The sequence below is a fragment of the Helicobacter pylori genome (assembly GCF_017594925.1).
Taxonomy (GTDB): Bacteria; Campylobacterota; Campylobacteria; order Campylobacterales; family Helicobacteraceae; genus Helicobacter; species Helicobacter pylori_DP.
Map to the genome: position 1 here is coordinate 1 of NZ_JAALNT010000003.1, position 57,671 is coordinate 57,671.

The window sequence follows — 57,671 nt, forward strand, 5'->3', positions numbered from 1 at the left end:
GAATGAGCCTTTAGCGACTATTGATGATTTGAGAGCCGATTATGATGATTTGAGAGCCGATTATGATGATTTGAGAGCCGATTATGATGATTTGAGAGCCGATTATGATGATTTGAGAGCCGATTATGATGATTTGAGAGCCGATTATGATGATTTGAGAGCCGATTATGATGATTTGAGAGTTAATTATGATGATTTGAGAGCTGATTATAATAATTTGAGAGCCGATTACGATCGCCTTTTACAAAACGCTTCGCCTTTATTGGAACTCTCTCAAAACACCACTTTTAAAATCTATCGCAAAGCTTATCAAAAATCCTTGCCTTTGTTGCGTGCAATAAGGAGATGGATAAAAAAATAAGGCGTCTTTTAAGACTGATTAAGAAATTGGAGCGCTATTTTAAAATGCACTAACGCTTCTTTTTTGAGCGTGGGGTTTTTGAGCATGTCCTCTAAAGCATGGGTGCTTAAAAAATGTTTGGTTTTTAAAGACACGATGCGCCCAAAGGATTCTTCTTTAGAAAGGTTTAAAAGGCGTCTGGGCAAAATCTCGCCAAATACCACAATGACTTTTGAAACGCTGTTGTCTAATTGCCAGATTAAATGGGGCAGGCATGCGTTGATTTCTTCTTCTAAATTAAGGCTGTTAGAGTCGCATTTAAGGAGCGATAAAATACTGCAATCTTTTAAGGGGTAGTTAAAAACCTTTTGGATAATGCTTTGCAACATGACCGCTTTTAAATTGTTTAAGAAATGTAATTGGCTATCCAGCATGGGGGTGAGCGTGATGAAAGCGAGCTTGGAAGTGGGGTTAAAAAGCCCGATCACCGGTTTTGAATGTTGGTGGCGTTTGCACAGATTGCAATTTTCTATACCCTCATGAACTTGTTTGTTAAGGGGCTTATTTTGGGGTTTGGTAAGGCTGATATTGGTGTAAGTTTCGCCCAAAAGACGCTCCATATAAAGGGAGCGTAAAGTTTGAAGGCGTGAGTGTTGCAAAGCGTTCAGTCTTTATGTTTTTTGAAAGCGTGAGGGCTTAGCATGTTTTCTGGCTTGAAAATATCGTCCAGTTGCTCTTTAGTTAAGATTTTCTTTTCTAAAGCGATGTCATAGATAGAGCGATCGCTTTTTAAAGCTTCTTTAGCGATCATAGCGGATTTTTCATAGCCGATATGAGGGTTTAGCGCGGTAACGATACCAATGCTGTTAAAGACATAATCGTGGCAAATCTTTTCATTAGCCGTGATGCCTTCCACGCATTTAGTCGTTAAGGTTTCAATCGCACGCCCTAAAATCACAAAGGAATGGAAAAGCTTGTAAGCGATAACCGGCTCAAACACATTGAGTTGCAATTGCCCTCCTTCTGCGGCTAACGCCACGCTCAAATCGTTCCCAATTACCGCAAAGCACACTTGATTGACCACTTCAGGGATCACCGGATTGACTTTACCGGGCATGATAGAGCTGCCCGGCTGCATTTTAGGCAAATTGATTTCATTCAACCCGGCTCTAGGGCCTGAGCTGAGTAGCCTTAGATCGTTACAAACCTTAGAAAGTTTGACCGCAATACGCTTTAACACCCCACTCACTTGCACATACGCTCCCGTGCTTTGAGTGGCTTCTATCAAGTTATTAGCCATGACAAAGGGGCGGCCCGTTACTTCTTGGATTTTCTTTTCAATCAAACTGCGATAATCTGGGTGCGAATTGATCCCTGTACCAATAGCCGTGCCGCCTAAATTAAGCTCTCTTACCCAATTCCTAGCGTCTAAAACCTGCTCAATATCCCTATCAACCATCAACGCATAAGTTTCAAACTCTTGCCCTAAAGTCATAGGCACAGCGTCTTGAAGCTGGGTGCGCCCCATTTTAATCACATGGGAAAATTCCTTAGCCTTTTGAGCGAAAGCGTCCCTTAAAGCCTTCATGGGAGCGACTAAATTGCTCAAGCGCTCATAAATCGCAATTTTTAACGCACTAGGATAGGCGTCATTGGTGGATTGAGAGCGGTTGACATGGTCGTTTGGGTGGCAAAATTGATACTCGCCCTTTTGATGCCCCATGTATTCTAAAGCCAAATTAGCAATCACTTCGTTCATGTTCATGTTCGTGCTTGTGCCAGCCCCCCCTTGAATCATATCCACAATGAATTGATCATGGTATTTGCCATCAATGAGCAAATCGCACGCATGGCAAATCGCAATTTTAAGCTTTTCATCAATCAAACCTAATTGCGCGTTCGCTAGAGCAGCCGCTTTTTTGACTTGAGCGAAAGATTTGATAAAAACAGGATAACTGCAAAGCTTGTCGTTGGTAATGAAAAAATTTTCACTCGCTCTTAAAGTTTGAATCCCGTAATAAACTTCATCGCTAATTTCCATTTGCCCAATGAAATCATGCTCAATACGCATAAAAGCTCCTTATGTAATAATTGAAAAATATTCTAGCTATTGTAACCAAATCTTGGATTATTTTTCTTTTAAACGCAACACTTTTGCCCCTAAAGCGTTGATTTTATCCTCTAATCTCTCATAACCCCTATCCAAGTGGTAAATCCTATGCACCCTACTCACGCCCTTAGCCACTAAAGCGGCTAAAATGAGAGCCGAAGAAGCCCTTAAATCGGTCGCCATCACATCGCTTCCGGTAAGCTCTGTGGATCCGCTAATGGTAGCCACATTCGTTTTTAGGCTGATATTAGCCCCCAAGCGTTGCAATTCGCTTGCATGCATGAAGCGGTTTTCAAAAAGCGTTTCTTCAATCACGCTCGTCCCCAAACACTGCGTGGCTAACGCCATGAATTGCGCCTGCATGTCTGTGGGAAAGCCTGGGTATTCTTTCGTGGTGATTTCAAAGGCTTGGCGTTTTTTGGCCGGATGAATTTCTATAGAATTTTCTTGAATGTTTAGCGAAAAACCAATTTCTATGAGCTTGTCCGTGATCGCTTGAAGATGGTTAGGGATGATATGATTGATTTTAAGCTGGCTGTTAGTGATAGCCCCCACGCACAAATAAGTGCCTGCTTCAATCCTATCGGGTATGATTTGAATGTCTTTTAAATTTAAAGCGTCATTTTCTACCCCCCTAATCTTTAACTCGCTGCTGCCAACACCCTCAATTTCTACCCCCCCACTCTGTAAAAACGCGCACAATTGAGCGATTTCTGGCTCTTTAGCGGCGTTAATGATGCGCGTGATCCCTTTGGCAAGACTTGCTGCCATGAGGGCGTTTTCTGTGCCTGTCACGCTGATTTTATCAAATAAAATATCATTCCCTTTCAAGCCTTTAGGGGCTTTTGCATGGATATAGCCTTGCTCAATTTTGATTTCAGCCCCTAATTGTTGCATCGCTTTTAGGTGCAAATCCACAGGCCTTGCTCCTATAGCGCACCCACCGGGCAAACTCACTAAGCATTCTTTAAAACGCGCTAATAAAGGGCCTAAAACCAAAATAGAAGCGCGCATTTTACGCACCAAATCGTAAGTGGCTTCGGTGTGGCTCAGGGATTTAGCGCTGATTTGAAGCGTGTTAGGATCAAGCCATTCTAAGCTTGCACCTAAATTTTGCAACAATAACGCCATCGCTTTTATGTCCACCACTTGGGGCAAGGATTTGATTTTGACTTCTTGGCGGCTTAAAAGCGTGGCGGCTAAAATGGGGAGCGCGGAATTTTTCGCCCCTGAAATTTCTACCCCCCCTTTTAAAGGGACTTGTCCTACAATCTCTAAAAAATCCAATTCTATCCTTTTTCTTTTTTATTCTTAAGGGCTAAGCCGGTAGCGTTAGCGATTTTTTGTTGGTAATTAGGGTTAGTGTTTTCTAATTCTTGCCCAAAATTAATAGCGTCTTCTAATTCAAAAAATTCTGAAGCGACTAATTTTTGGATCGTTTCTAACCACAGAGTTTCTTTGTCTTTGGGGCAAATTTTAAAACGCTCATTGAAGTTGCTTTTCAGTTTTTCTAAAGCTGGTGCGCTTTTAAGGTTTTTGATTTGTTCGTTTAAATTTTCTAAAGAGAGACTTTTATTAGGAATATTTTGCTTTAAGGGGGGGCGAGAAAGCCTCCAAACAAGCCCCATTAATAACACAGGCAACAAGCATACAAAGAGGATCAAATACATGTAAGCGTAATAAGTCAAATTGCCCATGTTGATAAGATTTATAAGCGTTTTTTATAATAAGCGTTGCTCGCTTCAATATAGCCTTCCACGCTCCCGCAATCGTATCGTTTGCCTTTGAACTGGTAAGCGATGATGCGCTTTCTTTTGGCTTGAGTGAGTAAGGCGTCTGTGATTTGAATCTCATTGTTTTTACCCGGTTTCGTCTCGCTTAAAATTTCAAAAATATCTGGGGTTAGAATGTAGCGCCCTATCACGGCTAGGTTGCTTGGGGCGTCTTCTTGGCTTGGTTTTTCCACCATGTCTTTAATCTCATACACCCCCTCTTCTAACCATTCGCCCCTGATCACGCCGTATTTTGAAACTTCTTCTAACGCCACTTCTTCAATGGCTACAATGGAGCATTGGTATTTTTGATACAATGAAGTCATTTGCTTTAACACGCTTGGGTGATCATGGCTTATGCACAAGTCATCGGCTAAAATCACCGCAAAAGGCTCATTGCCTATGAGGGCTTCCCCGGTTAAAATCGCATGCCCTAAGCCTTTCATTTGCTTTTGGCGCACATAGGAAAAACAGCATTTCTCTATAATGTTACGAATGCTTTTTAGGGCGTTTTCTTTGTTAGTGCCTTGGATTTGATGCTCTATTTCATAGCTCGTGTCAAAATAATCTTCCAAGCTTCGTTTATTCCTTCCTGTAACGATCGCCATCACTTCACAGCCCGCTTCCATCGCTTCTTCTACAGCGTATTGGATTAAAGGCTTATCCACAATGGGCAGCATTTCTTTAGGAATGGTTTTAGTGATCGGCAAAAAGCGCGTGCCATAGCCAGCGGCAGGAAAAAGGCATTTTTTAATCATGGTTTGTCCTTTGAGTTAAGAGTTTGTTCTAAAAACGTATCAATAGGGATGAAATTCCCAAAAATTTCTTGATAAATCAAGTAATTGAGCATGACCCTAAAGCCATACATGCGAGTCTCGCTATAAGGCATAAGCTCCATGCTAAGCCATGGCTCAAAATGATTTTTTTCTTTAAATCGTTTGGAGCTTTCCAACCACCTCCTTAAAAACCCAGGCCCAGCGTTATAGGCGTAGGCGACAAAAAGGGGGTGGTTGAATTCTTTTTTCAAATGGTTCAAGTAATAATTGCCAAATTTGAGGGCGATATTGGGGTTAAACATGTCGTTTAGATCAATGTTATCCATGCCAAGGCTTTTAGCGAAAGGCCCTACATTAAAGGGCATGATTTGCATAAGCCCTAGAGCGAAGGAGCGAGAGATTAAAGCCGGGAGCAAAAAGCTTTCTTGCCTAGCGATCGCATACGCCATAGCCTTTTCATCAACATTTTGCCACTCAATAATGCCCTCATAAGGGGATAAATAATAATAAATCTTGTCTTTATTGCGTTGGCTTAAAAGGTAAGTCAATTCAGGGGCGCTTTTTTCATAATACAAGCTTTTTAGCATCGCATTAAACGCGCCCTCATCTTTCAAACTCAAGGTTTTTTCCTTAAAAATTTGCCATAAAAAAGGGTCATGCGTGTTAAAAGGAGGATCTTCTTGACTTAAATTTTGGATGTGAGAAATGATGCGGTAACCAGGCGTGGTTTGGAGCTTGCGGCTCGCATAAAGACTATAGAGGTTTAAGGCAGGGCTTTGTGAAAGGCGTTCCAAAGTTTTTTTCTTTTTAGAGACTAGATACTGCCAAAAAATCGCTCTGTCTTTTGAAAAATCATCGTCTTTAACCACCGCTTCTGAGCGTTCAAAATACTTGAGCGCTTTAGAGGGTTTTTTGCGCAAGATTTCGTTAATCCCTAGAATAAAAAAGGTTTGCGCGTTGCTGTGGGTGGCGTTACTTTTAGCCAGAGCGTCTTTAAAATGATCCAATTTAGGATCTAAGATAACCTGATAGATCAAGCGGTTAAACGCCGGGTAATCTTCATCTAAAAGGCGGTTTAACTCTTTAATAGGGATATGCTTTTCAAAAATTTGGAGCTTTTTTTCATAACTCAAATGATTGAAAAGCGCGCTAAACACTTGCGCGTTAGCCTTAAACAAAGAAGCGCTCACATGCTTACTTTGCAAAATTTCTAATTCTTCATAAAGAACGGGGTAAGTCTCTTTGATTTTTTCTTGTAAGGGCTTGATGGTTTGAAGGGGGATTTTATCAAAATCTCTGATTTTTGATTTTAAAGCGATAGCGATACAACTCGCTTGGAAAGCGTCTGTTGTTTCTAACATGCTTTCTAGGGTAATTTGCTTGCAATAAATATCTTCAGGCAATTTAACATCAGGGGTTTTATCTGAATTTTCTACGCCTTTTTCTTGCATGGCTTTTTGTAGGGCGCTGTTTTTATTTTGGGTCAATTCATAGGCTTTTTTAGCGTTTTCTAAAGTGGTTTTTTTATCGCTAATATAACGCCATAAATAATAATCCCTAACAATCCCGGCGGGCTTTTTTTCTAAATCCTTTAAATCCAACTCGGTTTGAGAAAAACCAACGCCAAGTGCACCGATAAAAAATAACATAAAAAAACGCATGATTTTCTTTAGAGGCTTTTGGCGAGCGCAAAAAGCCACTGGATGAGGGTTAAATCTAAAAATTTCAACACAATGACCACCACTAAAGGAGAAAAATCCAACCCGTTAAACACCAACTTGAATCTAGAGCGTAAAAAATAAAACACCGGCTCACACAAACGAGCGAGGATTTGCACGATGGGGTTATTAGGGTTAGGCTGCACGAAGCCGATAAGCGAATAAATGATCACTACCCACATGTAAATCGTAATGAGCGAGCTTAAAATCACCGCTACTGCGTTAAGGAGAGTGGAAAAGATCATGCTTTCAGCCTTAAAACTTCTTGAGAATGGCTTTGGATATAAGGGAAAATCAAAGGCAATTCAACGCCATGCGAGTTCCCAGTTAAAAGAATGCGCAAAGGTTTGAAAAAATCCTTACCCTTAAGCTGACTCAATCGCATGGCTTCTTTTTTAAAACTTTCAAAATCCTTATACGCTTGAAAATCCATGCCTTTTAGGGCGTTAAAAAGCGCTAAACAACGCTCTTTAAAATCTTCATTTTCGTAAGTTTTAACAATATCTTTTGGCTCTAAAAACAACGAAATTTTTTCTCTCAATTCTAAAAGCGTGCCGCATTCTTCTACAAACAATCTTAAAAGCCCTAAGAGGTTTTTATCTTTTATGTGAGTGAGCTCTAATAGTGTTTCATCGTCTAAAAGCTTTAAATGCTCGTGGTTTAAGTGTTTTAAATACTTCAAATTAAAATGAGCTGGGGAATTGGAAAGGTTTTCTAAACTAAACCATTCTATCGCTTCATCAAGGCTAAAAACTTCCTTAGGCACTTTATTACCGATAGTGATGAGGTAATTCACGATCGCAACCGGCAAAAACCCTTGATTCAAAAGCCATTTCACGCTAGACGCTTCGTCCCTTTTGCTCATCTTTTTACCGCTTACTTCATCTAAAATAATGGGCAAATGCGCATAAACAATCGGATCGTTTAAGCCTAAAGCTTCTTGGATTAAGATTTGTTTGGGGGTGTTACTCACATGATCTTCACCTCTAATGATCAAACTGATTTCATAAAGCAAATCATCGCATGCACAAGCGAAATTATAAGTAGGGCTTTTATCCTGTCTCAAAAGCACAAAAGAATCCAATTCATCAGGCTCAAATTTCACTTCTTTTTTAATCGTATCATTGAAAGACACCGCATGATTTGGGGTTTTTAAACGCACCACAGGGGCATGGTGCTTGTCTTTTTCTAAAGTGGCCCACTCGTCTAAATACCTGAAAGGGCGTTTTTCATTCTTGGCTTTTTCTTTTTCTCTTTCTAAAAACTCCGCGCTCGCATAACAATAAAACGCTTTATTTTCTTTCAGTAATTTTTCTGCCATTTCTCTGTGATAATCTATGTTATGGCTTTGATACACGAGCTTGTCCCAGCTTATCCCCATAAGCTTTAAAATCTCTAAAATTTCCTGGTCTTTGCCTTCAATGTTGCGCTCTTTGTCTGTGTCTTCAATGCGGATGAGAAAGGGTTTGTGTTGCTGTTTAGCCACAATGTAGTTGAAAATGGCTGCCCTTAAATTCCCTATGTGCATATCCCCTGTAGGCGAAGGCGCAAAACGAAGCATAAAAACCCTTTATTTAAAAATAGTTTTTGATTATACCCAAAGAATACTTAATTGTGTTGTGGTAGTTCTGTTTTTATCAAATGTGAATAGGCATCATTCAAGAGATTAGTGCTTGGCTAACGCCAAGCTCTTTATGGTTGGTTATCAAAAAGCTAAAAGCGTTTTTATTCAATCACTTCATAAATAACTTCTGTTTTCCAGCGGGTTTTAGGGGTGATTTCTTGGTTGCGATAACCAAAACAAGCCATTACCGACACGCCAAATTCCGCCGTGTTCAGATAGCCTTTTTCCTCTAAATAAGCCTCCACTTTTTCTTGATCATACCCTTCAATCGGGCAATCAATCCCTAACATGGCCGCTGCCATCATCATGTTCGCCATTTGGATATAAGTCTGCTTGCTGGCCCAATCAAACAAAGATCGTTCGCTATTGAGTTTCATATCGTTCTCTTGGAAATTTTTGATGATTTGAGCGAACCTGGAATTGGTGTCATAATCCCTTTTTTTAACCTCATGCATCACTTTCTTAACATAATCGCTGTCATAAGTAACGCCTTTTCGCGCAAGATAAATGACAAAATGGCTCGCTCCCTCCAAACCAAAAAGCACCCCCCAGGCCATCGGTTTTAAATCTTCTTTCATGCGTTCATTTTTTAATAAAAGCATTTTCCATGGTTCAAGCCCGATTGAAGAAGGGGCTAATCTCCCCACTTCAACCAAAGCTTCCCAATCCTTTTGGGAAATACGACGATTAGGATCGTATTTTTTTGCAGCAAATCGTTGGTGCTGTAAAGCAACCACTTGTTCTCTGTCCATTTTAATGATCTCCTTTTTCTAAATAATGATAAACGGCTGCCATATCCAATGCGCCTAAACCGGATTTTTCTGCTTGAGAATAAAGCTCTTCTGCTTTAGATAAGAATGGCAATTCAATCGTCTCTCCTGCTTCATTTTTGGCTAAACGAATATCCTTGAGCATGAGCTTCAAACTGAAAGCGGCCGGATAGCTATCTTGTAGCCACATGCCTTTTTTAGCTTGAAAGAGAGGCGAATTCATGCCAGATTGGCCAATAATTTGCAAAAATGACTCTGCATCAACCCCTAAATGTTTGGCTAATAGCAAAGCTTCTGAATAAGCAACCCCCATTTGAGCCAAAAGGCTATTGATGGATAATTTGGCTCTCATCCCTTGACCAACTTTTCCTAAATAAAAGGTTTGACTCCCTAAATGCGCCAAAACAGGTTTGAGTTGAGTAACCATCTCTTCTTCACCGGCTGCTAAAATCAATAAAGCCCCGGCTTTGGCCGCGCCAACCGATCCTGAAACGGGCGCTTCAAGGTAAGTTACTTGATGCTTTTGAGCGATTTTTTCTAAAGCCAAGCTTTCCAAAGGGGCGATAGTGCTCATATTCACCACGATTTTTTTAGACATCTGTTCCCAAAATTCTGGCACTAAAACAGCATCAATCGCCGTTTTATCCGAAAGCATGGTAAAAACCAGATCAACTTTAGCGGCCAAATCTATAGGGTTAGTATAAACCGCTACGCCCTTTTCTTTTAAGGGGGCTGCTTTGCTCTCTGTTCGGTTATAAACCGATACTTCTAAATTTGCATCGCACAAACGAGCCGCCATAGGAGTCCCCATAGCCCCAAGTCCAATCCACCCGATTTTCATTCAATTCTCACTTATTAGCGTGAATACGCCACTAAACCATCTAACCAAGCTTGATGGCCATTTAGCATCGCATTAGGCACAGATTTCGCTAAAGCTTTAGCAGGGACTCCCGATTGGCTTTCTTGGGTTAAAATACGCACACGATCATTATCTAATTTTTCAACAATCCATGCGTGATAGGCTTCAAGATACTCATCGCCTTTAGCTTCATTCCAACCTCTCCAAGCCAAACGCAGTATGGTGTCTTTCAATTCAAACTCTTCCACTTCTGCTTCCACTAAAAAGCCAAAAGTTTCAAAGCGGAAACGAGTCTTATCTTTAAGAATGGCATTGTCTTGATTGTGCATGTGGATATTCCCTGAGTTTTTGTAATACTTTTCCCAATGAGAAGCGTCTCTTAAATGCTGCACCACTTTATTAAAATCCAAACCTTTGACAATGACTTCATTGGACACGAAATTATCGGTCTCTCCTGGTATCCATTTCTTAGGCCATTGAATCGCATTCATCGTCATCATGTTTTCTCTGTTTTTAATTTTTTCTGCCTATTGGCGAAAGATTTATAGCATCATTAGGTAAATAATGATCCTTAACCCATTTTATCAGCCACTCTAAAGCGTTGTTTTTAGGGTGAGCGATGACTAAATTTAGGCATGCGTTTAAAATTTCGCCGATTTTTTGGTGCTGATAGCCCAAGCTTTGAAGCGCGCCGCCCTTAAGGGCTAGGTGCTCTTTCTTAAAAGGCTCGTTAGAATCAAAGATTTCTTTTAACAAGCTTTTAATTTTTAAAGCGTGTTTTAGGTTTTTGAGCGCATAAAAATCTAAAGCCAAATTAAAAGGCTCTAAATCGTAGTTTTTCAATAAAAATTTTAACTCTGTTTTGTTATGAATATTTAAAAAAGCTTTGTGGCATTCTTTAGCTTTTGAAAATAAAACACAAGTTTTTTTAGGGTATCGTAGATTTTCCAAACTTTTTTGATGTTTAAAAAACCCTAACAATCTTAATTCCAAATTCAAGGGCGCGGTTTTCAAAAACCCTAAATTTTCTATTTTTTCTTGAATAACCAACTCCAAAATTTCTTGATATTCTTTAGCCACTTCATAGGCGTTTTTCCCCATAAGAAGCTTATTCAACTCGCTTTGTAAGCGTTCTTTGGAGAGGTGTTTTAACAAATCCTTACACGCAAAAACCGCTTCTTTAGTGCTTGGCGCTATCTTAAAGCCTAAAGTTGCGCTAAATCGCAACGCTCTTAAAATCCTTAAAGCGTCTTCAAAAAACCTTAATCGCGCTCCCCCCACGCATCCAATTATTTGATTTTCAATCGCATTCTGCCCTTTAAAAGGATCAATCAGCCCTTTTGTAGGGCTATAAGCGATTGCGTTCATGCTAAAATCGCGCCGCTTTAAATCGTCTGTTAAATGAGCGCTAAAAACCAATTCTTTAGGCTTTCGGTGCTTGATATGCCCCTTTTCCATTCTAAAGGTTGTGATTTCATAGCTTTGATGGTTTTTAAGAGCCGTGATCGTGCCATGTTTGATACCGGTTTCTAGAACCCTAAAATCGTGCTTTAAAAGAAGCTCCTTGCTTTCATTGACTAAAGCGTTTGAGGTTAAATCGTAATCTTTTGGGGTAATGCCCATCAAACAATCGCGCACGCACCCCCCTACCAAGTAAAGCTCATAAGGGGATTTTTCATAAATGTCAAACAATTCTTTTAATTCTTTTTCTAGCTCAAACACGCTTTTTACTCTTAAAATTTCTTTGTGTTATTATATCTTTTTAGAATTTTTAAGGAATGTTGATGGAACAAGAAATTTGCGTGATCAGTTTTAGCGGCGGGCAAGATAGCACCACTTTAGCCGTATGGGCGAAAAAGCGTTTTAAAAAAGTCTGTTTAGTGGGGTTTGATTACGCGCAAAAACACTCTGTGGAATTAGAATGCGCTCAAAAAATCGCTTCTCTTTTGCAACTCCCTTATGAAATCATCTCGTTAGATTTTTTAGAGAATATCACCCACTCCGCGCTTTTTAAAAACTCTAACGATTTAATGGGGCATTCGCATGCGCAAAATAAAGATTTACCCAACTCTTTTGTGCCTAATCGTAACGCCATTTTTATCACCCTTTTGCATTCTTACGCGCAAAAAATAGGGGCTAGCAATATCGCTTTAGGGGTTTCGCAAGCGGATTTTAGCGGCTATCCGGATTGTAAAGAAGATTTTATTAAAAGCATCGAGCATGCCCTAAATTTAGGCTCAAACACAGCGATTAAAATTGTAACGCCTCTAATGTTTTTAAGTAAAGCGCAAGAATTTCAAATGGCTAAAGATTTAGGGGCTTTAGATTTGATCATCAAAGAAACGCACACCTGCTATCAAGGAGAGCGAAAGATTTTGCATGCTTATGGTTATGGCTGCGATAAATGCCCGGCATGCCAATTGAGGAAAAAAGGCTTTGAAGAGTTTCAAGCTAAGCTATAAAAAATAATTTTTTGAAGAATGGGGTTTTTAAAACTTTGTTTTTATAATAAATTTCTTAAGGGAACAGGGGGTTTTGAAATAATTCCCCCTACAACCCCCAACTAAAACCCCTAACCCAAAAAGAGCGTTTTTTTAAGAGATTGTCGCTTGATTAAGATCAAGCTGTTTTATATTTTTGTTTAAAAAATGCCTTTGAGCGTTTTTACAAAACAATCAAAGAGCGGTAAAAAGCGCATTTTTAATGTTTGTTTTTAAAGTTATATGTATAGTTAAGATAAACGCTCACCACTCTTTTATAATCCAATTTATCCCCGTAATCATCGCTATAGTAATTGACTTTAAACGCTGGCACTTTAACCCCTAATTCAACACTAGAACCCCCAAGATAGATTTCATCACCATAGCGATCAATATCGTATTCATCACTACTAAAACGAACGCCAAATTTTCCTTGTAACTGAAAAATCGTGCGACTCTTGACTTGATTGAAAGGGGTGAGATTGTTGCTTGCAAACCAAGTGCTAGCCCCTATATCCATGCCAATCACAAGCCCTGAAGATTTTCTAAATACATGCCTTGATGCTCTTTTTAATGTGTTAGCGTCTAGCGTTCTGCCGGTCATATCTTTGTAAAATATAGAGAGCCCTTTTACCCTTCGTTCAACGTATTCTTGGGACGCTCGCTTATCGTTAGTCCAATTAATGAGCAAATCCGTATTGAAACCATAGGGTAAAAAAGCTATTAAACCGCTGCCAGGAACAGAACCAACGCCACCAAGTTGGTAACCGAAAAAAAGAGAGTGCCTAAACCCTATAATCCTTTTTTTGCCCAAAAAATATTTATACCCCAAGCTGAGTTCATTGAAAATACCGCCAGACCCGCCATTTCCTGCGAATCGGTTAGCGATTTTGTTTGAATCTTTCACTGCATTTAAGGCGTTTTGCGCATCTCTTATGGCTTTTGTGTTAGGGAATAATGAATTTTTTGCGTTATTGATCGCTTGATTTAAGGCGTTTTCTGCTGAAGCTTTTTTGCCGATGCTACCTTGTCCTTGAATATAGCTTCCTTCTGCAAAATTTAAACCTAAATAAAATCCGTTCCTTTCAGCGTGGAGCCAAAACGAGAGAGAGAGAGTTAGTAAGAGGGCTTTTTTCATGGTTTTTCTTTGGTTTAAGATTTGATATTATTGCTAGGTATTTTATCATAAAATAAGATTCTAGTATGGGGTTTTAATGAAAAACAAAGTTAAAATGAAATAACCCTAAAAACCACCGCTTAACCAACATTAAATTAAAAACATGTTAATCTTTAGTTATTTTAAAATTTAGGAAAACCCATGCATCAAAACAATAAAACTTTTTTACCCAACCAGTCCGCTCATTCTAAAATCGTTCTTTTTTTAAACACCGGCTTTTTAGCCTATCTGTTAAGCGCTTGCGGGGCGAATGTGCCTATAGAAGAAGTGACAGTTAAAGATCCCAAAGAGACCAAAGCCCAAGAAGTCGCCAGAGAAGAAAAAGCCATCCAGCAAGAAAACGCCACTATTAATGCGCGCACCACACCTTTAATCAATCGTTTCACTAATTATAACGCTTATGGCTCTTTAAACGGCTTTTACAATTCAGTGGATAATCTCAATTCGCCCATGCAAAACGGGATGTATGGAGGCTATTACATGCCTTATTATTACATGCCCTATGGTTTCATGCCTTATGGGTCAGGTCTTATGCCTTATGGGCCTTATGGGTATGGAGCGCCTGGATACTTCCCCTACGCTTTTTATTGATTGAGTGGCTTTAGAAAGCGTGGTGGTGTTGGCGTTTTTACTCAGACACGCTTGTGTTTTCTAATGGTTATTTCTAACATGCTAGGGTGGTGTGATAGAAAAAGACTATATTAAGAGGAGATATTCTTATGCGTATAGTTAGAAATTTATTTTTTGTATCGCTTATGGCTTATAGTAGCGCGTTTGCAACAGATTTAGAAACCGAGACTAAAAGCGAAAAAAAAAGCAGTAAAAAGTTTTACAAACTCCATAAAAACCATGGATTAAAAACCGAGGCTAAAAACGACAAAAAGCTTTATGATTTCACTAAAAATAGCGCTTTAGAAGGCATAGATTTAGAAAAAAGCCCTAACCTTAAAAGCCATAAAAAAAGCGACAAAAAGTTTTACAAACAACTCGCTAAAAACAATATCGCCGAAGGGGTGAGCGTGCCGATTGTTAATTTCAATAAAGCTCTGTCTTTTGGGCCTTATTTTGAAAGGACTAAAAGCAAAAAAACCCAATACATGGACGGCGGGTTGATGATGCACATCCGCTTTTAAGCCCTTATTCATAATCCAAAAACGCATGCGTTTTAAGAGCAAGGGTTTTAGGGAAATACCGCACAAACAAATCCAAAAACACTTTTTCGCCAAAGAAATCCCCAGCGATCGTTACTTCTTGGACGCTAAAATTCTGCGCGTTATCCCAAATGAAATTCCCTAAAAACTCCGCTAAAGAATCCAAAATCCCCAAACTCAAGATTTCATTTTCCACGCCTGCGAGCCTGAAACTCATCGCGCTGTGCATGATCTTTGAAAAGTTTAAAGCCATTTTCAAAGAATCGTCTTTAAGGATTTTATAATCAATCCTAGGGCCTTTAGGGCGTAAGCATTCTTTAGCCAAAGAAATAACGCTCTGCGTGCAAAAATTCTCGCTATAACCCAAAACAAACCCTAAAATTTGGAAAAAATCCAATAAATTCGCACCCCCTAGATTGTATTGAGAAAGCTCTACAATGCGCGCGTAAAAATCAGGGAATTTAGTAGCGTAGTTTTGTAGCATTCTAGAGGCTTTTTCATCTTGTTTGAGAAGGTTAAATATTTGATTGAAATCAAAACTAACGCTTAAAAGCGTTTTTAAAGAACCATTAGCATGCAATAACAACCTTGTAGGGCGCTTGAAACTAAAATACAAAACGATAGAATTGGGGGTTGCGCTTAAAAATTCTAATTCATCTTTAAAGGGAAGGGTTGAAAGATGGTTTTCTAGCACGAATTTTTTAGTGGGCGTGATCAAGCGTTTAGGGGTTTTAAAAAGCGCTTCATAATGCAAAAGTGCTTCTTGTGGATTATTTGCATGGATAAAAACAAATTCTATGCCCTCATCTTGTAAAATATGACACAATAAATTCAATATGGGGTCAAAGGGTAGTTGGGCTATGATTTCATCGTTTTTAAAAGTGTCTTTAAACACGCTTTTTAATGGGGCTTTGATGGAGGGTTTTTCCAAACTGGCTAAATATTTAGCGTCTTCTAAAGGCAATTTAGTGCAGCTCAAAACGCTAGAAAGATCGCTAAAAATAACGCTTGGAGAGGGATTTTTTAAAGAAAGGGATAACGCCCCCCTAGAAGTGAAAATAGGGATAAAATCCTGTGTTTTGAGCATCTCTTTTAATTGGGTTAAGCAATCTATAAGCTCTTTAGGGCTATGGATTGTATCCCCCTTAAAAGCGGTGTTTTTAATCAAGCCCAGAGTATCGGCATACAAAGATGCGTTTTTGTCTAAAAAATCTTGATGCTCTTTAGCGTTCATAAAAAAGGGCTTTGAAAGGCTTGTTGTTTGGAAAAGATTTTCATCTAAAGGCTCTGTGATTTCCTTTAAAGACAAAAAGCTAAAATCTAAAGAAAAGGGCAAGATCTCGCTGAGTTTTTGCGCGAACTCTAAAGTGATCTCAGCGCTCGCTTGGAGGTAGAAAGAAGTCGTATTATCCTTATAAACACTATAAAAACGCGCTTGCAAATGGAGCGCCATTTGCTCTAAAAGGGGCGTAAAATTCAGGCTTGTTTTTTCATTAACGCATTTAAAAAGAAAAACAAACGCCAATTCAAAAACCCTTATAAGAGAGTTCAGCGATACAATCTAGGGCGATATGATCGGTGCGTTGCATTTTAACTCCCCATGCGTTGAGTCGGGTTTCTATGGCTTTTAAGGCTGTTTCTAAAGCGTTTAACATTTCGCTTGAAAGTTTGAAAGTGGTCTCGCTCCCTATCACAAAAGGCACAAGCCCCACGATAAAAGTTTTAGGCAAATCCCCTAAAAACTCCGTGAGCCTTAAAGTGTGTAGCATTTCCACTTCATGCGCACTCCCAGCCCATGTGATTTCTTTAGGAGCGTCCTTAAAATCAAAGGCATAGACTGATCCTATCTCAACGCCTTTAGCGCTCACGCAATCCAAAATCAAAACCTTTTCATACGAAGTGATTAAAGGAATGAGTTGTTGCGCCATAGTCCCCCCATCCACAATATCCACGCTAGGGAAAAAAGAAAAATTCTTTTTAAGGTAGTGGGCTAGATGCACCCCAATCCCTTCATCGCCAAAAAGGATATTGCCAATGCCTAAAATTAGGATTTTTTGACTCATTCTTTGGTATAACCATAGCCATTAATCATAGAATCCGCCCCCGAACTTTCATACCTGATAGAATGGAAAAACACCATATAAACATGCACAGGGACAAACAAAATAAACCCCCAAGTCGCTAAGTGGTGGATAAAACGAATGTTCGCTAACCCTCCACAAAGCGCTTCAAACCACTTAAAAGCGCTCCCTAAAAACGCCCCAAGCCCCTCATGATAGACATTATAATACAGCACTATCCCACTCAAACTCATCAACACGATCAAAACAACCAAAGTGAAATAAGCCACGAGTTGGATAGGGTTATACGCTCCTTTAGTGTGGGGTTTTCCGCTGATAAGAAAATACGCTTTCATCTGATCGATCCAAGCTTTTGGGCTTAAAAGTTGGCCAAAACTCCTGCGTTCCATTAAGCTTTCTTTAGTGAAAAAAAGATAGGTTCTAAAGATTAACGCGCTAATGAGTAAAAACCCAAACATGACATGAAAAGAGCGCACATAAGCTTGTAAAAGATACACCCCTTTATAAAAGCTGGAATTAGGCTGCAAAAAAGGGTAAGCGATGTAAAAACCTGTAGCGATTAAAGAAAAAATACTCAAAGCCCTAACCCAATGGAAAAAGCGCACAAAACCTGAATACTCTTTGTGTAAAACGACCTTATTCATTTTATCCATGCGTAACCCTTTTTAGAATTTAGCGAAATTAGGCTCTACTTTAAACTCGTTTAAAGACTGCCCTTTAAAATCCATCACATGCACTGAGCATGCGATGCATGGGTCAAAAGAATGGATAGTCCTAATGATTTCTAAAGGCTGGGTTAAATCAGCGATTTTAGTGCCAATCAAACTCATTTCATAAGCCCCCCTTTGATTTTTGGAATCTCTAGGCCCCGCATTCCAAGTGGAAGGCACCACCGCTTGATAATTCTCCACCACGCCGTTTTTAATACGCACCCAATGGCTTAGCATGCCCCTTGGCACTTGACCAATGTAGCGCCCTTTATATTCTTGATTTTTATCAATGTGATAAGGAGTGCAAGTGCTCTGATCGCTTTTTAGATTTTCCACTAACGCATCAAACGCCAAAAGACCATTATCAGCGATTGTCTTAGCTTCAATACACCTTGCAGCCGTTCGCCCAAGCGTTGAAAACAACGCCTCTAAAGGCAGTTTAGTGTCTTTTAAAAACTTAGTAGCCACTTCAGTAACATAAGGGTTTTTCGCCGCTAAACCTACCACTACGGAACTTAAAGGCCCTACTTCCATGGGCTTACTATCGTATCTGGGCGATTTTATCCAAGAATATTTATTTTTAGTGTCAAGCACTTTAGTAGGGATGATTTTATTTTCAATCCCCACGCTCTCGCCGTCTTTTAAACCGGTATAATGCGGGTTCGTTTGCCCGTCATAAGGGTGGAGTTGCACTTCTTTAGTGTCTTCGTATTGATACCAAGAATGCGTAACTTCTTCTTTAATCAAACTCTCATCAATGGGGTGTAATTTAGAAATATCCCCATCAAGCACCACCCCACTACTCAAAAGGTATTTATCTTTCCCGAGCAACACTTCTTCATAAGCGATAAAATTCCTTAAGCCGCAACCTTTAATAACGGATTGTTCGTTAGCGAACATTTCGCCTGCCATCACCAAATCAGGGTAGTAAGCATGGTTGATGAAATTGGCCACCACTTCAAACTTGCTCTTCCATTCAGCCAATCTCGTCGGATCCAATATATCCATAACACTCGTAACACCCCCCACCGTTAGGCTTTGTGGGTGAGGCTGTTTGGCCCCAAAAATAGCGGTCATTTTCGCCGCTTCCCTTTGGATTTCTAAAAGCTTGAGGTAGTGGCTTAAGACGATTAAATTTTGCTCCGGACTCAAACGATAGGTTTTATGCCCGTAATAGCCGTTACTAAAAGGCCCTAAAGATCCGCTTTTAGCGAAATCATTCAAGCGTTTTTGAACCGCTTTTAATTCGCCCGCACCGGTATTGATGGGATAAGGGCTGTATTTGAAAGAAAGTTTTGCCGCTTGAATGGGATCAGCTTTTAAAGCGCTCAAAATATCGCACCAATCAAGCCCATGCAAAGTATAGAAATGCACCACATGATCATGAAAAAGCAACGCCATGTTCATCAAAGATCGCACCAATTGCGCGTTCAATGGAGGGGTGATGCCTAGAGCGTTTTCTACTGCCGTGATACCGGCCTTATAATGCGAATAAGTGCATACCCCGCAAATCCTTTGAGCGATAAAGCCTGCATCTCGTGGGTCTCTGCCCTTAATAATGGTCTCTAGCCCCCTAAAAAGCGTAGAAGAAGAAAACGCATCGGTGATCACATTATCATCATCTACGATCACTTCAATCCTTAAATGCCCCTCAATCCTGGTGATAGGATCGACTACGATTTTTTTTGACATGTTAATCCCTTACTCTTTGTTTTTGATCGCTTTAGAAAGGAGCGCATGCGCAACAATGCCAATAGCGGTTGCGCTGAGTAAAGTTGTGCCGACTTTATCGGCCACTTTATCAGCCCCTAATCCGTCAAAAGCGGTTTTAATGGAGCGATTCGCCAAAGGCTCTTCAAAAGGACTCATCGTATCCCAAAAATTAGGCTCAGAACACCCTATGCACCCATGCCCTGCACCTATGGGCCAAGAGGTGTGTGAATTGAAGCGGAGTTTGGAGCAATTGTTGAAAGTGTAAGGCCCTTTACAGCCCATTTTATACAAACAAAAGCCCTTTTTAGCGTTTTCATCGCCAAAATGCTCCACAAACTCGCCCGCATCAAAATGCCCTCTCCTTTCACACAAATCATGGATCCTGTTCCCATAAGCCCAAGAGGGGCGGTTATACGCATCCAATTTAGGGAGAGTCCCAAACATCAAGTAATAAAGCACATTACCCACGATATTTTTTTCACTGGGCGGGCAACCGGGAACATTGATCACGGGTTTATCAATGATTTTATGCAAGGGTTGCGCGTTAGAGGGGTTAGGGTAAGCCGCTTGCACGCCCCCAAAACTTGAGCATGTACCTATGGCAAAAATAGCGGCTGCGTATTGAGCGGCCTTCCTACACTCTTCAGCCCCCGTTTCAGCGTTTGGACCTTGAGTGAGGAAGTATTCGGTGCCTTGGGGGATACCGCCCTCTACCATTAAAATGTAATTGTTTTTGTGCTTTTCTATGGCGTCATGCAAGCTTTTTTCAGCTTGAAAACCGCTCGCTACCATGATGGTCTCATGGTATTCTAGGTTGATGTAATCAAAGATAATGCTATCAATGGTGGGGTCGGCACTTCTTAACAAGCTTTCGCTGCAACCGGTGCATTCTGCCATGTGCAACCAAATTACGGGCAACCTGTTAGCCACTTCTACCGCTTTTAAAGTCAAGGGAGTAAAACTAGCCGGCAAAGCTAACGCTGTGCTCATCATGCCCGCCCACTTCAATAAATCACGCCTAGAAATGCCCGCCCCCTTAAACTCGTCTTGCAAGTTTTTATGCTCGTTATGAGCGTTAAACGAACGAATTGTATCAAGGCGTTCTTCAATCTTTTGATAAGTCTTTTTTTCATCGTAGAACATCGCCATTCCTTAATAGAAATTTTCATTATCTTAACATAATAAAAATAATACAATCGCAATTTGATCGCTTTTTAAAAATTTTGAGATATAATCGCAACCGCATTCATAATTATCAAAAAAAGGAACAAAATGAAAAAAGTACTCATCATTAATGGGGCTAAAGCGTTTTTGCACTCTGGGGGGAAACTCAATGAAACCTTGAGCGATCATGCAAAAAAGACTCTAGAATCTTTGGGGCTAGAAGTGGATACTACAATCGTGGATAAGGGCTATAATCATAGTCAAGAAGTGGAAAAAATCTTTAGCGCTGATGCGACGATTTGGCAAATGCCTGGCTGGTGGATGGGAGAGCCTTGGATTGTGAAAAAATACATTGATGAAGTCTTTAGCGCAGGGCATGGGAAGCTTTATGCTAGCGATGGCAGAAGCTCGAAAAACCCCACTAAAAACTACGGGAAAGGGGGCTTGATGCATGGTAAAAAATACATGTTGAGCTTGACCTGGAACGCTCCCATTGAAGCCTTTAGTGATCCTAATGAATTTTTTGAAGGGGTGGGCGTGGATGTTGTGTATTTGCATTTGCATAAAGCGTTCCAATTTTTAGGGCTTTCAGCACTGCCCACTTTTATTTGCAACGATGTAATGAAAAACCCCCAAGTAGAGCAGTATCTTAACTCTCTCACCACGCATTTGCACCAAGCTTTTGGCAAGTGATAATAAGGGTTTTTTAACCCCCCCATTTCTTTCATTTCTTTGGGGGGGGCTTGTTTATTCCACAATAAAATCTCTAGGATTGAGATCACAGCCTAAGATAAGATCCCTAAGGTTATTGCCCACCGTTTGATAACTCGCATTGCTGACAAAGTAGAATCCGTATTTTTCAAAAGACACAACAAGAGTGCCATCTCTATCCCTTAATTGCGCTTTTGCTTTATCCCAATAAATGTATCTTTGAGCTTCATCCGTGTAGCTTTCAAAGGCCTCTCTGGCGTTTTCTAATAAGTAGTCTATGACAGCACTAGCCAATTCCTTAGCGTTTCTTACTATTTGCCTTCGCTGATTGGGGAGCTTAACACTTTGAAGATTATGGGAAGTTAAGTCATCATCAAGGGTTTTGTTAATCTCTCTTGTGCGGTATTCTTTAGGCAAATCTTTAAACAATCCCACTTGACAAAATTGATCCGCTAAATATTCGCTCCTGGCCCTCACTTCCTCTATCCCCCAAGAATGGGTGTTATTGATGAAATAGTCGTTTAAATGCAAGGAGCTGTATTCTTCCATAAGCGCAATTTTTGCCTCGTAAGATTTGTTGCCAAGCCTTTGATTTTGCCCTGATAAGGTCAGATTCCCAAAATTATTGAGGTAGTCTTGCTCAAAAGTGAAATAATCCCCCACCCTATCACGCCATTCTTGGGTGGGGGTTTTGGGATAGAAATGCTCCACTTCTAAATTCTCTTCTTTTGGCGGTTCGGCGTTACTTAATTTTTCAATCTCAAGCAGGATGAATTTGCACACTTGATTCGCTGCATAAGCGTTACGCACAAGAAACGCCGCTTTAATTTTATCGTCATTAGGGAACGCCGTTCGTCCAACGCTCTTGCCCAAATACCGCTTCAATGCATCGGCTGAAACATCTTCCCCTAGCTGTCTGTATAAAGAATAAAGAAGTTCAGCAAGTGCAGGGGCAGGATCCCCGCACACGCTTCGGCGCACGAAGTAGCTGATAAGGATTTGCAAAATTTCGCAGAAATTTTCATAATCCAATTTGCCTTCTTCAAAATCTCTGGCACAACGCAAAATAAAGGGCTTTGCCACGCCAAACTTGATTTTCACAAGATCTTTAATACGCAAGCGTAAATTCGCTAACTGTTGCGGGTCTCCACGATGTAAAAAATAATGATCTCTGTCTAAAAAGATTTGATAGATTCTGCCATATTCACGCATATCGCTCATAAGACCTTGTATATCGTTAGGGAAATTGTCTCTGTGGTGGGCTTTTAGCGCGTAATACACTTCACGCTCTTCTTTTTTTAATTTATCTTCAAAATAGATTCTCAAATAGGTTAGAATAAAATCATTCAAATCCTTTTCGCCAAGCCAATTTTCTAAAGGAACCCAATAAGTGTCATAAAGATGTTTCTGTCTGTCAGAATTTTCCCCCATCATCAGGTAGTTGCGGATGAGATCCAGCCCTTTTAATTGCACGCCGGTGGCGTTAATGCTCTCAAACACCACTTGCGGATCGTCTTCGCCTAGCTCTAAGCCTATGGCTACGATTTTGAGCCGCAAAAACGCGCCATAAATCTCTTCAATGCGATACCCTTTGCTGATATAATTGTCAAGCTCTTTGGTGAAAAATTTATAATTATTCCTGATGTGTGATACGCCTTGTATTTCATGCGATCGATTTTGCATGACCAGATCAAAGGCTTCTTTGTCGCTTTTAATGGGTTTTAAGCGCAGCCTTTGTCCTGTAAGATTGAGCAGATTGTCAATCTCTTTTTTTATCTCTTCATTTGGTATCTTGGTCTCTATGGCTTTAAGCAAAAGCATGATGGTAGTAACCCTTTGCTGCCCGTCAATGATGACAAATTCTTGGAGTTGTCTCAAGCTCTTTTCATCATCAATATGATGCAAAATATAAGTGATAGAACCCATGAAATGCGTTTTCTTATTTTGAGAAATACTGACAATATCTTGCAGTAATTTTTCGCAATTTTCTTCTTCCCAAGTGTAGTTCCTTTGGTATACAGGGATAGAAAATATCGTGCCTGTTAAGGCAAAAAAGTCGTTAATGGTGCTTTGTGTCGCTTTCATCGCTTTTCCTTTTTGAGTCAAATTATCATTGCACCGAGTATATTAAATCAAAAAAAAAAAAAGAGCTTAAATTTTTGAAAAAACCGCAATTTGTGGCTGAATTTATCCAAAAAAATAAAAGAGCTTTGCGCAAAGCAAGTAGTAATCTCTTAAAAATGCAGTCTTTAGGAGGGTTTAGTTATGGAGCGAGAATGGTTTCAAAATACCCCCTATTCTCTTAAAAAATTGCTATTACTAGGGTATCTCATAAGAATTGTATGGCATGAACAAGCGCCCGTAATTAGGGTTCACGCGCAATAAATGCTCTTTGAAATTCCCGTAATTACGGCAGCTTGACTCAAAACCATTATCGCACGCATACGAGAATAAATCCAAAGCCCTTTGATCGTCTTGAGGCACGCCTAAGCCCTTTTGATACAACACGCCTAAATTGTTACAGCTCCCCAAAATCCCCCCATCGCATGCCATTTGAAAATACTTCGCTGCATAGTGGTTATTCAAAGGAGCCCCTAAATCCCCATTCGCATAAATCCAGCCTAAATTCGCGCACCCCATCATGTCCCCAGCGTTACAAGCCAAATAATTCAAATCCACTTGACTGAGCTTGGCCTTATCAATGCCATAAATATTATTCACGTTAGACATCAAGCCCAGATTATAACACCCCATATCATTCCCATTCTCGCATGAAAATTTATAATAACTTATCGCTTTGTAATAATCTTTTGGGACCCCACTCCCGTTAGCAAACATCCACCCCAAATTATTGCATGCGAGCATATCCCCCCCTTGACAAGCCACCGCATACAATTGCAAAGCGTTTTCTTTATCGTTCGTATCCGCATTCTTCTTGTTTTCATACATCTGCGCTAAATTCGCGCAAGCGGTCGCATCGCCCCCACTGCAACCCATTTCATAATAGCGAGCGGCCTTTAGTCTGTTGGTTTGGATCCCTACCCCATTAGCATACATCGCCCCTACCGCAAAACACCCGGCCGCATTGCCGTTATCGCACGATTGGGAAAAAAGCTTAAAAGCCCCTTGATAATCGCCCTTTTTAGCCAAATCAATACCGGCAGAAAGCTCGGTTTGAGCGTTTTCAGGCGAACCTAATTTGTCTAATAGATTGGAGTTATCGTTTTTAGGGGTGATCTGGGTGTTAGGGTTTGGCGCACCCTTAGCGTTAGCGGGGTTTAATTCAGGGGGCGTGTTTTTTGGGGCTTGATTGTTTTCTTCAGCGCCACTAAGCTGTAAGATTAAAAAAACAAGCAATAACAAACTTCTTTTGAGCATTCTTTTAATCCTTAATGCAGGTTTTGATTCAACTCAATTTTTTTCACGCTCCTAAAAGCAATCAGCTTGCCATTTTGGCTATTGGAACGAAAATGCACGCCATTTTTTCCGGAAAGCTCTTTGCCTTTGTAAAGATTATTGGCGTGTTTTTCTAAAGCGTTATTCACTTCTAAAAGTTTTTTAAACTCATTTTCTTCAATTTCTACCACGCTCCCAGCTAAAATCGCAACGCCTGCATCCACAATACAGCCATCGCCTAAACTAATGCCGGTAACGCTATTAGCCCCTAGCAAACAATTTTTCCCAATGCTAATAGGGTTGTTATTCCCTCCGCTTAAAACGCCTAACACGCTCGCGCCTCCACCAATATCAGTGCCTGCTCCAACCACCACCGATGAAGAAATGCGCCCCTCATTCATGCACACTCCCATAGCCCCTGCGTTAAAATTCACATAACTAGCCCCGGGCATTTGGGTATAACCTCCGGTCCCTAAATACGCCCCAAAGCGCGTTTTTGAGCTATCCAATAAGCGGATATTGTCAAATTCAGGGATTAATTGCATCAAATAGCGCGGGAATTTATCTATAAAATCAATGCTAGGGAAATGGCCTCGCATTTTTAAAGCCACTTCGTTTATTCTGAGCCATTCTAATTCATAGGGCTTGTTACCGCTCCAAGCCGTATTAGAAAGCTGGTTAAAAATGCCTTCTAAATTCAAACTCCTCAAAGGGGCTTTACCTAAAGAGAGCGCTAAAAGTTTCATATACGCACTCTCCACGCTCTCGCAAGGCTTGTCTTCATACAAGATCACCAAGCGATAAAGAGACTCCCCATCGCTATTCTTCAAACGATTTTCTTCTAAAGCCTTTAAAAGCTCTAAAACCACTTGAATGTTTTTATGAGCCATTTTATTAGAATAGGCTTCATTCAAAAAGGGCGTATAAAACTCTAATGCTTTTAACACAAAACTTTCATCAATCTCAATGACGCGCTCGCTCGCGCTTTCTTTTAGGATTTTTTCTTTAGAAAGCGAGTTGCAAAACACCGCATAAGAGCCTAGATTTTCCTCTTTCCAGTTCAAAACGGGGTAAGTGGCGCATAAAATCTTTTTGGAAATAGGGGCAATATCCACTCTGGCAATGCCAAAACCTAAAGGCTCTTTATAGTGGTTAGATTGCTGGTAGTTGCTCACAAAATTTTTAAACTTATTCATCATGCCTAATCCTTTAAACTCTTTTCTCTTTCTTTAGCTAAATTTTCCACTTCTATGACAAAAGTTTCAAACAAATCCTTTTCAGCCAGTTTGTGAATGACTTTACCCTCTTTAATGATCAAACCGCTGCGATTCCCAAAAGCGATCGCCATGTCTGCATGCTTGGCTTCACCTAAAGCGTTCACCACGCAACCCATCACGCTAATATCTAAAGGGGTTTTAATGTGGCTTAGGCGTTTTTCTACCTTGCTCGCCATATCCACTAAATTGGCTTCAATGCGCCCGCAAGTGGGGCAAGAAATCAAATTAATCCCTTCTTTCAAACGCCCGCTATGGCGTAAAATCGCTCGAGCCACTTTGATTTCATTTTCTAATTCCCCTGTGATGGATACGCGCATCGTATCCCCAATGCCCTCCATTAAAAGCCCCCCTAAAGCCATGGCGGATTTGATACTGGAGCTAAAAAGATTACCCGCTTCAGTAACCCCCAGATGGAAAGGATAGATCACAAGAGGGCGTAGCATCCTATAAGCTTCTATGGTGCGCATCACATCGCTCGCTTTTAAAGAAATCTTAAAATCAGTAAAATCCAAATCTTCTAAAAGTTTGGCGTTATACAAAGCGCTTTCTACCATGCCTTTTGGGGTGGGTCCGTATTTTTGATCAAACTGCTTTTCTAAACTCCCGGCATTCACGCCAATTCTTATAGGGATGTTTTTTTCTTTGCAAGCATCAACCACCGCTTTGATTTTGTCTTTAGATCCGATGTTTCCGGGGTTAATCCTGATCGCATCCACGCTTTGAGCGGCAATGAGAGCGAATTTATAATGGAAATGGATATCAGCGATTAAAGGCAAAGGGGACACTTTTTTCAATTCTTTTAAGGCTAGGGCGTCCTTTTCATTACTCACCGCCACCCTCACTAAATCAGCCCCGGCGAGTTTGAGTCTGTCAATTTGATTTTTAGTGCTTTCAATATCAGCGGTTTTACTAAAGGTCATGCTTTGCGTGCTTATAGGAGCATCACCCCCTATGGCCACGCCACCGATAAAAATTTGCTTGGTATTCACTCTGTTTTCTAGCATTAAACCTCTTCATCAGTTAAATTCTCACTCGCTATTATACTCTTTCTTAGTGGTTTCACACCATAACGCTTAAATTTTAGGTAAGATTAACTATTCCATTTTAAGATTAAAGTAGCCCTATGACCTTTGAGCCTTATCCTTTTGAACGATTAAGAGCCTTGTTTAAAGAAATCACCCCTAAAAAAAAGGGGCTAGATTTAGGCATCGGCGAGCCACGATTTGAAACGCCCAAATTCATTCAAGACGCTCTTAAAAGCCACACCCATTCGCTCAATATCTACCCTAAAAGCGCATTTGAAGAGAGTTTGAGAGCGGCTCAAAGAGGTTTTTTTAAACGCCGTTTTAAAATAGAATTGAAAGAAAACGAATTAATCTCCACGCTAGGATCTAGGGAAGTGTTATTCAATTTCCCTAGTTTTGTTTTATTTGATTATCAAAACCCCACTATCGCCTACCCTAACCCTTTTTATCAAATCTATGAAGGAGCGGCTAAATTTATCAAAGCCAAAAGCCTTTTAATGCCCTTAACTAAAGAAAACGATTTCACGCCAAGCTTGAATGAAAAAGAGTTGCAAGAAGTGGATTTGGTGATCTTAAATTCCCCCAACAACCCCACCGGAAGAACCCTTTCTTTAGAAGAGCTGATTAATTGGGTCAAACTCGCTTTAAAACATGATTTTATTTTAATCAATGATGAATGTTACAGCGAAATTTATGAAAATACGCCTCCCCCTTCGCTTTTAGAAGCTTGCATGCTTATTGGTAATGAAGCGTTTAAAAATGTTTTAGTTATCCATTCGCTCTCCAAACGCTCTAGTGCTCCAGGGCTAAGGAGTGGTTTTATCGCTGGGGATAGCAGCATTTTAGAAAAATACAAAGCGTTTCGCACCTATTTAGGCTACACGAGCGCTAATGCGATCCAAAAGGCTAGTGAAATAGCTTGGCTAGATGATGTGCATGCAGAATTTTTCCGCAATATTTATGCGAATAATTTGAAACTGGCGCGAAAAATCTTTAAAGACACGCTCATTTATCCTTATAGTTTTTATGTGTATCTGCCCGTTCAAAACGGCGAAAATTTTGCCAAAACGCTTTATCAAAACGAAGGCATTATCGCTTTACCGGCTTTGTATTTGGGGCGTAATCATATCGGTGCTGATTGCGTGCGTTTAGCCCTTGTCTATGACACCCCCCTTTTAGAAAAGCCTTTAGAAATCATAGAAACTTATCGAGAAAATCATGCTTGAAACCCCAAAAGTTTTACTCAAAAACCTGCAAGATTGCAAGATCCATTTTATCGGTATAGGGGGGATTGGCATTTCAGGATTAGCCAAATACCTTAAAGCGCAAGGGGCTACAATCAGCGGCTCTGATATTGCCATAAGCCCTAGCGTTAAGTATTTGAAAGCTTTAGGCGTAGAAATCAATATCCCGCATGATCCAAAAGCGATTGAAAATCAAGATGCCATTATCCATTCAGCCATTATTAAAGAAGACAATACAGAAATACAAAGGGCTAAGGAATTAGAAATCCCTATTTTATCTCGTAAAGACGCTTTGTATTCTATCCTTAAAGACAAGCGCGTTTTTAGCGTGTGCGGGGCTCATGGAAAAAGTAGTATCACCGCCATGTTAAGCGCGATTTTCCCCTTTTTTGGAGCGATTATTGGGGCGCATTCTAAAGAGTTTGATTCCAATGTGCGAGAGAGCGCGAATGATAGCTTGGTTTTTGAAGCCGATGAGAGCGATTCGAGTTTTTTATTTTCTAACCCTTATGCTGCGATTGTGCCTAACACAGAGCCAGAACATTTGGAGCATTATAACCACGATTTAGAGCGTTTTTTCTTCGCTTATGAATATTTTTTAGACCATGCTCAAAAAAGAGTGATCTATAAAGAAGATCCTTTTTTAAAAAACTATTCTAAAAACGCTATTGTTTTAGAAAAAAAAGACATTCGCAATATCCAATACATTTTAAAAGACGGCGAGCCTTACACTTCATTTGAATTGAAAGACTTGGGGGCTTTTTTGGTGTGGGGGTTAGGCGAACATAACGCCACGAATGCGAGTTTGGCGATTTTAAGCGCTTTAGATGAATTGGATTTAGAAGAAATTAGAAATAATTTATTGAATTTCAAAGGCATTAAAAAACGCTTTGATATTTTGCAAAAAAACGCGCTCATCCTCATTGATGATTACGCCCACCACCCCACTGAAATCAGCGCCACTTTAAAAAGTGCTAGGATTTATGCTGATTTATTGGACACGCAAGAAAAGATTGTAGTGATCTGGCAAGCGCACAAATACTCCCGCTTAATGGACAATTTAGAAGAGTTTAAAAAATGTTTTTTAGAGCATTGCGACAGGTTGATCATTTTACCCGTTTATAGCGCGAGTGAAGTTAAAAGAGACATTGATTTGAAAGCCCATTTTAAGCATTATAACCCCACCTTTATAGACAGGGTGCGTAAAAAGGGGGATTTTTTAGAGCTCTTAGTCAATGATAATGTGGTAGAAACGATCCAAAAAGGCTTTGTGATAGGTTTTGGAGCGGGGGATATTACCTATCAATTGAGAGGCGAAATGTAATGGGTGCAGCGGTTGTTTTATTTTTAACGCTAATTTTATTGTTTTTAGTGTTAAGGGATTTTGGTTTAGTTAGTCCTAAACAAAAGATTTTAGCTTTTTTAATCGTAGGGGTTATAGGAGCGAGCATCAGCGTTTATACTTACAAGCAAAACCAACAAAACCAACAAGAAATCGCTTTACAAAGAGCGTTTTTAAGAGGGGAAACCTTGTTGTGTAAAGGCATTAAAGTCAATAACCAAACCTTTAATTTAGTGAGCGGGACTTTGAGCTTTTTAGGCAAAAAACAGACCCCTATGAAAGACGTTCTTGTGGATTTGGATTCTTGTCAGACGCTCCAAAAAGATCCCTTAATCCGACCTTAATGATGAACAATAATAATACCCTACCCAAACCCCTAGAAGAAAGCCTGGATTTAAAAGAGTTTATCGCTCTTTTTAAAACCTTTTTTGCAAAAGAAAGAGATACTATTGCTTTAGAAAGCGATCTCAAGCAAACTTTCACTTATTTAAACGAAGTGGATGCAATCGGTTTGCCCACCCCTAAAAGCGTGAAAGAAAGCGAACTTATTCTTATCAAACTCACCAAATTAGGGACGCTCCATTTAGATGAAATTTTTGAGATTGTCAAACGATTGCGCTACATTGTCATTTTACAAAACGCTTTTAAAACTTTCACGCAGTTAAAATTTCACGAACGCCTTAACGCTATTGTTTTACCCCCCTTTTTTAATGATTTGATCCTTTTATTGGATGATGAAGGCAAAATCAAACAAGGGGCGAACGCCACCCTAGATGCTTTGAATGAAAGCTTGAACCGCCTTAAAAAAGAAAGCGCCAAAGTTATTCATCATTACGCCCACTCTAAAGAGCTTGCCCCTTATTTAGTGGATACGCAAAGCCACCTTAAGCATGGTTATGAATGCCTTTTATTGAAAAGCGGGTTTTCTAGCGCGATTAAAGGCGTTGTGCTAGAAAGGAGCGCTAATGGTTATTTCTATCTTTTGCCTGAAAGCGCGCAAAAAATCGCCCAAAAAATCGCGCAAATTGATAATGAAATAGATTGTTGTATCGTTGAAATATGCCAAACTCTAAGCCATAGCTTGCAAAAACACCTTTTATTTTTAAAATTCCTTTTTAAAGAATTTGATTTTTTAGACAGCTTGCAAGCCCGGCTCAATTTCGCTAAAGCCTGCAATTTAGAATTTGTCATGCCAAGCTTTTCTCAAAAAAAAATGGTTTTAGAAAACTTTTCACACCCCATTTTAAAAGAGCCAAAGCCCTTAAATTTGAAGTTTGAAAAATCCATGCTCGCTGTTACTGGCGTGAATGCGGGCGGGAAAACCATGCTCTTAAAATCGCTTTTAAGCGCGGCGTTTTTGAGCAAGCATCTTATTCCTATGAAAATCAACGCTCATCATTCCATTATCCCCTATTTTAAAGAAATCCACGCCATTATTAATGACCCTCAAAACAGCGCGAACAATATCTCTACTTTTGCCGGCAGAATGAAGCAATTTAGCGCTCTTTTATCCAAAGAAAACATGCTTTTAGGCGTTGATGAAATTGAGCTAGGGACTGACGCTGATGAAGCGAGCAGTTTGTATAAAACCCTGTTAGAAAAATTACTCAAACAAAACAACCAAATCATTATCACCACGCACCACAAACGCTTGAGCGTGTTAATGGCAGAAAACCAAGAAGTGGAATTACTGGCCGCTCTTTATGATGAGGAAAAAGAACGGCCCACTTACACTTTTTTAAAAGGGGTTATTGGCAAAAGCTATGCGTTTGAAACCGCTTTGCGCTATGGCGTGCCGCATTTTTTGATTGAAAAAGCGAAAGCCTTCTATGGCGAAGATAAGGAAAAATTGAATGTTTTGATTGAAAATTCCAGCGCGTTAGAAAGGGAATTGAAGCAAAAAAATGAACATTTAGAGAACGCTTTAAAAGAGCAAGAAGATTTAAAAAACGCATGGCTTTTGGAAATGGAAAAACAAAAAGAAATCTTTCACCATAAAAAATTGGAATTGGAAAAATCCTACCAACAAGCCCTAAATATCTTAAAAAGCGAAGTCGCTTCAAAAGATACCAGCTCCATGCATAAAGAAATCCATAAAGCGAGCGAGATTTTAAACAGGCATAAAACAGACCAAGAGATCCCACAAACAATAACAAGCTTTCAAATTAACGAAAAAGCGCGCTATAAAAATGAAAGCGTGCTGATAGCACAAATTTTAGACAAGGGCTATTATTTGATAGAAACCGAGCTTGGCATGCGTTTGAAAGCGCATGGGAGTTGGTTGAAACAAATCCAAAAACCCCCTAAAAACAAATTCAAACCCCCTAAAACCATCGTTCCTAAACCCAAAGAAGCGAGCTTGCGCCTTGATTTAAGGGGGCAACGCAGCGAAGAAGCTTTAGATTTACTAGACGCTTTTTTAAACGACGCGCTTTTAGGGGGCTTTGAAGAAGTACTGATTTGCCATGGCAAGGGGAGCGGGATTTTAGAAAAGTTCGTGAAAGAATTTTTAAAAAACCACCCCAAAGTGGTGAGTTTTAGCGACGCTCCCATTAATTTAGGCGGCAGTGGGGTTAAAATCGTTAAATTGTAGTTTTTGGCGCTTGTTTTTATAGGGATTGATACAAAAATCCGCTTAAACCACCCTATTTTACACCAACGCCCAACGAGAACAAAGCCTTTTAAAAGAGCGTTGAAAAAGGGTTTTTATCGCTTAATTGAGTCAAAACCCTTAAAAATCTTTAGCCTTGATAGGATTTTATGGCTTTTTCTAAAACCTTAATCGCGCTCTCTTTGTTTTCAAACCCCTTGACTTTCACCCATTTATTAGGCTCTAAATCCTTGTAAGTTTCAAAAAAATGTTTGATTTTATCCAAAGTGTGTTTGGATAAATCATCAATATCTTTAACATAGGAATGCGTGGGATCAATCTTATCTATGGGTAGAGCGAGTAATTTTTCATCCATTCCGCTTTCATCTTCCATGTTCAACACCCCAACCAAGCGCGCTTTCACTACGCTTCCGGCTTGAAAAGCCACATCGCTTAAAACAAGCGCATCTACAGGGTCGCCATCAGATCCTAAAGTGTTAGGCACAAAGCCGTAATTCGCGGGGTAATTTTGCGCCCCATAAAGCACCCTATCCACCATTAAAGCCCCGCTTTCCTTATCCAATTCATACTTGATATTAGAATGCTTGGATATTTCAATCACCACGCACAAAGAATCAGCGTCATGGCTCACTTCTAATTGGTCTAAATTCATTGCAATCTCCTTTGAATAAAAAGACTTATTCTAACATAAAGCCCGCTCTTTTTAAACCTCTTTAGGGGTTTTTAAAGGAGCGTATTGTTTGCTGTATTTGTGAAAGGCTTTTAAACATTTCCTTGCATTAAACTTATGGTAAAAAAGATTATCAAAATAAGATTTTCTAGGGGGCTTTAATGAAATGTCAGGCTTTTTTGCATTTTGAATGGTGCTATTGAAAGCATGTTTGTTTAAAGAAATAGGGCAAGGCAAATAAGTTAGATTAGCCACATCATGGTAAGTGGGATTGTTCATAAACATATCCACCGGCTCTATGATTTTAAAACGCTCCGTGGCTTCTATAAAGGTTTTAGCACCCTTAGGCGTGAGGTAGTAGCCTGCTGTAGTGGCCACATACACGCTGGTGAGGTAAAAATGCTCTAAAAATAGTGCTTCTTTTTCATTATCAGTGCGAGATTCCCAAAAAGTCTCTTTGATGTTTACCTCTTTTGCCAATAAGGATTCGTATTTTCCCATGAGTTCGTCGTATTTTTCCGCAATATTCTTATTGAGATCATCGTATTTTCCTGTGAGATCATCGTATTTTGTGGTGAGATCATCGTATTTTCCTGTGAGATCATCGTATTTTGATACGAGATTTTTATACACTTCTGTCCGAGCTAAAATATTTCCAATGAAGTGGTTGAGTTTTCTTTTAATTTTTCTAAAAACCACTGGATTAAAAGAGGTTTTTTGGGGCGCTATTTTGCAAGGCTCAGATAGTTCTTTGGGGTCTTGTTGCGTTTCAATAATAGAGTCTTGTTGCGTATCTTGTGTGGGATTGGGGGGGGGGGGGTAACTTCATGGTTTTCAATAGGCACTTCAGCTTCTTTAGTCTTTGCATGATCTTCAATGGGTGTCTCTCCCATAGATTCTACAGCATCTCTCTCTAAGGGGAGCGTGCACAAATTGGTTTTATGAAAATTCCAATACCACCCAAAAAGCTTGACAAAATCAAAAGGGCTTTTCAAGCAATCTTCTAAGGCTTGCATGAAGTTGGACTCTAGCGCTACATCATCTTCTAAAATAACGACCGGTTGGTTTGTTTTAACGCATTCTTTCCATAAAAAATAATGGCTTAAATAGCACCCCAATTCTTGGGGCAATAATTCTTGATAACAATAATCAGAATGGAACCAATCGGATTTTAACATGCTTTGCGCATCATAAAGCTCTTGAACGAATTTTTCAAAATCTTCGTGTTTGGGGCTAATAGCGTCAAAGATTTGAAAAACGCAACGGCCTTTAAACTTTTCATTGGATTCTAAAACGAGTTTTTCAGTATCCAAACGCCTTTGACTTTCTTTTAAAGAAATGATATAAACACCAATCACAGCTCATTCTCCTTAAGAACGCATTTTAATTCGCAAAAGACAAAATATACTCTTGCATTTCGCCCACAATCTCTTCAATGCTCCTCTCCCCATTGATCGCTTTATACACTTTCTTATTCTTGTAAAAATTTTGGATTTCAGCTAAGGGATCTAAAAACACCCGCATGCGGTTATGAAACACGACTTCATTATCATCAGCCCCCCTAGAGCGCCCTAAAACCCTTTCTTTAGCGGTGTTTTCACTCACTTCTACTTCAATCACGCTTTTTAAGATCACTTCGTTTTGAGCGTTCAATTCCTTATCCAAAGCCTGCATTTGTTCCACGCTCCTGGGATAGCCATCAATTAAAATGATCCCTTTGCTAGAACTTTTAATCGCTGAAAGGATCGTTTCTACCACAATTTCTAAAGGCACTAATTCGCCTTGAGAAGTGAATTTTTCAATCAATAAGCCTCGCTCAGTCTTTTTAGCGCTCTCAGCCCTGAGTAAATCCCCAGTAGAAAAATGAGCGATTGTTTCGCTGTTATTCTTAGCGATAAGCTCTGCATCAGTGGTTTTACCACTCCCTGGGGCTCCAATAATCAAAAATAGTTGTTTCATATCGTATCCTTTTAAATTATTTTCTCAAGCGAATGTGTAATTCTCTTAGTTGCTCTTCATTAATGGGGCTAGGCGCATCAGTCAATAAGCATGAAGCTTTTTGCGTTTTAGGGAAAGCGATCACATCTCTAATGCTACTAGATTTTGTCATTAGCATAATCAAGCGATCAAAGCCTATCGCAAAGCCCCCATGAGGAGGAGCACCAAATTTTAGCGCTTCTAGTAAAAAGCCAAATTTCTTTTGCGCTTCTTCTTCATGGATATTGATTTTTTCAAAGACTTTTTTTTGCATTTCTTCTTTATGAATCCTTATGCTTCCCCCACCAAGCTCCACGCCATTAAGCACCACATCATACGCATGCGCTTCAATCTCTTCTATATCTTCGCATTCTATATTTTTAGGCATCGTAAAGGGGTGGTGCGCAGCGTGATAGCCGTTTTCGGTTTTTTCAAACATGGGGAAATTGACTACCCATAAGAAATTCAAAGCGTCTTTATCAATCAAATCAAGTATTTCAGCCACTTTCAAGCGCAAGCGCCCCATGTAATCTAGCACGATTTTTTTATCCCCAGCTCCAAAAAAGACAATATCCCCAACTTGCGCATCAGTCCTTTCTAAAATATTCTTAAGCCCCTTTTCGCTCAAAAATTTAACTAAAGGCCCTTTAATCCCATCTTCTTTAATTTGCAAATACGCCAAGCCTTGCGCCCCAAACTGGCGCACAAATTCTTCTAATTCCTTTAAAACGCTGCGGCTAAAAAGTGCATCAGCCCCCTTAACGTTCAAAGCTTTAATGCGTTTGTTTTTAGGATCTTGCGCAATATTAGAAAAAATAGCGTTTGAGCTGTCCCTAAAACAATCCCCCACTTCTATTAAAGGCAATTCAAAGCGTAAATCCGGCTTATCGCTCCCATAATTTTCCATCGCTTCCTTATAAGGCATGCGTTTAAAAGGTTTAGAAATAGTATGCCCAATCGCTTTAAAAATCTCTTGCAACAAATCTTCCACCACACCCATCACATCATTTTCATCACAAAAACTCATTTCCGCATCAATTTGCGTGAATTCTGGCTGCCTGTCCGCTCTCAAATCTTCATCTCTAAAGCAACGAGCGATTTGAAAATACCTGTCCATTCCCCCCACCATTAAAAGCTGTTTGAATAATTGCGGGCTTTGAGGGAGTGCAAAAAATTCGCCCTCATGCACCCTACTTGGCACTAAATAATCCCTAGCCCCCTCAGGCGTGGTTTTAGACAAAATGGGGGTTTCAATCTCTAAAAAGCCCTTTTGGGCTAAAGCGTTACGAGTGATTAGAGCGACTTCACTGCGCAATTTAAAGATTTCATAAGCGTTCAAAGAGCGTAAATCCAAATAGCGGTATTTCAAGCGCAAATCTTCATTCACATGTTTATTGCCAATTTCAATCGGTGGGGTAGCGCTTTTATTTTCAATGACTAATTCTTCTAAAACAATTTCAATTTTACCCGTTTTTAGTTTAGGGTTTTCTAAACCAGGCCCTCTCAAACGCACTCTTCCTTTAGCCACTAGCACAAATTCGCTCCTGACTTCCAAAGCCTTTTCATAAGCCTTAGAGCTAGGATCACAGACGAGTTGCACTAAACCGCTCTTATCCCTTAAATCAATAAAAACCACGCCTCCATGGTCTCTATAAGTGTTACACCATCCGGCCACTTTGATGGTTTTACCCACATCTTTTTCACTAATTTCTGTGCAGAAATGACTTCGCATGTTTTATCCCTTTAAATTAAAACAAAAATTAAATTTATGAAAGCGTTTTTTTAAGCATTTCATGGATTTCAAGAATGTTAGATTTTACCACAAAACCATCCGCTTCTAAAGATTGGGCTAATTGGCGATTGGAATCGCTGCTCATGGACGAATTGATAATCACAGGAAGATGCTCAGTTCTGCTATCAGCTTTAATGGTTTTTAGCACTTCAAACCCTGAAATAACGGGCATTTCTAAATCCGTAATGACCACGCCGACCTGTTGGTAATGTTCTTTTTCATACAAATAATCCAACAATTCCCTCCCGTTTGGAAAGGCTAAATAACGCAATTCCAAAGTTTGAACGATTTTTTCTAGGGTTTTAAGAGCGCTCAAGGAATCTTCAGCGATTAAAATGAGTTTTTGGCTTTGAATGGCTTCTATGCAACGCAAAGTCAAATCGTCTAAATCTTTCAAGCTAGGGAAAACATCGCTAATCATCTTTTCCACATCTAAGATCTGCACCACTCGTTCTTTATCAAAACGGGTGATAGCGCTAAGCTTACCCTCTTCATTAATGCCTTGTTTGTCCCCAGCGCTAATCTCAGTCCAATTTTTATGAATAATCCTTTCAATTTTCAAAACCTTTAGAGCGATGGAATGGTTAGAAAAATGGCACACGATCACCAAATTATGGTCATCTTTAACGCTGCATTCTGTTAAATTGCGACTCGGATCATTAGCGTTATAATGCAACCACCTTTTCACATCCACTAAAGGAATGGATTCGCCCCTAACGCTAAGAAACCCGAGCATCACGCCATCGCTCCCTCCAAGAATCTCTGTAACCTCTCCATCATAATGGATAATTTCTCGGATCTTAAAAATATTCATGCCATAAAGTTGGGCGTCTTTTTCTGCATCTAATCTAAAGCACAGAAATTGTGCTTCGTTGTTTAAGTGCAACGAAGTCGTTTTGTCAATATCTCTTACCACCTAATTTCCCCTAAGCCCTATCAAAGATTAAATGTTATAATACTACCCTAATTTAGTTTAAAAGGTTTTTACAAAAATGATAAAAAGCCAAAAAGAATATTTAGAAAGAATTGAATACTTAAACACCCTATCGCACCATTATTACAACCTTGATGAGTCAATCGTAAGCGATGCGGTCTATGATGAACTTTACCAAGAATTAAAAGCTTATGAAGAAAAAAACCCTAATGATATTCAAGCCAATTCCCCTACCCAAAAAGTGGGGGCTATTACCACCAATTCGTTCAATAAAAACCCCCATTTAATGCGGATGTGGAGCTTAGATGATGTGTTCAATCAAAGCGAATTGCAAGCGTGGTTGCAACGCATTTTAAAAGCCTATCCTAACGCTTCATTCGTGTGTTCGCCCAAACTTGATGGGGTTTCACTCAATCTTTTGTATCAACATGGCAAGCTAGTGAGTGCGACCACTAGGGGTAATGGCTTAGAAGGAGAGCTTGTTACCCACAACGCTAAACATATCGCTAATATCCCCCATTTTATCGCTTATGATGGAGAAATAGAAATCAGGGGCGAGGTGATCATTTCTAAAAAGGATTTTGACGCTTTAAACAAAGAGCGCTTAAACGCTAACGAACCCCTATTCGCTAACCCTAGAAACGCCGCATCAGGGAGTTTGAGGCAGCTTGATAGCAATATCACTAAAAGGCGTAAATTGCAATTCATCCCTTGGGGTGTGGGCAAGCATTCTTTGAATTTCCTAAGCTTTAAGGAGTGTTTGGATTTTATTGTCTCGCTGGGTTTTAGCGCTATTCAATACTTAAGCCTAAACAAAAACCACCAAGAAATAGAAGAAAATTACCACACCCTGATTAGAGAAAGGGAGGGCTTTTTTGCCCTTTTAGACGGCATGGTGATCGTTGTGAATGAATTGAATATTCAAAAGGAGCTAGGCTACACGCAAAAATCCCCTAAATTCGCTTGCGCTTATAAATTCCCGGCTCTAGAAAAACACACCAAAATCATAGGAGTCATCAACCAAGTGGGGCGCAGCGGGGCAATCACACCGGTCGCTCTCTTAGAGCCTATAGAAATTGCTGGGGCTATGGTTACAAAAGCGACCTTACACAATTATTCTGAAATTGAAAAAAAGAATATCATGCTCAATGATAGGGTCGTTGTCATTAGAAGCGGCGATGTGATCCCTAAAATCATCAAACCTTTAGAAACTTACAGAGACGGATCGCAACACAAAATTGAACGCCCCAAAGTTTGCCCCATATGCTCGCATGAGCTTTTGTGCGAAGAGATTTTTACTTATTGTCAAAACCTTAATTGCCCGGCAAGATTGAAAGAAAGCTTGATTCATTTTGCTTCTAAGGACGCTTTAAACATTCAAGGCTTGGGCGATAAAGTCATAGAGCAACTTTTTGAAGAAAAACTCATTTTTAACGCCTTGGATTTGTATGCTTTAAAGTTAGAAGACTTAATGCGGCTAGACAAATTCAAAATCAAAAAAGCTCAAAATCTGTTAGACGCTATTCAAAAGAGCAAAAACCCTCCCTTATGGCGTTTGATCAACGCTTTAGGGATTGAGCATATCGGTAAGGGAGCGAGTAAAACGCTAGCCAGATACGGCTTAAATGTGTTAGAAAAAAGCGAAGCCGAGTTTTTGGAAATGGAAGGCTTTGGGGTGGAAATGGCGCATTCTTTAGTTAATTTTTATGCGAGCAATCAGGAATTTATCCGATCGTTATTTGATTTGTTAAACCCTAAAAGTAGCGATACGGCTGAAGAAAAGCAAAAAAGCTCTTCTGTTTTCAGTAATAAAACGATTGTTTTAACCGGCACGCTTTCTAAACCACGGCAAGAATACGCTCAAATGTTAGAAAATTTAGGGGCAAAAATTGCTTCAAGCGTGAGCGCTAAAACCGATTTTTTAATCGCTGGAGAAAACGCCGGCTCAAAACTCGCTCTAGCACAAAAACATGGCGTAAGCGTTTTGAATGAAGAAGAATTGTTAAAACGCCTTAAGGAATTTGATTAAAAATCATCGCTTATTAAAATCAAGCTCCTTTACCATTTGTTTTAAGATTTTATGTTTAATACCCAATTAAATTCTAAAGAAAAATTCCAATTTTCATTCTTAATAGGATTTACCCACAAAATCCTATTTTATAGTAGAATGCGAAAAAATAAAGACACTTTAAGGAGTAATAATGGAACACCATAAAGCGCACACAACCATTCAGGCTTTACAAGCCAAACGCAAAAGGTTGCTAACCGAATTAGCCGAGTTAGAAGCAGAAATAAAAGTGGGCAGCGAACGAAAGAGCAGTTTTAACGTTTCGCTCTCGCCGAGTTTGTTAGCCGAAATAGAAGAGATAGAATACGAAGAAAAAACAAGTAAAGAGCGAAGAATCAATCACAGCGTTTTACTTTCGCCCAGTTTTATGGCTAAAGTGGATGAATACATGAAAGAGAAAGGTTTTCCTAATCGCTCGCTCCTCTTTGAAAAAGCGTTGGAATTTTATATGCTAAAACACCCATAAACCAGTAACGGACAAAAAACAAGAGGGTATTTAGGGTTTTGATAATGAAAAATCAAAAGCTCCGTTGCTTTGGTTTTTTAAGGTTATTGATCTTTTTATTCAAAGCTTTGGCTTTGTTTATTTTTGAGAGTTTGGAGTGCTTTTTAAAATCGTTTCACTCGCTTAAATCGTATCTATCAGTAACGCTTTTGGCTTGTTTTAACAAATATCAGTTAATTTTTTAGTAATACTGCACTCAATAAAACCATCATTTGAATATAATAACCTTAAATGGGATTTTAAATCATTCCTATATAAGGGGATTTTATGATTTCTAACATCAGCACACGCCCAAAAACCATGTTTAAAAACGCTTTAAATATACAAGATTTTTCATTTAAAAATCATACTAGTACAGCCATTATTGGCACAAATGGTGCTGGAAAATCAACGCTTATCAACACTATTCTAGGCATTAGATCAGACTATAATTTTAAAGCACAAAACAATAATATTCCATACTACGACAATGTTATACCACAACGCAAACAATTGGGAGTTGTCTCTAACCTATTCAACTACCCACCTGGATTAAACGCAAACGACCTTTTTAAATTCTATCAATTTTTTCACAAAAACTGCACTCCAAATCTATTTGAAAAAAATCTTTTGAATAAAACCTACGAACACCTAAGCGATGGACAAAAACAGCGTTTAAAGATTGACTTAGCTCTTAGCCACCACCCCCAATTAATTATTATGGATGAACCAGAAACTAGTTTAGAACAAAACGCTCTTATAAGACTATCAAATCTCATAAGCTTGCGCAACACCCAACAACTTACAAGTATCATCGCCACTCATGATCCTATTGTCTTAGATAGTTGCGAATGGGTATTGCTCCTTAAGAATGGCAACATTGCTCAATACAAACCTTTAAATTCTATATTAAAATCTGTAGCTAAAACTTTGTAACTTTAAAGAAAAACCAACCACAAAAGACTTATTAGCATTACTAAAGGATATTTAGTGGGAGCAATTCTATCTATCCTAAAACTTGAAATCAAATCTTATCTCACCAATACAAGTGCGTTATTTTGGACTTTTATTTATCCTATTTTAATGCTTCTATTACTAATTTTTGTTTTTTCAAAAAATACCACTGAAATTTTTTACTTTAATAATATTATAGGTCTAATGGGACTCCTTATTATTTCTAGCGCGATCTTTGGTCTCACTCAAGCTATAACAAGCTTGAGAATCGCATAATATATTCTTGTTCTACATGCTATCACCAGCAACTTTCAAACAAATAACTCTAGCATTAATCGCTTCAAGACTAATCATTGTAATCCTATATGTTTTTATCTTTATTATTCTCTCTTTTTATGCGCTCAATATCATCACTATTCTTAATTTTAAAGCGCTTATTTTGGGGTTTGTCAGTATTTTTTCAAGCGCATTGTTTTGTTTTTGCTTGGCCATTTTTGTAGCTAGAATTTTTCAAAACGAACAAAGTATCTTAGGATTTTGTAATATCATCAATCTCTATGCGCTAATGTCTTGTAATGTTTTTGTTCCTTTAGAATACCTACCTAATATTGGTCAATTATTTATCAAAACATCTATTTTTTACTACCTTAATCAACTTCTAATCAAAGCTTTTCAAGGGATTGATACTATACTGGTTTTAGCAACTTCAACATTTTTCATTATTGGTGGCATTATTTTATTTTTACTAAGCGCTAATCGCATGTTACTAACACCAAAAGAACGCATGCGTTAAATCCTTAATCCCACCATTGATTTATTTAATAGCTCAAAAAAGGGGTAAGCCCCCACCTTTTAAAACGCTAAACGCATTCCAATATTCCCGGTAATGTTGATCATTTTATAATCCAATCCAAACCTAGCCCCCACCCCAGCATTCGCATAAAAGCTTTTAAATAACCTCACTTCCCCGCCTGTAGTGATGCTCGCAAAGGTGTTATAAAGCTCACCTTTTCTGTAACTCAAAGTGTTGTTGCCAATGAAACGCACCAATTTATCTCCCACAGATCTCACAAGCAAATCCCTACCAACGCCGCCAATCGCATAAAAATAAGAGTTTGTGTTGAAATAATGGCGGTTCTCCAAAGCAAGATCAATTGTTAAAACGGATTTTTTAGACGGATCGGCGTTCGCTTTAAACTGGTTATAGAGCGCATTATGCATCACCCCTTCTAAACCGCTCATACCAATATAGTAATACCTTAAACCAATTTGAGGTTTTAAAATGATGCTTTTATTTTTAAACATGAAATCATACCCGTAATTGACTCTCGTGTTCGTCGTCCATGTGCTGTATTTATAAGACTGATTGATCATAGAGAGTAAAGTGTCGTTGGAGTTGATTTGGGTTTTATTAGCCCCCCAAGTTTCATTGACGCTAAAAGTCAGCTCGCTCTTTTTAATGAAAGCCCTCGCATACAAGCCCATGTCCACATTATTCGATCGAGAACTAGTGATGCGTTCATAAAACCCGCTATACCCATAAGCCGCATACCCTCCAACAATCACCCCCTTAATGAATCTGTCATAGCCCACATTGACACCATAGAGCGTTCCTGTGCCATTTTCCACAAAGCTCACGCCCCCAACGCCGGTTGCCCAAAGGTTGTTTTTTAGTTTATCCCTTTGAGAGTATTTTAAAATCACATCCATCGCGTTAGGGATTGCATCAGCAAATTTTTGGTTTTTAAGGCTGCTCAAGCGTTCGCTAAAATCCGTTGAATCAAAGGAAGCGAAATTAGAAAGCTTGGCTAAACGGCTCATTTGTTGCGTGTAAGTGTTGAGCTGTAAAACATCGGTGGAATTGTTTTTAAGATTGGGTTTAGAAAGCATGCCTAAAGCGCTGGTAATATCTTTCATTAAAGTAACAATGTGTTCAGTGGGATTGTCTTGCAAATAATAAGGAGCGAACAAGGGATTACCCCCTTTAGCCACAAAAAGCTCATTCAGCCACAGAATGGAATTATTGCCCGCAGATTTGATCGCATTCAAACCAGCACTGCCTTGAATGTATTTGACATAATACTCCAAACTAGGGGCTTGAATATCCATGGGTTTATCAGAGACGCTAACTTGAACTTTATCATAAAGGATAGATGAATACACCATTTGCCCCTGATTGTCTTTAAAGCTTACCACAGAACCCCCATCTTTAATATTGACCGGTTGGTTGTCATAGCTTAGTGAATCGCCCTTTAATTGCATGCGTTTGCCGTTAAAATCAATGAGGGTGTAAAGCTTGAGATAATCGCTCAAGCTCCCTCCACGAATGATTTGATTGTCATAACCATAAAGCATGCGTTTAGCGTCTATAAGCGTGTAAGTGCCTTGCTTTTGAGTGTTAAAATGGATTAAAGCCTGATTGTTATAAGACATGATCGTAGAAGCACCCGTTACATTAATAATCGTTTGATGGGTGGGGTTATTAAGATTAAAGATTAATGACCCTTCGCTCTTGAAATCCCCTCCCACATCCAAACCATTTTCATTCGTGCTAAAAGTTGCACCCTTGGCCACATTGAAATTACCGCTGATATTAGCCCTGTAATTAGAATTGTTATTAAAAGCGTTATTCACGATCAAATTATTCGCTTTAAAAGTAGCGTTTGACTCTAAATCCAAAGTCCCGATCGTGGTATTTTGTAAGACTTTTGAAAAATCCACCAAGCCATTCGCTTTAATGGTGCCTAAGAAAGCGAAATTATTCGCATTCACTTCTAGCGTTTCATTAGTTGGGGCTGTCGCGCTTGAAGAAGAATTAGTTTGAGTGGTTTTCCCTTTAGCGGTCATGCAATCTAAAACATTCACGCAAATCTGCCCTTTTTGGACGCTAATGTCATTTTTAGAAGCGTTAAGCGTTAAGCCGTTGGTAGCGTTTAAAGTGTCTAGGGAAATATTAGAAAAATCTTTAGATACAAAAGAAAGCTTGCCCTGATATTGCGTGAAATTAATGGTGTTTTTCCCGTTAAAAATAATGGACTTGCCCGCCACAAAATTCAATTCCCCCCCTGTGGCGTTACTAAACGAGCTGTTATTCACAAACACATGGTTTTTAGCCACAAAACTGAAATTCCCTTTTTGCCAGAGGTTGTGCAAGCCTTTAGGTTTGAGTAAAGAGCCCATGCCCAATTTCTTCAATTCATCTTGTAAAGGTTTAGGCAATATGGATCCCAAACCTTGATGATAAACGCCTCCAAAGCCCTTATCAGCAATGATTTTATTGATCATTTGCCCTAAGACTTGATTGCTCATGATTTTATTCACTACGCCTTCGCCTAGCAAATCGTTCAGCACTTTCTGACCCATGCCAGAAATCGCACCCAATAATTCCTTACTAGGGTTAGTGATGCTATTTAAAGCGATATTGACTAACACGCTCAAATCCTGCGGGCCTAGCCAAGAAATGAGCTTATTGATTAGGGGGGCTTGATTGATCATTTGATTGAGAATATCCCCAAAAGTCGTTTGCTTTAAAAAGCCTTGCAATTCTTTAGAATTAGCGTTAGAGCCTATTTTATCCAGGGCTTGATTCAAGCCTCCAGGCACAAAATTATTGGCAAAAGAACTCAAACTTTGCTTGCCATACCAAGTATTGATGAAATTCTCTACATTTTCAATCCCTAAAGTTTTAACGATGAATTTTTCAAACCCTGAAGAATGGGCTTGGATTTGCTCTAAAAGCATTTGATCAATTTCTTTTCTTTTTATAGGATCTAGCGCGTTTAAAAGCCCGTTTTCACCAAAAACATCGCCCACCGTTTTAGAATTTAAAATTTCCATGATCGCGTTTTTAAAAGCGCTCACGCCTAAGAGGTTATTCACTTCAGTAGGGCTAAACAAAGAGCTTAAAGTCTTAGATCCAAAATCTTTAGGGATCATGTTGGCTAGATCTTTAGGGATAGCGTTATCATTCAAGCTCTCTTCATAAATAATATTAGAAAGCGCATTCGCTAAACCTTTTTCTCCAAAAAGCTTTTCAATGCCACCTTGCCCTAGATAAGAAAAGATTTTATCAGTCCCTTGAGCGTCAATATTGGCTTGATTAAGCACCAAATTTGTCGCGCTTTCAAAAGACACATTCGCGCTCCCTCCACTCCCCCAAGCGTTCCCGCTGCCAATGGTTCCGGTAATGTAAATGTTTTTAGCCTTAAAATTAGCGTTAATATAGCCCAAATAAGGCGCACTAGAATGGAGCAACTGCCCTAAATTAGTCTCTCTAAACATCTGGCAAGTGTTATCCCCAACCACGCATGGCTCTTTATACCCATCGCCTCCAAACCACACCACGCTTTTAGTGTTCGTTTGCCCCTCTTTGATCGCCCCTACCACGAGATTGCCTTGAGAGAAATGATAATTAGCCGTGTTGGAAAAATTATTGATAATCTTTAATAAGCTCTTCCAATTTGCTTGAGTTAAAGTGATACCATATTTTTCAAAGATACCAAAAAGAGTTTCAAAACTATTCGGGCTATTGAGATTGAGATTGTCTAAAGCCCCTGAAGATAAAAGATTAGCCATTTTAGGCAAAAACTCCTTACCCAAACTGGCGATCACACTCAAATCTTGCTTAGTGATAGCCTGATTGTAAATGTGTAAGGCTTGTAAGGGTTGGTTTTGCGCATTATAAGTCCCGGGTGTTTCATTGTTTTGATTAAAGCCTTTGATATTGCTACTCAAATAATAAGTGCCGGCTTTATCGCTTGTGTGATTATAGGAATTCTCGGTTTCATTATAAGGGTTTTTTTGGTAATCATACAAGCTAGGAGCGAGATTGAACATCGCATTATTAGAAACGCCGTTTTGAGAGATCTGCACTTTCAAGCGGTTGTTATGCAAGGTTTCGGTAATCGTTTCAGTCGTATTGAGCGGGTTAGTGAAACTCCACGAATGAATGCCGTTATTAAACGAGTAATCAGCCTTGTCAATCTGTATGCCATAAAAACGGATCTTTTCATAGCCGTTATTCCCCATCAAACCCTGAATGTTCTGAGCTTGTAAAACATTATAAACTAAGGGCTTGTTTTTTGCATCAAACAAATTCACATTAGACAGATTCAAAACGCCTTTAGATCCAAAACTAAAATTCCCTTTTGCATTAATCGCTAGATTGTTAGCGCTATTGCCTAAAAGGTTTAGAGTGCTGTTTAAAAGAACGCTTTGAAAATTCAGGGTGCTGTTGTTACCCAAATCAAATGAAGCGTCTGCATTAAAAGTCGCCGAATTAGTGAAAGAAATTTGAGAATTATTGGCATAAAAACTCACAGGGGCGTTAAAAACGCTGTTGCCATTGAAACTCAATAAGCTTGAGCCGTTGAGGTTGAAATTCGTTTCCCCCTCTACGCTAAGAGCGTTAAAGCTCGCTTGAGAACTTTCAGCCAAATTCATCGTAGAGTTATTTTCAAAAGTGGAAGCCCCTTGGAAATTCAAATGGATATTTTTAGCCCTTAAATTGAGCGTGGTTTGATTAAACTTTGCGTCCCCTTTGAAATTAATCAGGCGTGCAGAGTTGCCAAAATCAGGCGTTTTACCAAATAAAGGAATGCCATAAAAGGTTACATTAGCGTTATTGAAATTCGCTTGATTGAAGCTGACTTGAGCGTTAGGGTTTAAATTCAAGTAAGAAACCCCGTTAAAAGCGGTTGCGCCGTTAAAATTCGCTACGCTATCGTTATAAAAAGAAAGGCTTGAAGCGTTTTCTAAAGTCGTTTGGGTCTGATCCCCCCCAATATTAATAGCAGCGTTGGGTTTGACTGAAAGCCTGGAATGATTGAAAGTCACATTCCCATTCAATGAAGACTGATTCACATTTTTAGACACATCAATCACCATTTGAGTGTTATTGAAAATAATGTTATTAGCCTTCAAATCATAGCGAATGCCCCCTCCTAAAATGGAATTAGAAAATATCAAATCCGTATTCGCAACCATATTAACATACGATGAGCCGCTCTCAGTCGCTCCGTTAATATTGGTCCATCCGCTAAAAGTGGTGTTTTCAAAAGCGATACGCCCTGAGTTAAAATTAAAGCCTCCCCATGTGAAATCCCTAAAGTTAGAGTTTTTAATTTCCATAGAAAGCCTGGAATTAAAATTCGCCCATGAATGCTGGCTCGCGCTAGTTTGTAAGCCTAAAGCCACGGTTTGGAAATTCGTGTAATCCAACCCGTCAGCGCTCAAGGTTTCATCAGCGTTAAAATCAATCGTCGCCCCACCGCCAGCGTTAGGGTTGCCGACATTAAAATTATTCGTTAAAAAGATATTAGTCGCGTTGAAATTGCCATGCAAATACAGCAAATTATTCTTACCAAACCAGATCGAGCCGCCATTGTTATTGGCTTTTTCTTGAGCGCTCCCTAAAAGCAAAGTCCCTACCACCGTAGCCCCAAAGTTCAGCGACCACGCAAAAGCGCTAGAGCCGACAAGGTCTTGATTTTTATAAGGCGCGATATAGCACACGCCAACACATACAGGAGTTTTTCCTGGAATGAAATCAAATTGCTTCCTCACTTGACTCCAAATATCCTTAGAATCATTATCTGTGTGAAAAGATGAAGAATGGATAGTGAAATATTTATAGGTGATAGAACCCGGATTAAAAGTCTCTTCAAAAACAAATCTTTGGCCGTTGCTTTGGGTGAATTGCACAAAATAAGTGTTTTTCTCCGCCCTTAATAAAGTCCCTCTCTCACCACCATAATGGATCAAATTCCACAAATTTTTTGAAAAAACACTATCCGTTAAAATTTGATTGTTATATTTAATGTTATTTCCGCTTAAAAGCGTGTAAGTGGTGTTGTTGGTCAAATCCCTTTCAATGTTAAAGATACTATTATTGTCAATAGCGATTGATCCTTGAAGACGGCTGAAAGGATCGCTATTAATGAGCGTGTTTGTGCCCTTAAAGGTGGTGTTTTTAGTGTCATTAAACGAATAGCTACCGCCATTAAACGAGTTGTTGTTAAAAATTAGATTTTGCACTTTTGCGTTGATGTTATAGGAATTGAAAGTGTTGTTTTCTAGGGTTAGGGAATTTCCGGCGCTGTTTTCACCCCCTTTATAAATCAAAGTGCCGTTATCGCTAAAATTAACATTCTTAATCACCGCTTTCCCATTAGCGTTGGCGTTATCCACGCCAAAATTCCCCCCTCCACTCACAGAGCCTTTATCCCAAGTAATGTTATTGGCCTTAAGGTTAAAGCCTCCATGCGGAGTTTGGTTGCTAAAATTTGCGTTTGTTGCATTCAAATTACCATTATTAACAATGAAATTCATCCATGAATTTTGCAAACCGGCTTTATCGTTATTCAAATGAGCGTTAGCGATATTCAAACGCTTTTCAGCATTAAACACTAAAGTCGCGCCCCCACCGGTTTTAGCCCCATTACCAGAGCGAATCGTGCCGGTAATATCAATTTGATTGGCTTTAAAAACGCCTTGAATATAGCCCACTAGCCCCCATTCAGCCCCTGAAGTTTTCCCAAAACCCACCACGCTATTAGAAGTGGGATTCGCCCCAGCAAGAAAAGGGGTGGTCTGATTGAACACTAAAACGCTGTTAGCGCCGCTATAATCTTGCGTGAAAACGCCTGTGCCAGCGATCTTCCAAGTCGTCATGCCATTGAGATAGAACACGGTGTTACTGGCGTTATTATTGATATTTTTAAGATGAAATACCTCATTATGGATATTCACGCAATGCGTATACCCTAGAGTGCATAAACGAGTGAGCGTGATCCCATTATTAAAATTTTCTTTGATGTAGTAAGTCAAGCCGTTATCGGTGAATTGGACATTATAAATTTTAGTATTGTTTGGCGTGGATTGATCCTTATTTACTAGCGTGCCGCTAGGGTTTTCCCCACTAATCCAGCGCAGCATTTGATACAAAGCGTTATTATCCTTATAATCCACACTTTTAGCGTTAAGCAATTGATAAGTCGTGCCTACGCTTAGGCTGCTTAAAAGCCCTTGCATGTTGAAAACAACGCCCTTATTGAAAGTAAAATCCGTTTGAGTGCCATTTATTTTGAATTGGTTATTCACATTGAAAGTGTCATCAGTAAAACTGACTTTAGGGGTATTATTGAAATTAAACACCCCCCCATTGAACGAGTTCCCACTAAAATCCACTTGCTTAGCGTTAAAACTAAACGATCCGCCATTAAACGAGTTGTTATTAAAAGCGTTTGTTTGCTCTGCATGACTAAAATTAAACGAGCCGCCATTAAACTTGTCTTCAGTAAAGGCGTTATTTATGCCATCAAAAGAATAAGAAGCGTCGTTTAAAACGGATTTTTCAATGGTGGTCTTGCCTTGAAACTTAAAATTCCCTGCTAAAAAGTTCGTGTTTTTAAAATGGTAAGAATTTTCAGCGCCTTGAAATTTGTAATAAGCCTTGTTGAAATTCACGCTATCAAAAACGCCATTACCGGTAAAATCATACCCCCCACCCGTCCAATCGTAAAAATCAGACTGAGAAACATTGATCTTACCACTCCCAGAACTATCCCCTAAGGCGATAAAAGTCATGTAAGAGTTTTGTGAAGTGGTTTTTAGGTTTTTAAAATCAGCCCCAGCGATATTAATTTCAGTCGCGCCCACAAAATTCAAAGTCGCCCCCCCACCGGTTTGAGCGCCATTCCCAGACATCATGTTACCGGTGATATAAACCCTATCGGCTGTGAAAGTGCCAGTAATATAGCCCGTTTTCCCCCAATTAACCCCCTCATACCCCCCAAAACGCACCGTGCTGTTAGATTTAGGGATTGCGCCATTAGCCCAAGGGGTCGTAGCGTTAAAGACTAAAGCGCTGTTTTTCCCGCCATAGGTTTGAGTGAATCTCGCATTAGTGTAATTCCAAGTGTTCAAGCCGTTGAGATAGAAAATCGTATCAGCCCTATCATCGTTAATATTTTTTAAATTAAAGACATTGTCATGGATATTCACGCTATTGGTGTAATAAATATTGTTCGCGCCATAATAGACGGATTGTAAAACAATAGAATTAGGGCTAAAAATTTGTCTGAAATTATAGAGCGTGCCGCCTAAATTGTAGGTTACATAGTAAGTGTGGGTGTTGTTATTAGAAGTGGCGTTTTTGCTGTTGTCCTTTGTGGCTTGCGTGTTTTTAAGCCTGATGATATTCCATAAATTATCCACATCATTATAAGCGATAGAGCCATTTTTCATGCTAAAGAGCGTGTAAGTGCTCCCTATGCTAGGCGTGTAATTTTGAATGTTAAAAAATGCGTTAGCGTTAATATTCACCTTACCGGTCATATTCAAAAAGGGTGAAGTGGGGTTGTTGATCGTGGTTGTGCCTTGAAAATGAACATGAGCATCAGATCTATTAAAAACAAACCAACCCCCATTAAAAGTCAAATTATTAAAGGTAATATTATTTGCATTAAGAATATAGGCATTCCCTATGGTGCTAGCGTTGCCATTAGGCATGCTCCCCAGAGTGCTGTTATTAAAGGTAACGCTATTGGCGTTAAGATTGAGTTTATAATGATTGATATTAGAGTTAGTGAAGGTGATGCTCCCCCCAATACCATTCCCACCCTTATAAGTGAGCGCGCCGTTATTGTTGAAAGTTACCCCGCTAATGGTGGTTGTGCCGTTGCTATCCACATTATCAAAGCCAAAATTCCCGCCATTGACGATCCCGCCATTATAAGTGATCTTTCGCCCCATAGCATTAAAGCCCCCATTAGGGGTTTGGTTGCCAAAATCCGTGTTTGTCAAATGCACGCTATTGTTGGAAATCAAATTGATCCAAGAAGTTTGTGTCCCAGCTCTGTTATTTTGAAAATAAGCCCCGTTAGTGGTTAGTTCGTTTGAGCTTTCAAAAACCAGTATCGCCCCCCCACCGGTTTTCCACTCATTACCTGAGCCAACAGCCCCTGTGATAAAAATGTCTTTTGCCTTAAAAACCCCTGTAATAAAACCTACATAGCCCTTTTCCCCAAACCACACAGAAGAATGATTAGGCGTTGCGGAAGCGTTTTTTGTCCCTATGTATAATTGACTATTGTTATAATTTTGCGTGAAACTCCTATTCCCCCCAGCCCAAGTGCGTAAAGGGCTGACATAGTAAGATTTGTTGCTATTATTTTCATTCACGCTATTGAGCCAATACACCGAACTATTATAATCTTCAGCGCTCAAAGCTGAAACGAACCCTAGCCCTAAGAAGATTTTTTTGTTAAAGGATGCAGAAAGATTTGAATGCGTTTTTAAGGAATAAATTATCAAAGGCGAGTTTTTGATTGTATATTTTTTAGCGATTTTCTTTTTAATGCCCTTAAAAGAGCGGTTTTTACTAAAGCGTTCCTTTAAATCTATTTTGCTATTTCTATAAGTCATATTTTGAACCCTTTCATTATATAATTACATTTCTTAACACTATCTGCGACAAAAAGATTATTCTATCAATTAAAAGAAAACAAAACAACTCCTTTTACATGTTAGTAACCAATCTCATTATAAAACCCATCAGTCAGTTACTTTCTATAATATACCTCTCTTAAAACATATAACTATAAGCCGCATGGATAAAAACGCTCTCTAAAAAATAAGAATTTTTAAAAGAATTTCTAGTCTTTGAAAAAGGGATTTTAGCCCCAAGCTCTATGCGGTGGTGGCGATCGATCGTGCTGCCAAGCCCTACATTAATTAGCCCGTTATAACCCATAAACGAACTATTTTTCATGCCTAAATGGTTGCTTTGATAAAAATACCCTATCCCAAGCCCCCCATACACCCCAAAGCTGTATTTTTTGTAAGTGTAAAAATCGCTCAACACATCCATATTTAAGCTCAATAAAGAAGTGTTAATCGTGTGCAATGCAGTGGGTTTGATCGCCATAAGGTAGGAAAATTCACCCCTTAACGCTAAGGCTTTAAAAAAAGCGAATTGATACCCCCCCTTAGCCCCCCATAAAAAAGCCGTATAAGAAGAATCACTAGCCGGTTTTATTTCAATGGGGGCTAAACCCACCATAGCCCCAAAATAAATATGACTTTTTTTAGGCTCAAACGCCCCTAACAAACCCACCCATAAAGCCAAAACCGGAACGATTTTTTTCATTCTAAAGTTTTTTGGTTTTGATAAAACCGCTTGAGTTTGTCGTCTATGGGAGCGAGCAAACGATAAAACACCGGCACAATCAGTAAGCTTAACACCATAGAAATCATTAAGCCCCCACTCATCGCAATCCCTATAGGGGATTTCATCGCCGCTCCATCCCCACTCGCCAACGCTAAAGGCAGCATGCCACAAACCATCGCAATGGTCGTCATTAAAATCGGTCTTAGACGGGTTTTGCCGGCAAATAAAATGGCTTCTTGGATATTCAAACCTTTTTTACGCTCTTCATTCGCCACATCAATTAAAAGCGTGGCGTTTTTACCCACCATACCAATGAGCAAGATCAAGCCTATCATAGAGAACATGCTCAAAGGCTGGTGCACTAAACCTAAAGCAAAAAACGCCCCTGAAAAGCTTAAAGGCATGGTAACCATGATGATAAAAGGCTCTAAAATGGACTCATACAACGCCGCTAAAATCATATAAATCAACACAAACGCTGTCGCTAAAGCGACTAAAAACTCCCCATTGCTCTCTTTGGCGTTATCCGCTTCTCCGGTGAATCTGTAATTCGCCCCTTCAACCAGCCATTCTTTAGTGTTTTTACTCACTTGCGTTAAAATCTCGCCTAAAGAAACGCCCGCATTCCTATTAGGCTCAGCAAGCACCGTAACGCTGCGTTGGCGGTTGTAGCGAGAAATACTAGACGGGCTTTTAGTTTCTGTGATTTCCACTAAAGCGTCTAAAAACATCAATTTATCGTATTTGTTACGCACTTGCAAGCGTTTAATGTCTTCTACAGAAACGCGCTTGTCATCAGGCACTCTAATGATCATGTCGTATTCTTTGCCATCTTCTTTGAACACGCTCGCTTGAGAAGTCCCAGAGAAAGCAGAGCTCACCACTGATCCAATGGTTTGAGCGCTCACGCCGTATTTGTTAGCGTTTTGTCTTAAGATTTTGAGTTGCAATTGCGGTTGCGATTCGCTCGTGCTTGTATGGTAGCTTTCAACCTTGCCTTTTAATTCAGGGCTTTCTAATAAGAATTTTCTCAAATTCGCCACGCTTTTATCCACCGCTTCTTGAGAATGGGAGAACACAAAGGTTTGAAAGGGCGAACTATCCCCACCGCCCCCTATAAGAGCAACTTCAGAAAGATTAATAGTATCTAAACCTTTAGCTTCAGGCAAGCTTCTCAACTCTTTCCTTAAAACGCTCATCAACTCAAATTGCCCCAATTGGTGTTCTTTTTTGCGCTCTTTTAAAGGCTTGAGCTGCACAAAAATCTTAGCCTTAAAAGGGTTTTGCGTGGTGCCATAACCCACTTGCAAGGTGGTGAATTCCACTTCAGCATGTTTTTCAATCGCTTTTTGAAAGATCTTACTCTTTTGTGTCATGTAATCTATGCTCACGCCCGGTTTAGCCTTAAGCCACACTAAAAACCTCCCCCTATCTTCTTTCAGCATGAAATCCATGCCGAGCTTAGAAGCCACAAAAAGCGAACCCACAAACACCAAAACCACCGCTATAAAGATAATAAGCTTGTGGTTTAATACCCATTGGAGCAATCTGGTATAACGAGACTCTAAAGCTTTAAAAAAAGGCTCACTCCACACATAAAAACGAGAATGCCTGGGATTGACCACCACTGAGCTTACCATGGGGATAATCGTAACGACCACCACATACGATAAAGCGATCGCTAAAGCCACCGTGATCCCAAAACTTTGAAAAAAGCGCCCGATAATGCCTTTCATGTTCCCTATAGGCACAAAAACAGAGAGCAGCATCGCTGAAATCGCTACTAGAGCAAAGCCAATCTCCCTCACCCCCTCATAGCTTGCTTTTCGTTTACTCATGCCCATTTCTAGCTTTTTATGGATGTTTTCAATCACCACGATCGCATCATCAATGATAATCCCTATCGCTAGCGTTAAAGCCACCATGGTGAGCATGTTTAATGAAAAGCCCATCCATTGAATGAGTGCAAAAGTCCCCATGATAGAAATAGGGATAGAGATCGCTGAAACAAGGGTGATCGTGCCGTTACGCAAGAACGCAAACACCACTAAAACCGCTAAAATCGCCCCTAAGACTAGGTCAAATTTCACGTCTTCAATAGAGGTGCGGATATAGCTCGTGGTGTCTAAAAAGGGTCTGATTTCATAGCTAGGGCTAATGGCTTGAATGTGTTTTAAAGCTTCATACACCCTATCTACGATTTCAATTTCATTCGCTCCGGCAATCTTTTGGATTTCTAAAATCACACCGGGTTTGTCTTTAAAGCTCGCAAAAGTGTTGTCTTCTTCCAAGCCGATTTCAATCTTTGCAATATCGCCAAGACGCACATGATTACCCACTTGGATCTTTTCTACATCCGCAACGCTATAACTATTCGCATTAATCAAAATAGACAATTCCCTTTGGCTATTGACAATGCGCCCCCCATCAATTTCCACATTCTCCGCTTTAAGCGTGCTGAAAAGATCCGCATAAGTCAGGTTGTATTTATTCATCAAAGTGGGATCGGCATAAATCCTAATCTGGCGCTCCCTAAAGCCGTTGAGCTGCACGCCCCCTACCCCATTGATTTTTTGGAGCATGGGTTTAATGGTGTTTTTAGCGTAATCATTAAGGGTTGTAGCCGGCACGCTTGAACTGCTCACGAATAACGAAATAATGGCTTGGCTGTCGGTATCAAATTTATTGATAGAGGGTTTTTTAATGTTGGAGTCATCAAAACGCACCGAAGAAATTTTATTAACCACATCGTTTAAGGCTTCTTCATTAGGTTTTTCTAATTCAAATTCAATGACGACGATACTCACATTTTTAGAACTCGTAGAAGTAACCTTTTTGATCCCATCAATCCCCATCACCGCTTCTTCAATCTTATCGGTTACCTTACTCTCTATGATTTCAGCGCTAGCCCCAGGATAAGTCGTAGTAACCACCACTGTAGGCAAATCAATTTTAGGGAAAAGCGCCACGCTCAATTTTTTAAAACCCATAGTCCCAAAAAAGACAATCGCCAAAGCAAACATCAAGGTCGTAATAGGACGATTAATCGCTGTTTTATACATCAAAATATCCTATTATTTCGTTTGAATAAACCCATCGCCAAAAAGCCCCACTGCCATAGGCTTAGACAAAAGGGCTTCAGCACTCACTTTTCTGGTGTTTTCATCAACCGTGGGGTAAATCTTAGTGATTTTAGCTTCATGCTGATTGGAATCTCCGTCTATAGAATAAGTGTAAGTATCCCCCACTTTGACCGCATTAATATATTTAGAATCAAATTCAATAACCAATTTCCTAGCATGGCTGACTAATCTCAATAACACCGTGTTATTCGCGCTCACCCCTTCGCCCACTTGAATGTTTTTACTCGCTATCACGCCATCAAAAGGGGCTCTTAAAATGGTTTTATTCAATACCGCAATAGAATAAGCGTAATCCGATTCCAAGCGCCTGTAAGTGAACTCATAACCCTCTAGAGTGTTTTTATCCACAGCGCCCCCAATTTTGCTGTATCGTTGGTATTGCTTTTTAGCGAAAATGAGTTGTTGCTCGGTGGAATCGCTTTGAGCCTGTTTGTCTTGATTATACAAAAGCAACAAAACATCGCCCTTTTTGACCACGCTCCCCTCAGTAACCTTAATGCTATCCACAATCCCTGTGCTGTCTAAGGTGAGTTTGGAATCTTGCATCGCTTTCACATTGAAAATCGCATACACTCTTTCGCCAGCTTCCATGCTTAAAAAACTCAAAAAAAGTCCTATTAAAATTTTTCGTATCATTTTCATTCCCTTAATGCACATAGTCGTCTATTTTATGCCCGCTGTTGAAAATGTAATTGGCTTTTTGCACTTCATAATTGTTGAGCGCTAAATTGTAAGCCACTTCTGCATCAAAGCGCGTGGTTAAGCCCCTTAAATAAGTGGTGAAATCCACTAAATTAGCGTCGTATTTCCTTTTAATATTGGCAAAAGAAAGATTAGCCGCATCCAAACTAGCCTTGGAAGATTCAATCTTAGCTCTGGCAATATCAAGCGATTTTCTATAAAGCTGTTCGTCTTTTTCTTGCTCCAATTTTTTATACGCTAAATTCTTTTCATTCGCTAATTGGCCTAACATGATGGATTGTTTTTGCAAGCTCAAGCCTATATCATCAAAAATATTCAAAGTCGCAGTAACCCCAGCCGTATTTTGCTGACCGGGGTAGAAATTCCCAAAACGCCCTGTGGCATAAGCGGGTTTTTGGATCCAAAAAAGCCATGAGTCAAACACATCTATCTTGGGGTAATAATTGAGTTGCTTGTTTTGGTATCTGAGTGCAGAAATCTGCTCCCTTAAAGAAACCAAATCCTGCCTTTCTCTTAATTGCAAATTAGGCGCATCAATCGTAGTCTTTTTCAAATTTTTCACACTGAGATTGGTGAGGTATTCTAAAGTCAAGCGGTTTTGCTCCAAAGCAAATTGCATGTCTAAAATATCGTATTCGCTCAAATTCCCTTGCGCTTTTAAGCTTTGCAAATCATCAATCGTGGTCAGCCCTTTGTCATAGAGCTTGGTAACCCTTTTAATGTCCGTTTTGATTTGCTCTAATTTCTTTTGCAAAGCGATCATGCGAGCTAAATTATTAAAATACTCATAATATTGTTGCACCACTTGCAAATACACGCTTTGGCGGCTATACTCTAAATTAGCCACAGTGGATCGGTAAGTCGCAGACTTTTCTTTGACATTATTCACATTGCTAAAACCATTAAACACATTCAATGTGACTTGAGCTTGGAGTTGTTGGGTGTTATAATGCTTATATTCTGGAGTATCCCTAGCTTCATTTTTAAAATTATAACTCGCGTTCAAAGTGGGCAAAAACATCGCTTTGGCGATGGTGTGGTTCTTCATCGCTTGCTTGACACTGAGTTCTTGCGCTTGCAAACTAAGATTAGTGGTAGCCCCTTTTAGCAATTCATAAAGCCCCAAAGCGGCTTTATCGCTTTTTTCATGGTATTTAGCGATCTCTTGATTGATCGTGGTCGCTGTTTCTTTAGGCGAGGATAAAAAACTCGGTGTTGCTTCTAAAGAACTTGTCGGTGGATCAATGAGCTTTAAATTCTTGTGGCTGTAATTGTTAAGGATTTGCTTGATTTCATCGGGGGTTTTAGAGGGGGTTTGGGCTAGAGTTAAAGCTGCACACAAGCCCCATAAACTCGCATATCTTATAATAGTGTTCATCAATCCCCCTATCGTCTGGTTTTAGCATGCACTAATTGCACTAAATATTTTGCGTTTTCTCTGGGTAAATCCGGTAGCATCCCATGCCCTAAATTGAAAATATGCCCTTGATTGCCCATGACTTTTAAAATCCTTTCAACGCCTTCTTCTAAAGCGTTTTTATCATAAAGGCGGGTGGGTTCTAAATTCCCTTGCAAAACATACTTATCGCCTAAAATCTTTTTTGCCACCTCTAAAGGCGTGCCCCAATCCACGCCAAACACATCAAATTCCCCGTCTATGCTATCCAAATAAGCGCCAATCCCTTTAGGGAAAAGGATAACCGGGATATGCGTATAGCGTTTTTTA

The 57,671-nt window shown here is 39.6% G+C and carries 46 protein-coding genes and 2 pseudogenes (1 of these 48 running past the window's edge); 14 read left to right on the plus strand and 34 right to left on the minus strand.

The genetic code is table 11. From position 1 onward, the window contains the following. A partial coding sequence (locus G6069_RS01705) for a coiled-coil domain-containing protein (RefSeq protein WP_414735852.1) occupies positions 1 to 361 on the plus strand: 361 nt, incomplete at its 5' end. Positions 362 to 369: 8 nt separating this feature from the next. Here the strand turns inward: G6069_RS01705 and G6069_RS01710 are convergent. From G6069_RS01710 to G6069_RS01760, 12 genes are all read right to left on the minus strand, one after another. Continuing rightward, positions 370 to 960 (minus strand): uracil-DNA glycosylase family protein, encoded by a 591-nt coding sequence (locus G6069_RS01710; RefSeq protein WP_197293246.1) that lies wholly within the window; start codon positions 958 to 960, stop codon positions 370 to 372. A 44-nt stretch (positions 961 to 1,004) separates the two neighbouring features. Beyond that, positions 1,005 to 2,411: an aspartate ammonia-lyase gene (gene aspA / locus G6069_RS01715; protein ID WP_001217488.1), complete on the minus strand. Its 1,407-nt coding sequence runs from the start codon at positions 2,409 to 2,411 to the stop codon at positions 1,005 to 1,007. A gap of 57 nt (positions 2,412 to 2,468) precedes the next feature. Beyond that, positions 2,469 to 3,737: a UDP-N-acetylglucosamine 1-carboxyvinyltransferase gene (gene murA / locus G6069_RS01720; protein WP_197293184.1), complete on the minus strand. Its 1,269-nt coding sequence runs from the start codon at positions 3,735 to 3,737 to the stop codon at positions 2,469 to 2,471. Between the two features lie 2 nt (positions 3,738 to 3,739). Then, positions 3,740 to 4,147, minus strand: coding sequence for a sensor histidine kinase (locus tag G6069_RS01725; protein ID WP_197292447.1), 408 nt, complete (start codon positions 4,145 to 4,147; stop codon positions 3,740 to 3,742). A gap of 11 nt (positions 4,148 to 4,158) precedes the next feature. Beyond that, on the minus strand, positions 4,159 to 4,980 hold the full coding sequence (gene galU, locus G6069_RS01730; RefSeq protein WP_000591485.1) for a UTP--glucose-1-phosphate uridylyltransferase GalU: 822 nt from the start codon (positions 4,978 to 4,980) through the stop codon (positions 4,159 to 4,161). Then, the gene (locus tag G6069_RS01735) at positions 4,977 to 6,659 is read right to left on the minus strand and encodes a lytic transglycosylase domain-containing protein (RefSeq protein ID WP_197293185.1); all 1,683 of its coding nucleotides are present in this window, start codon (positions 6,657 to 6,659) and stop codon (positions 4,977 to 4,979) included. Before G6069_RS01735 ends, galU begins: the two co-directional genes overlap by 4 nt. A gap of 8 nt (positions 6,660 to 6,667) precedes the next feature. Then, on the minus strand, positions 6,668 to 6,961 hold the full coding sequence (locus tag G6069_RS01740) for a YggT family protein (RefSeq protein WP_079297861.1): 294 nt from the start codon (positions 6,959 to 6,961) through the stop codon (positions 6,668 to 6,670). Next, complete coding sequence (gene gltX, locus G6069_RS01745) at positions 6,958 to 8,277, minus strand: glutamate--tRNA ligase (RefSeq protein ID WP_197293186.1); 1,320 nt, start codon at positions 8,275 to 8,277, stop codon at positions 6,958 to 6,960. Before gltX ends, G6069_RS01740 begins: the two co-directional genes overlap by 4 nt. Positions 8,278 to 8,441: 164 nt before the next feature. Next, positions 8,442 to 9,092: an NAD(P)H-dependent flavin oxidoreductase FrxA gene (gene frxA, locus G6069_RS01750; RefSeq protein ID WP_197293187.1), complete on the minus strand. Its 651-nt coding sequence runs from the start codon at positions 9,090 to 9,092 to the stop codon at positions 8,442 to 8,444. Position 9,093: 1 nt separating this feature from the next. Next, positions 9,094 to 9,951: an NAD(P)-dependent oxidoreductase gene (locus G6069_RS01755; RefSeq protein WP_197293188.1), complete on the minus strand. Its 858-nt coding sequence runs from the start codon at positions 9,949 to 9,951 to the stop codon at positions 9,094 to 9,096. A gap of 14 nt (positions 9,952 to 9,965) precedes the next feature. Further along, a complete protein-coding gene (locus G6069_RS07920) occupies positions 9,966 to 10,469 on the minus strand; it encodes an SRPBCC family protein (protein WP_231627801.1) in 504 nt (167 codons plus the stop codon). Positions 10,470 to 10,482: 13 nt separating this feature from the next. Next, on the minus strand, positions 10,483 to 11,691 hold the full coding sequence (locus tag G6069_RS01760; RefSeq protein WP_331459011.1) for a CCA tRNA nucleotidyltransferase: 1,209 nt from the start codon (positions 11,689 to 11,691) through the stop codon (positions 10,483 to 10,485). Between the two features lie 62 nt (positions 11,692 to 11,753). Between G6069_RS01760 and queC the strand changes: the two genes are divergently transcribed. Further along, complete coding sequence (gene queC / locus G6069_RS01765) at positions 11,754 to 12,431, plus strand: 7-cyano-7-deazaguanine synthase QueC (protein WP_079354278.1); 678 nt, start codon at positions 11,754 to 11,756, stop codon at positions 12,429 to 12,431. A 238-nt stretch (positions 12,432 to 12,669) separates the two neighbouring features. Here the strand turns inward: queC and oipA are convergent, their stop codons facing one another. After that, on the minus strand, positions 12,670 to 13,587 hold the full coding sequence (gene oipA / locus G6069_RS01770) for an outer inflammatory protein OipA (protein WP_197293189.1): 918 nt from the start codon (positions 13,585 to 13,587) through the stop codon (positions 12,670 to 12,672). Between the two features lie 180 nt (positions 13,588 to 13,767). Here oipA and G6069_RS01775 point away from each other — a divergent pair, with 180 nt between their 5' ends. Together G6069_RS01775 and G6069_RS01780 are read left to right on the plus strand one after the other, a co-directional pair. After that, positions 13,768 to 14,217 (plus strand): hypothetical protein, encoded by a 450-nt coding sequence (locus G6069_RS01775; protein ID WP_197293190.1) that lies wholly within the window; start codon positions 13,768 to 13,770, stop codon positions 14,215 to 14,217. A 128-nt stretch (positions 14,218 to 14,345) separates the two neighbouring features. After that, a complete protein-coding gene (locus G6069_RS01780; protein ID WP_151215952.1) occupies positions 14,346 to 14,759 on the plus strand; it encodes a hypothetical protein in 414 nt (137 codons plus the stop codon). Between the two features lie 4 nt (positions 14,760 to 14,763). Here G6069_RS01780 and hydE read toward each other — a convergent pair whose 3' ends face one another. The 5 genes from hydE to G6069_RS01805 are packed head-to-tail and all read right to left on the minus strand — an operon-like array spanning position 14,764 to position 20,424. Further along, entirely contained in the window at positions 14,764 to 16,302 is a 1,539-nt protein-coding gene (gene hydE, locus G6069_RS01785; protein WP_197293191.1) for a hydrogenase biosynthesis protein HydE, read from the minus strand. Position 16,303: 1 nt separating this feature from the next. Continuing rightward, positions 16,304 to 16,840: a hydrogenase biosynthesis protein HydD gene (hydD, locus tag G6069_RS01790; protein WP_000078619.1), complete on the minus strand. Its 537-nt coding sequence runs from the start codon at positions 16,838 to 16,840 to the stop codon at positions 16,304 to 16,306. Beyond that, on the minus strand, positions 16,837 to 17,511 hold the full coding sequence (cybH, locus tag G6069_RS01795) for a Ni/Fe-hydrogenase, b-type cytochrome subunit (protein ID WP_197293192.1): 675 nt from the start codon (positions 17,509 to 17,511) through the stop codon (positions 16,837 to 16,839). Before cybH ends, hydD begins: the two co-directional genes overlap by 4 nt. 12 nt (positions 17,512 to 17,523) lie before the next feature. Further along, a complete protein-coding gene (locus G6069_RS01800) occupies positions 17,524 to 19,260 on the minus strand; it encodes a nickel-dependent hydrogenase large subunit (protein WP_197293193.1) in 1,737 nt (578 codons plus the stop codon). Between the two features lie 9 nt (positions 19,261 to 19,269). Continuing rightward, complete coding sequence (locus tag G6069_RS01805) at positions 19,270 to 20,424, minus strand: hydrogenase 1 small subunit (RefSeq protein WP_197293194.1); 1,155 nt, start codon at positions 20,422 to 20,424, stop codon at positions 19,270 to 19,272. Positions 20,425 to 20,553: 129 nt separating this feature from the next. Between G6069_RS01805 and mdaB the strand changes: the two genes are divergently transcribed. Then, entirely contained in the window at positions 20,554 to 21,138 is a 585-nt protein-coding gene (gene mdaB / locus G6069_RS01810; RefSeq protein ID WP_197293195.1) for an NADPH:quinone oxidoreductase MdaB, read from the plus strand. A gap of 54 nt (positions 21,139 to 21,192) precedes the next feature. Here the strand turns inward: mdaB and G6069_RS01815 are convergent, their stop codons facing one another. The 4 genes from G6069_RS01815 to ispG form a co-directional block, all read right to left on the minus strand. Continuing rightward, positions 21,193 to 23,241, minus strand: coding sequence for a DUF262 domain-containing protein (locus tag G6069_RS01815; RefSeq protein WP_197293196.1), 2,049 nt, complete (start codon positions 23,239 to 23,241; stop codon positions 21,193 to 21,195). Positions 23,242 to 23,475: 234 nt separating this feature from the next. Continuing rightward, positions 23,476 to 24,534 carry a tetratricopeptide repeat protein gene (locus G6069_RS01820; protein ID WP_197293197.1) on the minus strand — a complete coding sequence of 353 codons (1,059 nt, stop codon included), beginning with the start codon at positions 24,532 to 24,534 and terminating at the stop codon, positions 23,476 to 23,478. 11 nt (positions 24,535 to 24,545) lie between these two features. Beyond that, complete coding sequence (locus G6069_RS01825; RefSeq protein WP_197293198.1) at positions 24,546 to 25,751, minus strand: 2,3,4,5-tetrahydropyridine-2,6-carboxylate N-succinyltransferase; 1,206 nt, start codon at positions 25,749 to 25,751, stop codon at positions 24,546 to 24,548. 2 nt (positions 25,752 to 25,753) lie between these two features. Further along, positions 25,754 to 26,833 (minus strand): flavodoxin-dependent (E)-4-hydroxy-3-methylbut-2-enyl-diphosphate synthase, encoded by a 1,080-nt coding sequence (ispG, locus tag G6069_RS01830; protein WP_000892519.1) that lies wholly within the window; start codon positions 26,831 to 26,833, stop codon positions 25,754 to 25,756. A gap of 119 nt (positions 26,834 to 26,952) precedes the next feature. Here ispG and G6069_RS01835 point away from each other — a divergent pair, with 119 nt between their 5' ends. The 4 genes from G6069_RS01835 to G6069_RS01850 are packed head-to-tail and all read left to right on the plus strand — an operon-like array spanning position 26,953 to position 32,033. Then, on the plus strand, positions 26,953 to 28,080 hold the full coding sequence (locus tag G6069_RS01835) for a succinyldiaminopimelate transaminase (RefSeq protein ID WP_197293199.1): 1,128 nt from the start codon (positions 26,953 to 26,955) through the stop codon (positions 28,078 to 28,080). Beyond that, positions 28,073 to 29,422: a UDP-N-acetylmuramate--L-alanine ligase gene (gene murC / locus G6069_RS01840; RefSeq protein WP_197293200.1), complete on the plus strand. Its 1,350-nt coding sequence runs from the start codon at positions 28,073 to 28,075 to the stop codon at positions 29,420 to 29,422. Before G6069_RS01835 ends, murC begins: the two co-directional genes overlap by 8 nt. Beyond that, on the plus strand, positions 29,422 to 29,784 hold the full coding sequence (locus tag G6069_RS01845; protein WP_197293201.1) for a hypothetical protein: 363 nt from the start codon (positions 29,422 to 29,424) through the stop codon (positions 29,782 to 29,784). The genes murC and G6069_RS01845 overlap by 1 nt, the downstream gene beginning before the upstream one ends. Continuing rightward, a complete protein-coding gene (locus G6069_RS01850) occupies positions 29,784 to 32,033 on the plus strand; it encodes an endonuclease MutS2 (protein WP_197293202.1) in 2,250 nt (749 codons plus the stop codon). The genes G6069_RS01845 and G6069_RS01850 overlap by 1 nt, the downstream gene beginning before the upstream one ends. 148 nt (positions 32,034 to 32,181) lie before the next feature. On the opposite strand, the gene ppa is transcribed toward G6069_RS01850, so the two are convergent. Genes ppa through G6069_RS01880 form a run of 6 tightly spaced genes read right to left on the minus strand, consistent with a single transcriptional unit; the run spans position 32,182 to position 37,406 of the window. Then, positions 32,182 to 32,703, minus strand: a complete 522-nt coding sequence (gene ppa / locus G6069_RS01855; protein ID WP_128048841.1) for an inorganic diphosphatase — start codon at positions 32,701 to 32,703, stop codon at positions 32,182 to 32,184. A 51-nt stretch (positions 32,704 to 32,754) separates the two neighbouring features. After that, positions 32,755 to 33,420, minus strand: a complete 666-nt coding sequence (locus G6069_RS07925) for a glycosyltransferase family 25 protein (RefSeq protein ID WP_331459012.1) — start codon at positions 33,418 to 33,420, stop codon at positions 32,755 to 32,757. A gap of 26 nt (positions 33,421 to 33,446) precedes the next feature. After that, entirely contained in the window at positions 33,447 to 34,079 is a 633-nt protein-coding gene (locus G6069_RS01865) for a glycosyltransferase family 25 protein (RefSeq protein WP_197293203.1), read from the minus strand. A 25-nt stretch (positions 34,080 to 34,104) separates the two neighbouring features. Continuing rightward, the gene (locus G6069_RS01870; protein ID WP_197293204.1) at positions 34,105 to 34,680 is read right to left on the minus strand and encodes an adenylate kinase; all 576 of its coding nucleotides are present in this window, start codon (positions 34,678 to 34,680) and stop codon (positions 34,105 to 34,107) included. 16 nt (positions 34,681 to 34,696) lie between these two features. Next, entirely contained in the window at positions 34,697 to 36,430 is a 1,734-nt protein-coding gene (gene aspS / locus G6069_RS01875; RefSeq protein ID WP_197293205.1) for an aspartate--tRNA ligase, read from the minus strand. Positions 36,431 to 36,464: 34 nt separating this feature from the next. Further along, positions 36,465 to 37,406 carry a chemotaxis protein CheW gene (locus G6069_RS01880; protein ID WP_197293206.1) on the minus strand — a complete coding sequence of 314 codons (942 nt, stop codon included), beginning with the start codon at positions 37,404 to 37,406 and terminating at the stop codon, positions 36,465 to 36,467. 76 nt (positions 37,407 to 37,482) lie between these two features. On the opposite strand from G6069_RS01880, the gene ligA reads away from it, so the two are divergent. The 5 genes and pseudogenes from ligA (at position 37,483) to G6069_RS01900 (ending at position 41,723) form a co-directional block, all read left to right on the plus strand. Next, complete coding sequence (gene ligA / locus G6069_RS01885) at positions 37,483 to 39,453, plus strand: NAD-dependent DNA ligase LigA (RefSeq protein ID WP_197293207.1); 1,971 nt, start codon at positions 37,483 to 37,485, stop codon at positions 39,451 to 39,453. A 172-nt stretch (positions 39,454 to 39,625) separates the two neighbouring features. Beyond that, positions 39,626 to 39,958 (plus strand): ribbon-helix-helix domain-containing protein, encoded by a 333-nt coding sequence (locus G6069_RS01890; protein WP_000399915.1) that lies wholly within the window; start codon positions 39,626 to 39,628, stop codon positions 39,956 to 39,958. 44 nt (positions 39,959 to 40,002) lie between these two features. Continuing rightward, on the plus strand, positions 40,003 to 40,182 hold the full coding sequence (locus G6069_RS07930; RefSeq protein WP_150199610.1) for a hypothetical protein: 180 nt from the start codon (positions 40,003 to 40,005) through the stop codon (positions 40,180 to 40,182). An 82-nt stretch (positions 40,183 to 40,264) separates the two neighbouring features. After that, positions 40,265 to 40,967, plus strand: a pseudogene (locus G6069_RS01895) (ATP-binding cassette domain-containing protein). Then, positions 40,967 to 41,723: pseudogene (locus G6069_RS01900) on the plus strand (ABC transporter permease). Before G6069_RS01895 ends, G6069_RS01900 begins: the two co-directional pseudogenes overlap by 1 nt. A 59-nt stretch (positions 41,724 to 41,782) precedes the next feature. Here G6069_RS01900 and G6069_RS01905 read toward each other — a convergent pair. The 6 genes from G6069_RS01905 to hemE form a co-directional block, all read right to left on the minus strand. Beyond that, the gene (locus G6069_RS01905) at positions 41,783 to 51,355 is read right to left on the minus strand and encodes a vacuolating cytotoxin domain-containing protein (protein WP_197293208.1); all 9,573 of its coding nucleotides are present in this window, start codon (positions 51,353 to 51,355) and stop codon (positions 41,783 to 41,785) included. A 160-nt stretch (positions 51,356 to 51,515) separates the two neighbouring features. After that, positions 51,516 to 52,079, minus strand: a complete 564-nt coding sequence (locus tag G6069_RS01910) for an outer membrane beta-barrel protein (protein ID WP_165518353.1) — start codon at positions 52,077 to 52,079, stop codon at positions 51,516 to 51,518. Further along, a complete protein-coding gene (gene hefC, locus G6069_RS01915) occupies positions 52,076 to 55,162 on the minus strand; it encodes an efflux RND transporter permease subunit HefC (protein ID WP_197293209.1) in 3,087 nt (1,028 codons plus the stop codon). The genes G6069_RS01910 and hefC overlap by 4 nt, the downstream gene beginning before the upstream one ends. 12 nt (positions 55,163 to 55,174) lie before the next feature. After that, positions 55,175 to 55,879: an efflux RND transporter periplasmic adaptor subunit HefB gene (gene hefB, locus G6069_RS01920; RefSeq protein WP_000619670.1), complete on the minus strand. Its 705-nt coding sequence runs from the start codon at positions 55,877 to 55,879 to the stop codon at positions 55,175 to 55,177. Between the two features lie 10 nt (positions 55,880 to 55,889). Continuing rightward, complete coding sequence (gene hefA, locus G6069_RS01925) at positions 55,890 to 57,323, minus strand: efflux RND transporter outer membrane subunit HefA (protein WP_079372991.1); 1,434 nt, start codon at positions 57,321 to 57,323, stop codon at positions 55,890 to 55,892. Between the two features lie 8 nt (positions 57,324 to 57,331). Further along, positions 57,332 to 57,671: the final stretch of a uroporphyrinogen decarboxylase gene (hemE, locus tag G6069_RS01930; RefSeq protein ID WP_197293248.1), read on the minus strand. The gene runs 680 nt beyond the window's last position; the window shows 340 of its 1,020 coding nt (coding positions 681-1,020); the start codon falls outside the window, past its right edge; the stop codon is at positions 57,332 to 57,334.

Bases quoted from the DNA above. Each gene is read 5' to 3' on its own strand.
- G6069_RS01710 (WP_197293246.1), bottom strand. From the start codon at position 960: ATGGAGCGTCTTTTGGGCGAAACTTACACCAATATCAGCCTTACCAAA.
- aspA (WP_001217488.1), bottom strand. From the start codon at position 2,411: ATGCGTATTGAGCATGATTTCATTGGGCAAATGGAAATTAGCGATGAA.
- G6069_RS01725 (WP_197292447.1), bottom strand. From the start codon at position 4,147: ATGGGCAATTTGACTTATTACGCTTACATGTATTTGATCCTCTTTGTA.
- galU (WP_000591485.1), bottom strand. From the start codon at position 4,980: ATGATTAAAAAATGCCTTTTTCCTGCCGCTGGCTATGGCACGCGCTTT.
- G6069_RS01735 (WP_197293185.1), bottom strand. From the start codon at position 6,659: ATGCGTTTTTTTATGTTATTTTTTATCGGTGCACTTGGCGTTGGTTTT.
- G6069_RS01740 (WP_079297861.1), bottom strand. From the start codon at position 6,961: ATGATCTTTTCCACTCTCCTTAACGCAGTAGCGGTGATTTTAAGCTCG.
- gltX (WP_197293186.1), bottom strand. From the start codon at position 8,277: ATGCTTCGTTTTGCGCCTTCGCCTACAGGGGATATGCACATAGGGAAT.
- frxA (WP_197293187.1), bottom strand. From the start codon at position 9,092: ATGGACAGAGAACAAGTGGTTGCTTTACAGCACCAACGATTTGCTGCA.
- G6069_RS01755 (WP_197293188.1), bottom strand. From the start codon at position 9,951: ATGAAAATCGGGTGGATTGGACTTGGGGCTATGGGGACTCCTATGGCG.
- G6069_RS07920 (WP_231627801.1), bottom strand. From the start codon at position 10,469: ATGATGACGATGAATGCGATTCAATGGCCTAAGAAATGGATACCAGGA.
- queC (WP_079354278.1), top strand. From the start codon at position 11,754: ATGGAACAAGAAATTTGCGTGATCAGTTTTAGCGGCGGGCAAGATAGC.
- oipA (WP_197293189.1), bottom strand. From the start codon at position 13,587: ATGAAAAAAGCCCTCTTACTAACTCTCTCTCTCTCGTTTTGGCTCCAC.
- G6069_RS01775 (WP_197293190.1), top strand. From the start codon at position 13,768: ATGCATCAAAACAATAAAACTTTTTTACCCAACCAGTCCGCTCATTCT.
- G6069_RS01780 (WP_151215952.1), top strand. From the start codon at position 14,346: ATGCGTATAGTTAGAAATTTATTTTTTGTATCGCTTATGGCTTATAGT.
- hydD (WP_000078619.1), bottom strand. From the start codon at position 16,840: ATGAGTCAAAAAATCCTAATTTTAGGCATTGGCAATATCCTTTTTGGC.
- cybH (WP_197293192.1), bottom strand. From the start codon at position 17,511: ATGGATAAAATGAATAAGGTCGTTTTACACAAAGAGTATTCAGGTTTT.
- G6069_RS01800 (WP_197293193.1), bottom strand. From the start codon at position 19,260: ATGTCAAAAAAAATCGTAGTCGATCCTATCACCAGGATTGAGGGGCAT.
- G6069_RS01805 (WP_197293194.1), bottom strand. From the start codon at position 20,424: ATGTTCTACGATGAAAAAAAGACTTATCAAAAGATTGAAGAACGCCTT.
- mdaB (WP_197293195.1), top strand. From the start codon at position 20,554: ATGAAAAAAGTACTCATCATTAATGGGGCTAAAGCGTTTTTGCACTCT.
- G6069_RS01815 (WP_197293196.1), bottom strand. From the start codon at position 23,241: ATGAAAGCGACACAAAGCACCATTAACGACTTTTTTGCCTTAACAGGC.
- G6069_RS01820 (WP_197293197.1), bottom strand. From the start codon at position 24,534: ATGCTCAAAAGAAGTTTGTTATTGCTTGTTTTTTTAATCTTACAGCTT.
- G6069_RS01825 (WP_197293198.1), bottom strand. From the start codon at position 25,751: ATGATGAATAAGTTTAAAAATTTTGTGAGCAACTACCAGCAATCTAAC.
- ispG (WP_000892519.1), bottom strand. From the start codon at position 26,833: ATGCTAGAAAACAGAGTGAATACCAAGCAAATTTTTATCGGTGGCGTG.
- G6069_RS01835 (WP_197293199.1), top strand. From the start codon at position 26,953: ATGACCTTTGAGCCTTATCCTTTTGAACGATTAAGAGCCTTGTTTAAA.
- murC (WP_197293200.1), top strand. From the start codon at position 28,073: ATGCTTGAAACCCCAAAAGTTTTACTCAAAAACCTGCAAGATTGCAAG.
- G6069_RS01845 (WP_197293201.1), top strand. From the start codon at position 29,422: ATGGGTGCAGCGGTTGTTTTATTTTTAACGCTAATTTTATTGTTTTTA.
- G6069_RS01850 (WP_197293202.1), top strand. From the start codon at position 29,784: ATGATGAACAATAATAATACCCTACCCAAACCCCTAGAAGAAAGCCTG.
- ppa (WP_128048841.1), bottom strand. From the start codon at position 32,703: ATGAATTTAGACCAATTAGAAGTGAGCCATGACGCTGATTCTTTGTGC.
- G6069_RS01870 (WP_197293204.1), bottom strand. From the start codon at position 34,680: ATGAAACAACTATTTTTGATTATTGGAGCCCCAGGGAGTGGTAAAACC.
- aspS (WP_197293205.1), bottom strand. From the start codon at position 36,430: ATGCGAAGTCATTTCTGCACAGAAATTAGTGAAAAAGATGTGGGTAAA.
- ligA (WP_197293207.1), top strand. From the start codon at position 37,483: ATGATAAAAAGCCAAAAAGAATATTTAGAAAGAATTGAATACTTAAAC.
- G6069_RS01890 (WP_000399915.1), top strand. From the start codon at position 39,626: ATGGAACACCATAAAGCGCACACAACCATTCAGGCTTTACAAGCCAAA.
- G6069_RS07930 (WP_150199610.1), top strand. From the start codon at position 40,003: ATGAAAAATCAAAAGCTCCGTTGCTTTGGTTTTTTAAGGTTATTGATC.
- G6069_RS01905 (WP_197293208.1), bottom strand. From the start codon at position 51,355: ATGACTTATAGAAATAGCAAAATAGATTTAAAGGAACGCTTTAGTAAA.
- G6069_RS01910 (WP_165518353.1), bottom strand. From the start codon at position 52,079: ATGAAAAAAATCGTTCCGGTTTTGGCTTTATGGGTGGGTTTGTTAGGG.
- hefC (WP_197293209.1), bottom strand. From the start codon at position 55,162: ATGTATAAAACAGCGATTAATCGTCCTATTACGACCTTGATGTTTGCT.
- hefB (WP_000619670.1), bottom strand. From the start codon at position 55,879: ATGATACGAAAAATTTTAATAGGACTTTTTTTGAGTTTTTTAAGCATG.
- hefA (WP_079372991.1), bottom strand. From the start codon at position 57,323: ATGAACACTATTATAAGATATGCGAGTTTATGGGGCTTGTGTGCAGCT.